The sequence below is a fragment of the Streptomyces sp. NPDC004721 genome (genome assembly GCF_053601495.1).
Genome location: NZ_JBSGBZ010000022.1, coordinates 1 through 57,175 on the forward strand (window position 1 = coordinate 1; position 57,175 = coordinate 57,175).

General features: G+C 71.9%; 45 protein-coding genes and 1 pseudogene (1 of these 46 cut by a window edge). 16 read left to right on the forward strand and 30 right to left on the reverse strand.

Features of this window, described 5'->3' with window-relative positions; all coding sequences use genetic code 11:
* Positions 1-407: 407 nt before the first annotated feature.
* Complete coding sequence (locus ACWEK3_RS21105) at positions 408-3,248, reverse strand: AAA family ATPase (protein WP_453250329.1); 2,841 nt, start codon at positions 3,246-3,248, stop codon at positions 408-410.
* 880 nt (positions 3,249-4,128) lie between these two features.
* Entirely contained in the window at positions 4,129-4,965 is an 837-nt protein-coding gene (locus tag ACWEK3_RS21110; protein WP_450547207.1) for a response regulator transcription factor, read from the reverse strand.
* A gap of 136 nt (positions 4,966-5,101) precedes the next feature.
* Here ACWEK3_RS21110 and ACWEK3_RS21115 point away from each other — a divergent pair, with 136 nt between their 5' ends.
* Together ACWEK3_RS21115 and ACWEK3_RS21120 are read left to right on the forward strand one after the other, a co-directional pair.
* The gene (locus tag ACWEK3_RS21115) at positions 5,102-6,775 is read left to right on the forward strand and encodes an AMP-binding protein (protein WP_390728344.1); all 1,674 of its coding nucleotides are present in this window, start codon (positions 5,102-5,104) and stop codon (positions 6,773-6,775) included.
* Positions 6,772-8,394: an AMP-binding protein gene (locus ACWEK3_RS21120; protein WP_450547208.1), complete on the forward strand. Its 1,623-nt coding sequence runs from the start codon at positions 6,772-6,774 to the stop codon at positions 8,392-8,394. Before ACWEK3_RS21115 ends, ACWEK3_RS21120 begins: the two co-directional genes overlap by 4 nt.
* A 184-nt stretch (positions 8,395-8,578) precedes the next feature.
* On the opposite strand, the gene ACWEK3_RS21125 is transcribed toward ACWEK3_RS21120, so the two are convergent.
* On the reverse strand, positions 8,579-9,244 hold the full coding sequence (locus ACWEK3_RS21125; protein WP_453250330.1) for a DUF4097 family beta strand repeat-containing protein: 666 nt from the start codon (positions 9,242-9,244) through the stop codon (positions 8,579-8,581).
* Positions 9,245-9,485: 241 nt separating this feature from the next.
* Between ACWEK3_RS21125 and ACWEK3_RS21130 the strand changes: the two genes are divergently transcribed.
* Both ACWEK3_RS21130 and gcl read left to right on the forward strand, forming a co-directional pair.
* Positions 9,486-10,241: a helix-turn-helix domain-containing protein gene (locus ACWEK3_RS21130; protein ID WP_453250331.1), complete on the forward strand. Its 756-nt coding sequence runs from the start codon at positions 9,486-9,488 to the stop codon at positions 10,239-10,241.
* A 392-nt stretch (positions 10,242-10,633) separates the two neighbouring features.
* Complete coding sequence (gcl, locus tag ACWEK3_RS21135) at positions 10,634-12,418, forward strand: glyoxylate carboligase (RefSeq protein ID WP_450547210.1); 1,785 nt, start codon at positions 10,634-10,636, stop codon at positions 12,416-12,418.
* A gap of 91 nt (positions 12,419-12,509) precedes the next feature.
* On the opposite strand, the gene ACWEK3_RS21140 is transcribed toward gcl, so the two are convergent.
* From ACWEK3_RS21140 to ACWEK3_RS21160, 5 genes are all read right to left on the reverse strand, one after another.
* The gene (locus ACWEK3_RS21140; RefSeq protein WP_450547211.1) at positions 12,510-13,094 is read right to left on the reverse strand and encodes a TIGR04222 domain-containing membrane protein; all 585 of its coding nucleotides are present in this window, start codon (positions 13,092-13,094) and stop codon (positions 12,510-12,512) included.
* Positions 13,095-13,304: 210 nt separating this feature from the next.
* Positions 13,305-13,541 (reverse strand): hypothetical protein, encoded by a 237-nt coding sequence (locus tag ACWEK3_RS21145; RefSeq protein ID WP_365437029.1) that lies wholly within the window; start codon positions 13,539-13,541, stop codon positions 13,305-13,307.
* A gap of 463 nt (positions 13,542-14,004) precedes the next feature.
* On the reverse strand, positions 14,005-15,468 hold the full coding sequence (locus ACWEK3_RS21150) for a catalase (protein ID WP_365778034.1): 1,464 nt from the start codon (positions 15,466-15,468) through the stop codon (positions 14,005-14,007).
* Positions 15,469-15,664: 196 nt separating this feature from the next.
* The gene (locus ACWEK3_RS21155; RefSeq protein ID WP_450540770.1) at positions 15,665-16,558 is read right to left on the reverse strand and encodes a 2-hydroxy-3-oxopropionate reductase; all 894 of its coding nucleotides are present in this window, start codon (positions 16,556-16,558) and stop codon (positions 15,665-15,667) included.
* Positions 16,559-16,625: 67 nt separating this feature from the next.
* On the reverse strand, positions 16,626-17,465 hold the full coding sequence (locus ACWEK3_RS21160; protein WP_450540769.1) for a TIM barrel protein: 840 nt from the start codon (positions 17,463-17,465) through the stop codon (positions 16,626-16,628).
* A gap of 170 nt (positions 17,466-17,635) precedes the next feature.
* Between ACWEK3_RS21160 and ACWEK3_RS21165 the strand changes: the two genes are divergently transcribed.
* From ACWEK3_RS21165 to ACWEK3_RS21200, 8 genes are all read left to right on the forward strand, one after another.
* The gene (locus ACWEK3_RS21165) at positions 17,636-17,887 is read left to right on the forward strand and encodes a hypothetical protein (protein WP_376403059.1); all 252 of its coding nucleotides are present in this window, start codon (positions 17,636-17,638) and stop codon (positions 17,885-17,887) included.
* Positions 17,884-18,246 (forward strand): helix-turn-helix domain-containing protein, encoded by a 363-nt coding sequence (locus tag ACWEK3_RS21170; protein ID WP_361412247.1) that lies wholly within the window; start codon positions 17,884-17,886, stop codon positions 18,244-18,246. Before ACWEK3_RS21165 ends, ACWEK3_RS21170 begins: the two co-directional genes overlap by 4 nt.
* A 120-nt stretch (positions 18,247-18,366) precedes the next feature.
* Entirely contained in the window at positions 18,367-18,876 is a 510-nt protein-coding gene (uraD, locus tag ACWEK3_RS21175; protein ID WP_365430719.1) for a 2-oxo-4-hydroxy-4-carboxy-5-ureidoimidazoline decarboxylase, read from the forward strand.
* A 22-nt stretch (positions 18,877-18,898) separates the two neighbouring features.
* Positions 18,899-19,300: a hydroxyisourate hydrolase gene (uraH, locus tag ACWEK3_RS21180; RefSeq protein ID WP_450540764.1), complete on the forward strand. Its 402-nt coding sequence runs from the start codon at positions 18,899-18,901 to the stop codon at positions 19,298-19,300.
* A gap of 8 nt (positions 19,301-19,308) precedes the next feature.
* Complete coding sequence (gene pucL, locus ACWEK3_RS21185; protein ID WP_390724595.1) at positions 19,309-20,244, forward strand: factor-independent urate hydroxylase; 936 nt, start codon at positions 19,309-19,311, stop codon at positions 20,242-20,244.
* Between the two features lie 64 nt (positions 20,245-20,308).
* Complete coding sequence (locus tag ACWEK3_RS21190; protein ID WP_450540763.1) at positions 20,309-21,718, forward strand: nucleobase:cation symporter-2 family protein; 1,410 nt, start codon at positions 20,309-20,311, stop codon at positions 21,716-21,718.
* A 67-nt stretch (positions 21,719-21,785) separates the two neighbouring features.
* Entirely contained in the window at positions 21,786-23,171 is a 1,386-nt protein-coding gene (locus tag ACWEK3_RS21195) for an 8-oxoguanine deaminase (protein ID WP_376552550.1), read from the forward strand.
* A gap of 229 nt (positions 23,172-23,400) precedes the next feature.
* Positions 23,401-24,822 (forward strand): nucleobase:cation symporter-2 family protein, encoded by a 1,422-nt coding sequence (locus ACWEK3_RS21200; protein WP_450540761.1) that lies wholly within the window; start codon positions 23,401-23,403, stop codon positions 24,820-24,822.
* Positions 24,823-24,991: 169 nt separating this feature from the next.
* Here ACWEK3_RS21200 and ACWEK3_RS21205 read toward each other — a convergent pair whose 3' ends face one another.
* The 3 genes from ACWEK3_RS21205 to ACWEK3_RS21215 form a co-directional block, all read right to left on the reverse strand.
* The gene (locus ACWEK3_RS21205; RefSeq protein WP_450540759.1) at positions 24,992-25,414 is read right to left on the reverse strand and encodes an acyl-CoA thioesterase; all 423 of its coding nucleotides are present in this window, start codon (positions 25,412-25,414) and stop codon (positions 24,992-24,994) included.
* Between the two features lie 49 nt (positions 25,415-25,463).
* Entirely contained in the window at positions 25,464-26,105 is a 642-nt protein-coding gene (locus tag ACWEK3_RS21210) for a hypothetical protein (protein WP_450540757.1), read from the reverse strand.
* 85 nt (positions 26,106-26,190) lie between these two features.
* Positions 26,191-26,796 (reverse strand): histidine phosphatase family protein, encoded by a 606-nt coding sequence (locus tag ACWEK3_RS21215; protein WP_384427984.1) that lies wholly within the window; start codon positions 26,794-26,796, stop codon positions 26,191-26,193.
* Positions 26,797-26,934: 138 nt separating this feature from the next.
* On the opposite strand from ACWEK3_RS21215, the gene ACWEK3_RS21220 reads away from it, so the two are divergent.
* Complete coding sequence (locus ACWEK3_RS21220) at positions 26,935-27,180, forward strand: hypothetical protein (RefSeq protein ID WP_450540753.1); 246 nt, start codon at positions 26,935-26,937, stop codon at positions 27,178-27,180.
* A gap of 10 nt (positions 27,181-27,190) precedes the next feature.
* Here ACWEK3_RS21220 and ACWEK3_RS21225 read toward each other — a convergent pair whose 3' ends face one another.
* The 7 genes from ACWEK3_RS21225 to ACWEK3_RS21255 all read right to left on the reverse strand — a co-directional run bounded on the left by ACWEK3_RS21225 (position 27,191) and on the right by ACWEK3_RS21255 (position 34,132).
* The gene (locus tag ACWEK3_RS21225; RefSeq protein ID WP_450540751.1) at positions 27,191-28,036 is read right to left on the reverse strand and encodes a hypothetical protein; all 846 of its coding nucleotides are present in this window, start codon (positions 28,034-28,036) and stop codon (positions 27,191-27,193) included.
* 26 nt (positions 28,037-28,062) lie between these two features.
* On the reverse strand, positions 28,063-28,770 hold the full coding sequence (locus ACWEK3_RS21230; RefSeq protein WP_450540750.1) for a hypothetical protein: 708 nt from the start codon (positions 28,768-28,770) through the stop codon (positions 28,063-28,065).
* Positions 28,767-30,071, reverse strand: coding sequence for a putative T7SS-secreted protein (locus tag ACWEK3_RS21235; RefSeq protein ID WP_453250332.1), 1,305 nt, complete (start codon positions 30,069-30,071; stop codon positions 28,767-28,769). Before ACWEK3_RS21235 ends, ACWEK3_RS21230 begins: the two co-directional genes overlap by 4 nt.
* Positions 30,072-30,073: 2 nt before the next feature.
* Complete coding sequence (locus ACWEK3_RS21240) at positions 30,074-30,391, reverse strand: hypothetical protein (protein WP_450540746.1); 318 nt, start codon at positions 30,389-30,391, stop codon at positions 30,074-30,076.
* Positions 30,392-30,625: 234 nt separating this feature from the next.
* Positions 30,626-30,922, reverse strand: coding sequence for a hypothetical protein (locus ACWEK3_RS21245; RefSeq protein WP_453250333.1), 297 nt, complete (start codon positions 30,920-30,922; stop codon positions 30,626-30,628).
* A 607-nt stretch (positions 30,923-31,529) separates the two neighbouring features.
* Positions 31,530-32,681 (reverse strand): ARPP-2 domain-containing protein, encoded by a 1,152-nt coding sequence (locus tag ACWEK3_RS21250; protein ID WP_450540743.1) that lies wholly within the window; start codon positions 32,679-32,681, stop codon positions 31,530-31,532.
* Entirely contained in the window at positions 32,678-34,132 is a 1,455-nt protein-coding gene (locus ACWEK3_RS21255) for a hypothetical protein (RefSeq protein WP_453250334.1), read from the reverse strand. Before ACWEK3_RS21255 ends, ACWEK3_RS21250 begins: the two co-directional genes overlap by 4 nt.
* Before the next feature lie 266 nt (positions 34,133-34,398).
* Here ACWEK3_RS21255 and ACWEK3_RS21260 point away from each other — a divergent pair.
* Positions 34,399-34,938: pseudogene (locus ACWEK3_RS21260) on the forward strand (winged helix-turn-helix transcriptional regulator); the annotation flags it as partial.
* A gap of 60 nt (positions 34,939-34,998) precedes the next feature.
* On the opposite strand, the gene ACWEK3_RS21265 reads toward ACWEK3_RS21260, so the two are convergent.
* Genes ACWEK3_RS21265 through ACWEK3_RS21275 form a run of 3 tightly spaced genes read right to left on the reverse strand, consistent with a single transcriptional unit; the run spans position 34,999 to position 38,627 of the window.
* On the reverse strand, positions 34,999-35,820 hold the full coding sequence (locus ACWEK3_RS21265) for a hypothetical protein (RefSeq protein WP_450540739.1): 822 nt from the start codon (positions 35,818-35,820) through the stop codon (positions 34,999-35,001).
* Positions 35,820-37,085 carry a VWA domain-containing protein gene (locus ACWEK3_RS21270; protein WP_450540737.1) on the reverse strand — a complete coding sequence of 422 codons (1,266 nt, stop codon included), beginning with the start codon at positions 37,083-37,085 and terminating at the stop codon, positions 35,820-35,822. Before ACWEK3_RS21270 ends, ACWEK3_RS21265 begins: the two co-directional genes overlap by 1 nt.
* Before the next feature lie 9 nt (positions 37,086-37,094).
* Positions 37,095-38,627: an IucA/IucC family protein gene (locus ACWEK3_RS21275; protein ID WP_453250335.1), complete on the reverse strand. Its 1,533-nt coding sequence runs from the start codon at positions 38,625-38,627 to the stop codon at positions 37,095-37,097.
* 111 nt (positions 38,628-38,738) lie between these two features.
* Between ACWEK3_RS21275 and ACWEK3_RS21280 the strand changes: the two genes are divergently transcribed.
* Entirely contained in the window at positions 38,739-40,244 is a 1,506-nt protein-coding gene (locus tag ACWEK3_RS21280) for an IucA/IucC family protein (RefSeq protein WP_453250336.1), read from the forward strand.
* Between the two features lie 695 nt (positions 40,245-40,939).
* A complete protein-coding gene (locus tag ACWEK3_RS21285) occupies positions 40,940-43,423 on the forward strand; it encodes a lamin tail domain-containing protein (protein ID WP_453250337.1) in 2,484 nt (827 codons plus the stop codon).
* A 150-nt stretch (positions 43,424-43,573) separates the two neighbouring features.
* Here the strand turns inward: ACWEK3_RS21285 and ACWEK3_RS21290 are convergent, their stop codons facing one another.
* The 9 genes from ACWEK3_RS21290 to ACWEK3_RS21330 form a co-directional block, all read right to left on the reverse strand.
* Positions 43,574-44,911 carry an amidohydrolase gene (locus tag ACWEK3_RS21290; RefSeq protein WP_450540730.1) on the reverse strand — a complete coding sequence of 446 codons (1,338 nt, stop codon included), beginning with the start codon at positions 44,909-44,911 and terminating at the stop codon, positions 43,574-43,576.
* Positions 44,912-44,978: 67 nt separating this feature from the next.
* Positions 44,979-46,931, reverse strand: coding sequence for a TOMM precursor leader peptide-binding protein (locus ACWEK3_RS21295; RefSeq protein WP_453250338.1), 1,953 nt, complete (start codon positions 46,929-46,931; stop codon positions 44,979-44,981).
* Complete coding sequence (locus ACWEK3_RS21300) at positions 46,928-47,683, reverse strand: ABC transporter permease (protein ID WP_450540726.1); 756 nt, start codon at positions 47,681-47,683, stop codon at positions 46,928-46,930. Before ACWEK3_RS21300 ends, ACWEK3_RS21295 begins: the two co-directional genes overlap by 4 nt.
* Positions 47,680-48,675: an ATP-binding cassette domain-containing protein gene (locus tag ACWEK3_RS21305; protein ID WP_450540724.1), complete on the reverse strand. Its 996-nt coding sequence runs from the start codon at positions 48,673-48,675 to the stop codon at positions 47,680-47,682. The genes ACWEK3_RS21300 and ACWEK3_RS21305 overlap by 4 nt, the downstream gene beginning before the upstream one ends.
* Before the next feature lie 49 nt (positions 48,676-48,724).
* Complete coding sequence (locus ACWEK3_RS21310; RefSeq protein ID WP_453250339.1) at positions 48,725-49,894, reverse strand: metalloprotease; 1,170 nt, start codon at positions 49,892-49,894, stop codon at positions 48,725-48,727.
* Entirely contained in the window at positions 49,891-51,024 is a 1,134-nt protein-coding gene (locus ACWEK3_RS21315; RefSeq protein WP_450540721.1) for a lantibiotic dehydratase C-terminal domain-containing protein, read from the reverse strand. The genes ACWEK3_RS21310 and ACWEK3_RS21315 overlap by 4 nt, the downstream gene beginning before the upstream one ends.
* A complete protein-coding gene (locus tag ACWEK3_RS21320) occupies positions 51,012-53,876 on the reverse strand; it encodes a lantibiotic dehydratase (protein WP_453250340.1) in 2,865 nt (954 codons plus the stop codon). Before ACWEK3_RS21320 ends, ACWEK3_RS21315 begins: the two co-directional genes overlap by 13 nt.
* An 18-nt stretch (positions 53,877-53,894) precedes the next feature.
* Positions 53,895-55,532 carry a nitroreductase family protein gene (locus ACWEK3_RS21325; RefSeq protein ID WP_453250341.1) on the reverse strand — a complete coding sequence of 546 codons (1,638 nt, stop codon included), beginning with the start codon at positions 55,530-55,532 and terminating at the stop codon, positions 53,895-53,897.
* Positions 55,533-55,634: 102 nt separating this feature from the next.
* Positions 55,635-57,175 carry the 3' portion of a TOMM precursor leader peptide-binding protein gene (locus ACWEK3_RS21330; RefSeq protein WP_453250342.1) on the reverse strand. It continues 406 nt past the right edge of the window, so 1,541 of the gene's 1,947 nt are visible here — the last part of the coding sequence; its start codon lies beyond the right edge, outside the window; its stop codon occupies positions 55,635-55,637.

Here is a 57,175-nt window from a genome sequence, read left to right on the forward strand (position 1 = left end):
GCGTGCCGCCGACCACGGGCCGGGGGGCGGCGACCGCGGAGGGGGCGGTGGGCAGCGCGGCCGCGGCAGCGCCGAACGCGACCGCGGCGGCGGTCCGTCTGGCGCGGGTGAGGCCGAACATGCGTCTCCTCGGGGCAGGCCGGTGGGGGTCGCGCGGGCGAGTGGAGCACGGGAGCCGTGGGTTCCGTGTTCGGACCCCGTGTGCCCGGGCGAGCGGCACGCCCCTTACGCTAGGTCCGGGCCCACCCTCCTCCAATGAGGGAACCCCCTAAGGGAGTTGGGCAGGGAAAACCCTCGGTCCCTCCCGGTGGTCCCACGGTGGCCCCCCGGTGGTCCCCGCTCGTCCCGCGGCGCCTTCCGGTGCCGCCCTCACCGGCGTCCACGCGGACAGTCAACCCGTGCGGCGCTCACTTCGCGCGCCGGCCTGCCGCCAATCGGACGATGTCGACGCGCGAACGGATCCCCAGCTTGCGGTAGACACGGGTCAGGGTCGCCTCCACCGTCTTGACGCTGATGAACAGCCGCGCGGCGATCTCCCGGTTCGTCGCGCCCTCCATGACCAGCGCCGCCACCTGGCGCTCCATGGCCGCCAGTCCGTCCAGCGCCGCCGGGGCCACCTCCGCCTGCTGCTTGGGCCGGGCGGCGGCGGCCTCCTCCACCCGGCGCAGCCACGGCAGCGCGCGGCAGCGCCGGAACAGCCGCGCCGCCTCGTCGTACGACGTCGGCACCGGCACGGTGGCCGTCCCTGTCCGGCCGACCCCCAGGGCCGGGGCGAGGGTGCGCAGCCGAGCCAGCGCGAACGCGGCGCGGGCCTCCTCCAGACCGTTGCCGAGCTTCGCCAGCCGGTCCTGTGCGGACGTCAACTGGGCCACGGCCGCGTCCTGGTCGCCGCGGGCCGCCCGCACCTGCGCCTCGGACCGGTCGAGTACGGCCAGCACGCTCTCGCGGCCGAGCCGCAGCGCGTGCTCGCGGGCCACGTCGATGACGCGCTGGGCCTCGGCCTGCTCCCCGGTCCGCACCAGGGCCTCCGCGAGGTCGCCGTGCCAGCGGCCGCGCGCCGGATCGGTGATGCCGAGCCTCAGCTCCAGCTCCCGCACCCGGCGCAGCGCCGTCACGGCGGCCTGGTCGTCCCCGGCCACCAACTGGGCGTGCCCCAGGGCGGTCAGGGCGCGCGAGAGATACATCTGGTCGCCGTCCTCCTCGGCGTGCCCCACCGCCTCCCGGGCCAGTGCGAGCGCCCGGTCGGTGCTGCCGCCGGAGGCCTCGGCGAGGGAGGCGAGCGTGGCCGAGGCGCTCTCGCCGATGCCGGTGTCCCGGGCCATCCGCAGACTCTCGCGGGACAGGTCCAGGGCCCGGCCGCAGTGGCCGGAACGCAGTTCGGTCTCGGCGAGCAGGCGCAGGAAGTGCACCTCGCTCTCGACCATGCCGCGGCGCCGCACCTCGCGCAGCAGCGCGGTGATCGTCGCCCGGGCCTCGGCCAGCCGGTCGCTCATCAGCAGCCAGCGGTAGCGGGCCGAGCCGACGCCGTTGTGATGGCAGGCGACGTACGGGTGCTGAGGCTCCCGCAGCGCCCGCTTGATGGTGGCGGGGGCGTTCGGATGCCCCATCAGGGTCTCGGTGGAGGCCTGGAAGGCGAGCGCCATCAGCTCGGTGCGCCGGTCCCGGCCGCGCTCCGCCAGTTCGGCGGCGTGCGCGGCCTCCTGGCGGGCCTCGGCGAAGTCGCCCTCCACGACCAAGCCGCGCCAGGCCAGCTGGTAGTGGACCAGGGCGAGCAGCCGCGGGTCGTCGCCCGCGTCGGCGAGCGCCTGCGGGAAGACGGCGTCCACGTCCCCGAGGGCCTGGCCGGCCGACTCGATCACCACCATCCAGGCCCGGACCCGTTCGGCGGGCACGGTGGCCCGGGTCAGCACCTCGCGGGCGAGATCCCGGGCGAGGTCGACCTCGCCGGCCATGATGGCGTCCTCGGCGGCCTGCAACCGCCGGCCGTCCGGGCCCGGCCCGCTGCCGGCCGGGGTGTGCCGGGCGGCGAGCAGGCCCAGCGAGGCGGCCACCGAGGGCGCCCCGCGGTCCCGCGCCAGCGCGGCGGCCTCGGCGAGCTGTGCGGCCACCTCCGGGTCGGTGCCGGTGGTGGCCAGCGCCAGGTGCCGGGCCCGCTCGATGGGGTCGGGGGCGGCGGTGGCCAGCGCGGCGTGGGCGGCCCTCCGTTCCTGGGCGGGGGCCTCCGCGTACAGCGCGGCCGATATCAGCGGGTGCGCGAACCGTACGGCGGGGCCCTCCCGCTCGGTGGCCAGCAGCCCCAGTTCAGCGGCCTGCGCGCACTCGGCCTCGGCGTTGCCGCGGCCGGCCGCGTGCAGCAGGGCGGGGGTGGGGCGGGCGCCGGCACTGGCCACCAGCAGGGTTCGCCGGGCCTCGTCCGACAGCATCTCCAGCCGGCTCAGGACGAGGGCGCGCAGCGAGGTCGGCACCGGCAGCGGCTCGCCCGGACGGGGCGGGGTGGGGCTCTCGGCCAGGGCGCGGCCCAGCTCCAGTGCGAACAGGGGGTTGCCGCCGCTGGTGCGGTGGATGTCGCGGACCGTGGAGCGGGGCAGTCCGGCGTAGCCGCGGTGGCCGAGCAGGGCGGAGACCTGGGTGCGGGTCAGCGGGCCCAGCCGGACGGAGAGGGTGTCGGGCGGGGAGGCGCGCAGGTGGCGGTCGTACTCCTCGTCCTCGGTCCGCACCGCGCACAGCATCTGCACGGGTGTCTCGCCGAGGCGCCGGGCGGCGAAGCCGAGCAGTTCGGCGCTGGCCGAGTCCAGCCACTGGAGGTCGTCGGCGACGATCAGGACCGGGCCCTTCGCGGCGAGCGCGCGCAGCGTGGAGAGCACGGCCAGGCGCAGGGCGAGGCCGTCGCGCTGGAGGGTGGACTCGCCGCGGCCGGTGAGCGCCGACTCCAGCGCGGTGTGCTGGGCGGCGGGCAGCTTGCCGGACACCTCGTCCAGGACCAGGCCGAAGAGGTCGGCCAGGGCGAGGAAGGGCAGGTGGGATTCGGACTCGGTGGCGGAGCAGCGCAACACGGTGCGGGCGTTCGGGGCATATTCCGCGGCCAATGCCCGCAGCACCGTCGACTTTCCTATTCCGGCCGGCCCGTGCAGTAGCACACTCCCACCGCGCGCGAGCTGCTCCCGCGCCGCCGCGGACGGCTCCTCCTGGCCGATGACCAGCTCGGAACGGCAGCTCGCAGGGCCCTTGAAGTCCCGTCGCACGGTCACCGCTCCCCTCGAGTGTCGTGTTCGGGCCAAATTCTAGGCAACCCGCCCGTGAATTTCGGACAGCCGGGGTGGTGAGGGAAATAACAGCGCCCGGAGCACGCCCATATTCAAAGCACCACTGAATGAATACGCCCCCCACGAGCAGATCCCTCCGACGGTACCCCCGCCACACCCCCACCGACACTCCACGCGTCGGCCTTCCCGCCCCGGCTACCGGCACCCCTACGAGAGCCGCGCCCGCCGGTGCGTGCCGGGGGCTCGACCTCGGCCGGGGCAGGACCCGCGTCCCGGGCCAACCCGGTGAGCCCGCCGCTGCCGGTACGCCCCGCGGGGGTGCGTGTTCCCGCCGGTGCCGGTAGCCCGCCCACGGGCTGCGCCCGAGTTCCGGGCCGTGCCCGGCGAGCCTGCCGCCGCCCTGGCGCCGGCACCGCTCCCGGTAGCCCTGCGGGAGTCGTTCCCGCCGGTGCCCAAGTCCCAGCCTCCCGGCCGATGCCGCGGAGTCCCGCACTGGGCCGTCCACGGGCTGCGCCCACGTTCCGGGCCGGGCCGGCGGGCCCGCCGCTGTCCCGGCGGCGCCGCCGGTATCCCCCTGCGGGCGGTGCCTGCCGGTATCCCGCCCCTGGTCGGGTGCCGGAAGCCTGCTCATCGGGCTGCGCCTGTCCACCCGCCACCCCCGCGTTCCGGGCCGTGCCCGGCGAGCCCGCCGCTGCTCCGGCGCGGGCACCGCTGCCGTTACCCCCTGGCGGCGCCCGCCCCCGGCCGGGCGCCGGAAGCCCGCTGTGCCGGGCTGCGCCCGCTGTGCCGGGCTGCGCCCGCTGTGCCGGGCTGCGCCCCGCCCGCCACTACCCCTGCTTCCGTCGCGGGCCAAGGCCCCCTGCCCCTACGGCAGTACCCCCGCTCGGCGGGCCGTCGCCACTGCCTCGCCTCTGGTGTGGGCGCCCAGTTTGCGCATGGCTGCGCGGAGGTAGCTCTTGACGGTTTCCGGGCTCAGGCCCAGGCGGGTCGCCGCGGCGGCGTTGGTCGCGCCGGCGGCGACGCAGGTCAGGACGTCGATCTCGCGGGGGGCCAGGCTCACGTCCGCCACCGGGGTGGCCGCCGTGGTCAGCAGGCCGCAGGCGTTCAGGAGTTCGGCGCGCAGGCCGGGATCGGAGATCCGGGGGGCCAGGGCGCGCAGGGCCGCGTGGGCCTCGCGGACCTGCTCCCAGGCGACCCCGTCCGCGGGGTCCGGGGCGGCCGCCGCACGGGACGCCGTCAGCAGGTCCCGCGCCTGTTCCTCCGCCACCAGCGCCTGCTCCACGTCCCGCGCCGCCTCCACGGCCGCGCTCAGCGTCCGGTCGCCCAGCGGCTGGGCCGTGCGCAGCGCGCCGTAGAGCACGCCGCGCACCCGGCGCCGTACGACCACCGGCACGGCCAGCACCGAGCGCAGCCCCTCCGCGGCGACCGGGACGTCGTACTCGTGGCTGATCCGCGGGGACAGCGAGTAGTCCGTGACCGCGCACGGGCGGGCGAGCGCCACCGCCTTGCCGCCGAGCCCGTTGCCGGAGCTCACCGCGAGCGCCCTGAGCGCGAGCGTCGTCGTGCCGGTCAGCTCGCTGATCCGCACCCGCGGCCGGCCCGGCTCGACCAGGCCGCCGAAGGCGACCGGGAGGCCCGTCGCACGCCGCAGCCGTACCAGCGCACCACGGATCTCCGCCGCCCCGGACGCGTCCGCTCTCACCCGCTCGCCCCTTCGCCGTGGACCGTCATGGACCTTCCCACTCACCACACCCCCGTTCGGGGGTGGTGAGACGCACATCACGGATTACACGATGGCAGAGAGCCGCCCGGCAATGGTCCGGGACCAAGGAGGACAGATGACGACGGCGACGGAGCTCTTCCGCAGGGCGCGGGACTTCCTGCTGGAACACCGTGAGGACTACGCCACCGCCTACGCCGGCTTCGAGTGGCCCCGCCCCTCCCACTTCAACTGGGCACTGGACTGGTTCGACGCCGTCGCCGAGGGGAACGACCGCACCGCCCTGCACATCGTCGAGGAGGACGGCACCGAGACCCGCCTCTCCTTCGCCGAGATGTCCGAGCGTTCCAGCCGCGCGGCGAACTGGCTGCGCGACCGCGGTGTCGCCGCCGGGGACCGCATCCTCGTCATGCTCGGCAACCAGGCCGAGTTGTGGGAGACCGCGCTCGCCGCGATGAAGCTGCGCGCGGTCGTCATCCCCGCCACCCCGCTGCTGGGCCCGGCCGACCTGACCGACCGCGTCGAACGCGGCCGGGTCAAGCACGTGATCGTACGCGCCGCCGACACCGCCAAGTTCGCCGACGTCCCCGGCGCCTACACCCGTATCTCGGTCGGCGGCCTGCCGGAGGAGGGCTGGGAGCCCTACGAGGACGCGTACGCCGCCCCCGCCGCGTTCGTCCCGGACGGGCCCACCCTCGCCGACGACCCGCTGATGCTGTACTTCACCTCGGGCACCACGGCCCGCCCCAAGCTGGTGGAGCACACCCATGTCTCGTACCCCGTCGGGCACCTGGCGACCATGTACTGGATCGGCCTGAAGCCGGGGGACGTGCACCTGAACATCTCCTCGCCCGGCTGGGCCAAGCACGCCTGGTCGAACCTGTTCGCGCCGTGGAACGCCGAGGCGACCGTCTTCATCCACAACTACACCCGCTTCGACGCCGCCCGCCTGATGGCCGAGATGGACCGCGCGGGCGTCACCACCTTCTGCGCCCCGCCGACCGTGTGGCGCATGCTGATCCAGGCCGACCTCACCCAGCTGCGCACCCCGCCCCGCGCGGCCGTGGCCGCGGGCGAGCCGCTGAATCCCGAGGTCATCGAGCAGGTCCGGCGCGCCTGGGGCGTGACCATCCGGGACGGCTTCGGGCAGACCGAGACCGCCGTGCAGGTCTCCAACAGCCCCGGCCAGCCGCTGAAGACCGGCTCCATGGGACGGCCCAGCCCCGGCTACCGAGTCGAACTGCTCGACCCGGTGTCCGGCGCGCCCGGCGCCGCCGAGGGCGAGATCGCGCTCGACCTGTCCGCACGCCCGGTCGGCCTGATGACCGGCTACCACGGCGACCCGGACCGCACCGCGGAGGCGATGGCCGGCGGCTACTACCGGACGGGAGACGTCGCCTCCAGGGACGAGGAGGGATACCTGACGTACATCGGGCGGTCCGACGACGTCTTCAAGGCCTCCGACTACAAGATCAGCCCGTTCGAGCTGGAGAGCGCCCTGCTGGAGCACGAGGCGGTGGCCGAGGCGGCGGTCGTGCCCGCGCCGGACCCGCTGCGCCTGGCGGTGCCGAAGGCGTACGTCGTCCTCGCCGAGGGCTGGGAGCCCGGCACCGGCACCGCGAAGGTCCTCTTCGAGCACTCCCGGGAGGTGCTCGCCCCCTACAAGCGCATCCGCCGCCTGGAGTTCGGCGAGCTGCCCAAGACCGTCTCCGGCAAGATCCGCCGGATCGAGCTGCGCGAGGCCACGGCCGAGGGCTCGGCGAACGAGTACCGCGAGGAGGACTTCCGATGAGCGAATTCCAGGCGACTGAACTGTCCTACGCCCACGGAACCAGCGGCACCCCGCTGCTGGGCGACACCATCGGCGCCAACCTCGACCGGGCGGTCGCCGCCTTCGGCGACCGCGAGGCGCTCGTCGACGTGTCCTCCGGACGCCGCTGGACCTACGCCGAGTTCGGCGCCGCCGTCGACGAGGTGGCGCGCGGACTGCTCGCCAAGGGCGTGTCCAAGGGCGACCGGGTCGGGATCTGGGCGGTCAACTGCCCCGAGTGGGTGCTCGTCCAGTACGCCACCGCGCGCATCGGCGTGATCATGGTGAACATCAACCCGGCCTACCGGGCCCACGAGGTGGAGTACGTGCTCCGGCAGGCCGGCATCTCGCTGCTGGTCGCCTCGCAGGCCCACCGGACCACCGACTACCGGGCGCTGGTCGAGCAAGTTCGCGTCAAGTGCCCCGAGTTGCGGGAGACCGTCTACATCGGCGACCCGTCGTGGGACGCGCTGACGTCCGCCGGAGCCGATGTGACGGTGGAACGATTGACGGCGATACAGACCGAGTTGAGCTGTGACGACCCGGTCAACATCCAGTACACCTCGGGCACCACGGGTTTCCCCAAGGGCGCCACCCTCTCCCACCACAACATCCTCAACAACGGCTACTGGGTGGGCCGTACGGTCGGCTACACCGAACGGGACCGGGTCTGCATCCCCGTGCCGTACTACCACTGCTTCGGCATGGTGATGGGCAACCTGGCGGCGACCTCGCACGGCGCCTGCATGGTCATCCCGGCGCCGTCCTTCGAGCCGAAGGCCACCCTGGAGGCCGTGCAGCAGGAGCGCTGCACCTCGCTGTACGGGGTGCCGACGATGTTCATCGCCGAGCTGAACCTCCCCGACTTCGCGTCGTACGACCTCACCTCCCTGCGCACCGGCATCATGGCGGGCTCGCCCTGCCCGGTGGAGGTGATGAAGCGGGTGGTCGCCGAGATGCACATGGAGGAGGTCTCCATCTGCTACGGCATGACCGAGACCTCGCCGGTCTCCCTCCAGACCCGGATGGACGACGACCTCGAACACCGCACCGGCACGGTCGGCCGCGTACTGCCGCACCTCGAGGCCAAGGTCGTCGACCCGGCCACCGGAGTCACCCAACCCCGCGGCACGGCAGGCGAGTTGTGCACCCGCGGCTACAGCGTGATGCTCGGCTACTGGAACGAGCCCGAGAAGACCGCCGAGGCCGTCGACCCGGGCCGCTGGATGCACACGGGCGACCTGGCGGTGATGCGCGAGGACGGGTACGTCGAGATCGTCGGCCGTATCAAGGACATGATCATCCGCGGCGGCGAGAACATCTACCCGCGCGAGATCGAGGAGTTCCTCTACGGCCACCCGAAGATCCGCGATGTCCAGGTGGTCGGCGTGCCGCACGAGAAGTACGGCGAGGAGGTGCTGGCCTGCGTCATCCCGCTGGACGCGGCCGATCCGCTGACCCTGGAGGACCTGCGGGCCTTTTGCGAGGGCCGGCTGGCCCACTACAAGATCCCCAGCCTGCTGCGGGTCCTGGACTCCTTCCCGATGACCGTCTCCGGGAAGGTGCGCAAGATCGAACTCCGCGAGAAGTACGCCCTGTGAGCGGACGGCCGGCGCCTCGCGCACCTGTGGTGCCCGAGGCGCCGGCCGTGCGGTTCACCGGCTGCGGGGTGCCCCCGCCATCGACATCCCGGACGGCGGCCTGGAAGGAACAGCCCGCCGAACGCCTCGATCTGCAGGCTCTCGATCGCGTCAGGCCCGGCCGGATGGGCCTGTTGCCGCTCCTTCAGCGGCTGCGGGCGGTGATGTCGCCCTGTGAGGTGGTGGCGCGGATGTCGAGTTCGACGGTGCCGTCGTTCTTGAGGGAGTTGCTGACGCGGCCGTAGCCGGTGTCGGCGTCCAGCGCGGCCGAGACGCCGCCGGTGGCGGCGACCGAGATGTCGCCGGACTGGGTGCGGAGCACGACCGTGCCGCGCACGGCCTCGGTGATCCGGATGTCGCCCCTCGCGGTGCTGATCTCCGCGGGGCCGCCGAGCCGGCCGACCTCGACATCGCCGTCGATCGCGGTGAGGCGGACGCTCGCGGCCTCGTCGATCTTGATCTGGCGGTACGCGCCTTCGAAGACGACGTCACCGAGGCGGCCGACGCCGCGGAGCTCGGAACCGGCGGCCTTGCCCTCGACGCGGGAGCCGGCGGGCAGCTGGACGGTGACCTCCAGGGATCCGGAGGGGCCGAAGGCCTGGTTCCTGGGCTCGGGGGTGTGGATCCGCAGGACGCCGTCGGTGCAGGCGACGCTGGTCTGCTCGGCGGTCTGGACGTCGCGCTTCTTGGAGGGGTTGGCGGGCAGGACCTCGACGGTGGTGTCGGCGCGGTCGGCGGCGATGAACTGGACGCGTCCGGCGGGGATGTCCAGGACGGCGGAGATCGGGGCGGGGGTGTCGAACTTCTGCATCATGCTCTCCCGTGCTGGCTCGTTGTTTCCGATGCCAGAAACGCTACGTTGCTTTTCAAGAACCATCAACATATTCGTTGCGCAGAATCGACAAAAGTGCAGGTGAAGGCCTGGGAATTGTTGCAACGGTCTCGCCGGTAACGCAACGGCGGCTGCTCCGAGCGTTGCAATGGGTGATGAGTGAACGCTAGGGTGAGGGTGAGGGCGGGGACCGCCACGAAGGATCACCAAGGAGATCGCGATGCCGGGAGGCAGGCTCACCCAGCAGGAACGCCGGCAGATCGCGCTGGGGCTGGCCGACAGCCTCCCCTACGCCGAGATCGCCCGCCGCCTCGACCGTCCGACCTCGACGGTCACGCGTGAGGTGATGCGCAACGGCGGCCCCACCGCCTACCGTGCCGACCTGGCCCATCGCGCCACCGAACGCCGCGCTCGCCGGCGCGGGCCCGCCCCGTCCCGTGGGTCGGAGTCGGTCCCCCAGTCGCACGGACGCGACGCCGAGGCCGTGGCCGAGTACGAGGAGACGCTCACCACCGTCCTCATGGCCTCGGGCCTGCCCAAGATGACGGCCCGGGTGCTGACCTGCCTGTTCACCACCGACGCCGGCAGTCTCACCGCGTCCCAGCTCGCCCGGCGCCTCCAGGTCAGCCCGGCGTCCATCTCCAAGGCGATCGCCTTCCTGGAGAGTCAGAGCCTCGTCCGCCGAGAACGCGACGAGCGCCGCCGCGACCGCTACATCGTCGACGACGAACTCTTCTACCAGGCGACGATCGCCAGCGCCCGATCCAACGACCAGCTCGTCGAGACCGCACGCCAGGGCGTCGCCGTGCTCGGCCCCCACACTCCCGCGGCCACCCGCCTGGAGAACATCGCCCGCTTCCTCGACTTCATCAGCGAGAGCATCACCCGCGCCGCCGAGCAGGCCCGCGAGGTCCTCCACACCAAACCCGGAACGACCTCGAACGACTCCGCTCGGCCCGGTCCGGGCCACGAATAGACGGCCGTCCAGCAGACAGCCGTCTCGAACGTCACAGCCGGCGGCTCCGCCCCGGCCGCGCAGGCGCGCGGCCGGGGCGGAGTCGTACGGACGTGTGCGCGGCGGCAGGTCGGACGGCGCGGCGGGGCACTCCCGGGCATGGCTCATTCCAGGGCGTCGCACCGGGGGTGGCGGTCGGGGAGCGTCCCGTGGGGCTCCGCCGAGCCCCCGCCCGCCCGGAGTTTCCGCCATCCGAGGCCGCCCCTTGCCCACTCTTGACGCACTTTGCGGGCCGCACTTACATTGCTTCCAGATCGTAGAAAGTAGTTTCCGCTATACGGAAGAGTCACAACCGCGGGGCGCGACGGGCGTGCGAATCCGACAGCCGAAGACAGCCGAAGCAGGAGAACTCGATGGCTCGTATGACCGCTGCCCGTGCGGCAGTTGAGATCCTCAAGCGCGAGGGCGTCACCGCCGCGTTCGGTGTGCCGGGCGCCGCGATCAACCCCTTCTACGCGGCGCTCAAGGCGTCCGGCGGTATCAACCACACCCTCGCCCGCCATGTGGAGGGCGCCTCGCACATGGCCGAGGGATACACGAGGACCCACGCGGGCAACATCGGCGTCTGCATCGGCACTTCCGGCCCCGCCGGCACCGACATGATCACGGGCCTGTACTCGGCCACCGGCGACTCCATCCCGATCCTGTGCATCACGGGCCAGGCCCCCACCGCCGTGATCCACAAGGAGGACTTCCAGGCTGTCGACATCGCCTCCATCGCCAAGCCGGTGACCAAGATGGCCGTCACCGTCCTGGAGGCCGCGCAGGTCCCCGGCGTCTTCCAGCAGGCCTTCCACCTGATGCGCTCCGGCCGGCCCGGCCCGGTCCTGATCGACCTGCCGATCGACGTCCAGCTCACCGAGATCGAGTTCGACCCGGAGACGTACGAGCCGCTGCCCGTCTACAAGCCGGCCGCGACCCGCGCCCAGGTCGAGAAGGCGATCGCGCTGCTCAACGAGTCCGAGCGGCCGCTGATCGTCGCGGGCGGCGGCATCATCAACGCCGACGCGGCCGAACTCCTCGTGGAGTTCGCCGAGCTGACGGGCACTCCGGTCGTCCCGACCCTGATGGGCTGGGGCGTCCTGCCCGACGACCACGAGCTGAACGCGGGCATGGTCGGCCTCCAGACCTCGCACCGCTACGGCAACGCGACCTTCCTGGAGTCCGACTTCGTCCTCGGCATCGGCAACCGCTGGGCCAACCGCCACACCGGCAAGCTGGACGTCTACACGGCCGGCCGGAAGTTCGTCCACGTCGACATCGAGCCCACCCAGATCGGCAAGATCTTCGCCCCGGACTACGGCATCGCCTCCGACGCCAAGGCCGCGCTGGAGCTGTTCGTCGAGGTGGCGCGGGAGCTGAAGGCGGCCGGACGGCTGCCCGACCGCTCAGCCTGGGCGGACGCAGCGCAGGAGAAGCGGGCTAAGCTGCAGCGCCGTACGCACTTCGACGACATCCCGATCAAGCCGCAGCGCGTCTACGAGGAGATGAACAAGGCCTTCGGCCCGGAGACCCGGTACGTCTCCACCATCGGCCTCTCGCAGATCGCCGGCGCCCAGATGCTGCACGTCTTCAAGCCGCGGCACTGGATCAACTGCGGCCAGGCCGGGCCGCTCGGCTGGACCGTCCCGGCCGCGCTCGGTGTCGCCAAGGCCGACCCGGAGGCGTCCGTCGTCGCACTCTCCGGCGACTACGACTTCCAGTTCATGATCGAGGAGCTGGCGGTCGGCGCGCAGCACAAGATCCCCTACGTCCATGTGCTGGTCAACAATTCCTACCTGGGCCTGATCCGCCAGGCGCAGCGGGCCTTCGACATCGACTTCCAGGTCAACCTGGAGTTCGAGAACATCAACTCGCCCGAGCTGGGCGTCTACGGCGTCGACCACGTCAAGGTCGCCGAGGGCCTGGGCTGCAAGGCAATCCGGGTGACCGACCCCAATGAGCTCGGCGCCGCCCTCGAGGAGGCCAAGAAGCTCGCCGCCGAGCACCGGGTGCCGGTCGTCGTCGAGGCGATCCTGGAGCGCGTCACCAACATCTCGATGTCGGGCACCAACGACATCGGCAACGTCGTCGAGTTCGAGGAAGTGGCCACGGAGCCCGGCCACGCCCCGACCTCCATCAGGACGCTGAAGGTCTGAGGCACGGACGCCGATCGAAGGGGACGGCCCGCCCGCAGCGGGCCGTCCCCTTCATGCTGTCCCCATGCTGTTCTGGCGTACCTCGGTACCGTCACACGGAGGCGCAGCTGAACCCGCCCGAGCCGCCGCCGCCCCAGGACTGCCGCAGCTCCCGTTCGGTCGTCCCGCCCCGCCCGAGGAGTCCCGCCTCCCGCGCGAAGCGCGGCACGAGCCGGGTCAGCGCCCGGTCCCCGTACAGGGCCACGGCCAGCAGCCGGTCGTCGAACGACAGGCCCCTTCCGTTCGCGGGCAGCGGATGCCGGTTCCGCAGGTCCCGCAGGGTCCGCCGGCCGGCCCGGGTGCGCCCGGGCGGGAAGACGCGCAGCAGCCCGGCGACGGTGAGTTCGTAGCGCAGGTCGATCAGCGCGAGGGCGACGGGCTCCCGGTCCAGCAACTGCCGCATGCCCGCGGGGCGGTAGAGAGCGGCGTGCACGGTCTTCGCCAGGTGGGTCAGGGCGGGGAGATCCGCCCTGGCGCCGTGGGCCGGCCCCGCGGTGCGCATCGTGCCGCCGCGTCCGGGTTTGACGGCTCCCCGCGCCTGCAGAGCGAGCACGGCGACCGTGACGGCGGCGCGGCGGCCGCCCCTTAGAAACGCGATCTCGTGCGGCGCGAGCCGGTTCGTTGCGTCACTGTCCATGGCACCCCCAGCGGCCGGAACACGGGGCCCGCCGCCCCCGTACCGGCGGGCCCCGTCGAGGAGAATGTGCCCGCAGCCGGGCCTACCCGATACCTGCCGCCCCTACTTCAGAGCATGATTTGAGCAAGCCGTACCCGCGGTACGCCCACTGCGGTAGACACCCCGGCCGCTCGTCCTCCGGCCGTCCGGTGGCCCGGCTGCGCCGTGCGTTCAGGTGTCGTCGTGTTCCGGTAGGCCCGGCCAGGTTTCGGGGCCGCCGCCCTGCCATTCGATGAGGTCGCTCTCCTCCACCTCTACGCGGTCCAGGTCGGCCAGCCGGAGGATTTCGACCACGTCGTCCAGGTGGGACGCGAGTCCGAGGGTCACGTCGCCCTCGGTCACCCGCCGGGAGCCGTCCAGGGCCGGTGCGTGCACCACGATGTGCGGATACTTCGTGGGGTTGTCCATGTCCTCAGCCTCCTGGTCCTCAGCCTCCTGCGCCGGTCCCCGGTCCGCACCCCGGGGACACCGGGACCAGGTGGACGACGAGGAGCGCCGGACCCGGGTTCCGACCCGGGTCCGGCGCTCCTCCTCCGGTCCGCTTGGTTGCCGTCCGACGGCGCGAGACTGGGCGCGACAGGACATTCGCGCCGCCGGACGGGATCAGGGGCCTCGCGGCAGAACCGTTCTGCGCGAGGCGGGTGGCCGGGACCGCGGCGGGTGCGACGGCTCCGGGACGCCCTCTCTCCGGTCGGGAGAACGCTCCGTCGCCTTCACCACCGCACTGGCTCGCACGCCGCCGCGGTCCACGCGCCCGCACGGCCATCGGACGGCCACCCCTCATCCGGGTCGTCCGACGGCCCGGGCGGGCCGTATGCGTACGGGGTCCGGGGCATGACCTCCCGGCGGACCCCGTACGCGGCTCTTGGTGTCACTCCTCGCGCAGGGCGCGTACCGCCTCCTCCACGCGCCTGCCGTAGTCCGGGTCGGCGGCGTGGAAGTGCGCGAGGTTCTTCTCGATCACGTCGTCGCGGGAGACCTGCGAGAGGCCGCCGGCGATGTTCGCGACCAGACGCCGCTTCTCCTCCTCTGACATCAGCCGGTACAGCTCGCCGGCCTGGAAGAAGTCGTCGTCCTTGGTGTGCGGGGGCGCCGCGTGGGTGCCCGTGTGGCCCGTCACCGCCAGCGGGGCCGACAGCGGACGGCCGGTCTCGACGGGGCCGTCGTAGGAGTTCGGCTCGTAGTTCTTGGCATACCGGCCCTGGGAGTTGGACGCCATGAGGCCGTCACGGCCGTAGTTGTCCGCGCCGCCGGGCACGGCCTTCGGGGCGTTCACCGCGAGCTGGGTGTGGTTGACGCCCAGGCGGTAGCGGTGGGCGTCGGCGTAGGCGAACAGCCGCCCCTGGAGCATCTTGTCCGGCGACGGGCCGACGCCCGGCACGAAGTTGTTCGGGGAGAACGCGGCCTGCTCGACCTCGGCGAACACGTTGTCCGGGTTGCGGTCCAGGACCAGCCGGCCCACCCGCCGCAGCGGGTAGTCCTTGTGCGGCCAGACCTTGGTCACGTCGAAGGGGTTGAAGCGGTAGTCGGCCGCCTCGGCCGCCGGCATGATCTGGACGTACAGCGTCCAGGACGGGTGTACCCCGCGCTCGATCGCCTGGAGCAGGTCCGTCTGGTGGGAGGCCGGGTCCGTGCCCGCGATCTCCTGGGCCTGCTCGGTGGACAGGCAGCGGATGCCCTGGTTGGTCTTGAAGTGGTACTTGACGAAGAAGGCCTCGCCGTCGGCGTTCGTCCACTGGTAGGTGTGCGAGCCGTAGCCGTTCATGTGGCGGTACGAGGCAGGGATGCCGCGGTCGCCCATCAGCCAGGTCACCTGGTGCGTGGCCTCGGGGGAGTGCGCCCAGAAGTCCCAGACATTGTCCGGCTCCTGGCGACCCGTGAACGGGTCGCGCTTCTGCGAGTGGATGAAGTCGGGGAACTTCACCGGGTCCTTGACGAAGAACACCGGCGTGTTGTTGCCGACGAGGTCGTAGTTGCCCTCCTCGGTGTAGAACTTCACCGCGAAACCGCGCGGGTCGCGCACCGCGTCCGCGCCGCCGAGGGAGTCCGCCACCGTGGAGAAGCGCGCGAACACCTCGGTGCGCTTGCCGACCGTGCTCAGGAAGTCGGCGTGGGTGTAGCCGGTGACGTCGTCGGTCACCTCGAAGTGGCCGTGGGCGCCGGAGCCGCGGGCGTGCACCACGCGCTCCGGAATGCGCTCGCGGTTGAAGCGCGCCAGCTTCTCCAGCAGGTGCTGGTCCTGGAGGAGGAGGGGGCCGCCGATACCGGCGGAGGCGGAGTTCTGGTTGTCGGCGACCGGGGCGCCGGACTCGGTCGTGAGGACGCGCTTCGACATCAGGGACCTTCCGTGCAGAGGAGCAGCGGAAATACGTTTCCGCTTCGTGGAGTTTCCGCTGGCGTGGAGCCTAGGATCGGTGTGATCGGCGCGTCAACAGTTTGTTGAACAAGAGGTGGTGGATCCGGACGGCGCCGCCGCCTGGGCGCGACATGACTGGTGTCGGCGGCGGCGCCGTCCGGAGGTCTGGGGTCCGTCAGACCTGGGCGCCCGACAGGCGCTCCACGGCCCGCAGCAGGGCCGAGTGGTCCAGGCCGCCGTCGCCCTGCGCGCGCAGGGAGGCCACCAGCTGGGCGACCACCGCGCCGACGGGCAGGGCGGCACCGACGGTGCGGGCCGCGTCCGTCACGATGCCCATGTCCTTGTGGTGCAGGTCGATGCGGAAGCCCGGCTTGAAGTCCCGCTGGAGGAAGTTGTCCTTCTTCCGCGTCAGCACGGTCGAGCCGGCCAGGCCGCCGTTGAGGACGTCCAGCGCCGCCTTCAGGTCCACGCCCGACTTCTCCAGGAAGACCACGGCCTCGGCGCACGCCTGGATGTTCACGGCGACGATCAGCTGGTTGGCGGCCTTCACGGTCTGGCCGGAGCCGTGCGGGCCGCACAGCACGATGGTCTTGCCCAGGGCGTCGAAGAGCGGCTTGGCCGTGTCGAAGTCGGCCTGCTCGCCGCCGACCATGATCGACAGCACCGCCTCGACGGCGCCCGCCTCACCGCCGGAGACAGGGGCGTCCAGGACCCGGATGCCCTTGTCCGTGGCGGCGGCGGCCAGGTCGATCGAGGTCTGCGGGGTGATCGAGGACATGTCGATCAGCAGAGCGCCGGAGCGCGCGTTCTCCAGAATGCCGTCCGGGCCGTACGCGATGGCCTCGACCTGCGGCGACGCGGGCACCATCGTGATGATCACGTCGGCGTCCCGGACCGCCTCGGCGATCGAGCCCGCCGCAGTGCCGCCCGCGGCGGCCAGCCGGTCCAGCTTCGCCTGCTCCAGCGTGTAGCCGGTGACGTCGTAGCCCGCCTTGATCAGGTTCTCGGACATGGGGGAGCCCATGATGCCGAGGCCGACCCAGGCAACCTTGGGAAGGGTGGTGGTCATGTGCGGGTGCCTCTCTAACTTCTGTGCTGCGTCTGGGAGTCGGGGCCCTGGGAGGTGCCCGGGCTGGTCAGCGTGCCGCTCGGGCCCCGGCCGGCAGCCACGCGAAGGCCTCGGCACTCGGCCTGTCGCCCGGCTTGTACTCCAGGCCGACCCAGCCGTCGTAACCGGCCTTCCCCAGCTGGTCGAGGAGGTCCTCCAGCGGGAGCGAGCCCGTGCCGGGCGCGCCGCGGCCGGGGTTGTCGGCGATCTGGACGTGGCCGGTCCGCGCGGCGTACCGCTCGATCACCGACGGCAGGTCCTCGCCGTTCATGGACAGGTGGTACAGGTCCATCAGGAACCTGGCGTTGCCGAGGCCCGACGCCGCGTTCACCTTGTCCACCACCTCGACGGCGGCGGGCGCGCTCACCAGCGGGTACAGCGGTGACTCCGGCTTGTTCAGCGCCTCGATCAGCAGGATCGCGCCGATCCGGTCGGCGGCCCGGGCCGCGAGGACCAGGTTGTCCAGCGCGAGCGCGTCCTGCTCGGCCGGGTCCACACCCTCGACCCGGTTGCCGTACAGGGCGTTCAGGGCCGTGCAGCCGAGGGACTGGGCGAGGTCCGCGGCCACGTCGATGTTGGAGCGGAACCTCTCCGACTCCTCACCGGGGACGGACAGTGCGCCACGGTCGGGGCCCGGGAGCTTGCCCGCGTAGAAGTTCAGGCCGGTGAGCTGTACGCCCGCGTCCTCGATCGCCTTCTTCAGGGCATCGGTCTCGGAACGCTCCGGGGTGGGGGAGTCGATCCACGGCCACCACAGTTCGACCGCGGTGAAGCCGGCCGCGGCGGCGGCCGCCGGCCGCTCCAGGAGCGGGAGTTCCGTGAAGAGGATCGACAGGTTGACGTTGAAGCGCTGGTCTGCGAATCCCATCAGGGCCGCGCTCCCTTCCGTTGTCGCCGTATTCCGTATAGTGGAAGTTCGTTTCTGCGTAATGGAAGACTGCCGGGGGGTGTCGCGGCTTGTCAAGAGGGTGTGGGCTCCTGTGTGGATCCCGGTCGCCGGGACTGCCCGGAAAGCGGCCCGCGCGTTAGGTTGTGCGCGTGCGATTGAGAGTGGAGTTCACGACCGAACCGTTCGACCTGGACGAGGCCCCCGCGCACGCGGTGGTGGCGCGGGAGGTCGTCGAGGCCGCCGAACTGGACGCCGTGGACGTCGGCCCGTTCGGCAACACGGCCGAGGGGGGCGCCGACGCCGTCCTGGACGCCGTGGACGCCCTGCTGCGCAGGACCCTCGGGGCCGGCGCCACCCGGATCTCCCTTCAGGTCACCGTGATCGGGGAGGACGTCAGGTGATCGGGGAGGAGCCCTTCATCGCGGCCCTGAAGCCGCTGGTCGACGCGATCGGCGGCCGGATGCTCCCGCCCGACGAGGCCGGCCCCGACGACGTCGTGCTCTCCTGGGAGGGTGCCGTCGCCGTCGCCGTACGCCTGCCGCAGCTCGCCGACTCGCTGGACCACATCCTGGCCGCCATGGAGCGCAGGCAGGGCATGCCGCTCGCGGACCTGGACCGCAAGGCCAAGCAGGAGGTCGTGCGGGTGCTGGAGGCGCGCGGCGCCTTCTCCGTCCGGCACGGGGTGGAGACCGTGGCGAGCGCGCTGGGCGTCAGCCGCTTCACCGTCTACAACTACCTCAACCGCGACAAGCAGGGCTGAGCCGCCACCGGGCCCGGCGTCCCGGATTTTTCAACAAACTGTTGACGCGGTGTTCGTCAGGGCGTTAGCTATGCGCAGCCCGTTCAACGCGAAGGCCGTCAACAGCCCACGGAGGCTCCCGTGACTTCGACCTCAACGCCACCGGGCCTCGCCCGATTCAACGCCCTCCCCGAAGACGCGGCCCGAGCGGCCCTTCTGGAGGCGTGCGCCAGCACGGCGTGGGCCGAGCGGTTGCTGGCGGCCCGGCCCTGCGACACCCCCGACGACCTCGAAGCCGCGAGCGACGCCGCCATGGCGGAGCTGACCCCCGCGGACCTCGGGGAGGCGATGGCCGGCCACCCGCCGATAGGCCGTCCCAAGCCCGGCGACCCGGCCTCGGCCCGCGAACAGCGCGGTATGGCCGGCGCCTCCGAGGAACTCAAGGCCGAGATGCTCGACCTCAACCTGGCCTACCAGGACAAGTTCGGCCACGTCTTCCTCATCTGCGCCACCGGCCGGACCGGCGAGCAGATGCGCGACGCGCTCAAGGAGCGGATCGGCAACGCGCCGGAGCAGGAACGCGAGATCGTCCGCAGCGAACTGGGGAAGATCAACCGCATCCGGCTCGCCCGACTGCTCGCAGACGCCTGAGAAGACGCCCGAAGAGGAAACCATGAGCACCGAGACCACCGCCTCCGTGTCCACGCACATCCTGGACACCTCCGCCGGCCGCCCCGCCCAGGGCGTCGCCGTCCACATCCTGGCCCGTTCGGGCCGTGACGCGGACTGGCGGGCGCTCGGCGGATCCTCGACCGACGCCGACGGGCGGTGCAAGGACCTTCCGGCGCTGCCGGAGGGCACCACCCACGTACGGCTCGAGTTCGACACCGAGACGTACTTCGCCAAGAAACAAGCCGCGGCCCAGCAGGACGCCCCCGCGCTCCGGGACAGCGAGAACGGCCGGCCGGTGTTCTTCCCCGAGGTCACCATCGCCTTCGCGGTGGTGCCCGGTGAGCACTACCACGTTCCGCTGCTGCTCAACCCGTTCGGCTACTCCGTTTACCGAGGGAGCTGACCGACACCATGACCCGTTTCGTCCTGGGACAGAACCAGTACGGCAAGGCCGAGAACCGAGTCGTCAAGATCACGCGTGACGGCGACACGCACCACATCAAGGACCTGAACGTCTCCATCGCCCTCTCCGGCGACATGGAGGAGGTCCACCGCAGCGGTTCCAACGCGAACGTCCTGCCGACCGACACCACCAAGAACACGGTGTTCGCCTTCGCCAAGGAACACGGGATCCAGAGCGCCGAGGACTTCGGTGTCAAGCTCGCCCGCCACTTCGTGGACAGCACCGAGCCCATCCACCGGGCCCGCATCCGCGTCGAAGAGTACGCCTGGGAGCGGATCGAGACCTCGCAGTCCGGCGCGCGCTTCGTCGGCTCGGACGAGATCGCCCACTCCTTCGTCCGCAAGGGCCAGGAGACCCGCGTCGCGCAGATCACCTACGACGGCCACGGAATCCAGGTGCTCTCCGGGTTCAAGGACCTGACCGTCCTGAACTCGACCAACTCCGAGTTCTTCGGCTTCCTGAAGGACAAGTACACCTCCCTTGAGGAGGACCACGACCGCATCCTCGCCACCACCGTCTCCACCTGGTGGCGGCACAACTGGAACGGCATCGACTCGCACGCCCCTGACTGGGAGCGCTCGTACAACGGGGTGCGCAAGCACGCGCTGCAGGCGTTCGCCGAGACCTACTCGTACTCGCTCCAGCAGACCCTCTTCGAGATGGGTGTGCGGGTGCTGAACTCCCGCGATGAGGTCGACGAGATCCGCTTCTCGATGCCCAACAAGCACCACTTCCGCTCGGACCTGTCGCCCTTCGGGATCGAAAACGATGCCAAGGACGGCGCCGTCTACTACGCCGCCGACCGCCCCTATGGCCTGATCGAGGCCACCATCCTGCGGGACGGCGCTGAGCAGCTCATCCCGGTCGACATGACCAACCTCTGACGCGGGACGCGCGCCACCGGACCCGCTCTCCGGACCGGTGGCGCGCCACACCGGAGGGAACGAAATGGCACTGCCTGCTCAAGGGCCTGTCGAAGGCCCGTGTTCCACCCCGCCGGTGCACACCGAGGACGCCGTCACGTCCGTGCACCCGGTCGACGAGAAACTCCACCCCTCGCGGCTCGTCCCCGCCGCACTCCAGCACATCGCCGCCATGTACGCGGGCGTTGTCACCCCTCCGCTCATCATCGGCCAGGCCTGCGGACTCGACATCGCGGGCCGCACCCGGCTCATCGCCGCCAGCCTGCTGATCGCCGGCGTCGCGACGATCCTCCAGACCATCGGCGTCAGGCAACTCGTGGGCAACCGCCTGCCGTTCGTGAACGCCGCCTCCTCGGCCGGCATCGCCCCCATCCTCGCCATCGCCGAGAACAACGCCAAGGGCCACCAACTCCCCGCGATCTACGGCGCGGTGATGATCGCCGGCGCCTTCTGCCTGGCCGTCGGCCCGTTCTTCGGACGGCTGCTGAAGTTCTTCCCGCCACTGGTCACCGGCGTGGTGATCACCCTCATCGGGGTCACCCTGATGCCCGTGCCCGTCGGCTGGGCGCAGGGAGGCGACAAGACCGCCGCCGGCTTCGGCTCCATGAGGAACCTCGCCCTCGCCGCGTTCACCCTCGCGGTCATCCTGCTGATCCAGCGCTTCGGCAAGGGCTTCGTCAAGCAGGTCGCCCTGCTGTTCGGACTGCTCATCGGCACCCTGGCCGCCCTTCCGTTCGGCATGGCCGACTTCCGCGGCCTCGCGTCCGCCCCGGTCGCCGCGCTGCCCACCCCCTTCGCCTTCGGCGCCCCCGTCTTCCAGCCCGCGGCCATCCTGTCGCTGTGCATCGTGATGCTGGTGCTGATGACCGAGTCCAGCGCCGGCATGCTCGCCCTCGGCGAGATCTGCGACCGCCGCGCCGACGCCCGGACCATCACCCGCGGCCTGCGCACCGACGGCCTCGCCACCCTGCTCGGCCCCGTCTTCGGCGGCTTCCCCACCTCCGCCTTCGCCCAGAACGTCGGCGTCGTCTCACTGACCCGGGTACGCAGCCGCTACGTCGTCGCCGTCGCCGGCTCCGCCCTGCTGGTCCTCGGCGCCTTCCCGGTCCTCGGCGCGGTCGTCTCCCTGGTCCCCATGCCGGTCCTCGGCGGCGCGGGCATCGTGCTGTTCGGCTCGATCGCCGTCAGCGGCATCCGCACCCTGTCCGAGGCCGGACTGGACGACAGCTCCAACATCATCCTGGTCGCCGTGGCCCTCGGCGCCGGCATCATCCCGCTGGCCGCGCCCACCTTCTACACCCAGTTCCCCGCCTGGGCGCAGACCGTCCTCGGCTCCGGAATCAGCGCCGGCGCCATCGTCGCCGTCATGCTCAACCTGTTCTTCCACCACCTCGGCACCCGGAGCAGCACCGCTCCGGCACTCAAATCCTCCTAGGGTCCTGCCGTGCCCTCCCCGTGGACGTCCCACGTCCACGGGCCGCCACCAACGACAAGGAAGCGCAATGGCACCATCGGCAGCCCAGCGCATCGTCATCGAGAACTGCGCGATCGCGACCGTGGACGCGGACGACACCGAGTACGCCTCCGGACACCTCGTCCTCGCCGGCAACCGGATCGAGTCGGTCGGCGCGGGCAAGGCCCCCGAGGGGCTGAAGGACGTGGTGCGCCGGATCGACGCGAGCGGCCATCTGGCCACGCCCGGTCTGGTCAACACCCACCACCACTTCTACCAGTGGATCACCCGGGGCCTGGCCACCGACCACAATCTGTTCGACTGGCTCGTCGCGCTCTACCCGACGTGGGCGCGCATCGACGAGGAGATGGTGTACGCGGCGGCCCAGGGGTCGCTGGCGATGATGGCCCGCGGCGGCGTCACCACCGCCATGGACCACCACTACGTCTTCCCGCACGGCTCCGGAGACCTGTCCGGCGCGATCATCCGGGCGGCCCGCGAGATGGGCGTGCGGTTCACCCTGGCCCGCGGGTCGATGGACCGCGGCGAGAAGGACGGCGGACTGCCGCCGGACTTCGCGGTGGAGACGCTCCAGGGCGCGCTCGCCGCCACCGAGGAGACCGTCCGGCGGCACCACGACGCCTCCTTCGACGCCATGACGCAGGTCGCCGTCGCCCCCTGCTCCCCGTTCTCCGTCTCCACCGAACTGCTCCAGCAGGCCGCGCAGTTGGCCCGCCGGCTCGGCGTACGGCTGCACACCCACGGCTCGGAGACGGTCGAGGAGGAGAAGTTCTGCCACGAGCTGTTCGGCATGGGCCCCACCGACTACTTCGAGTCCACGGGCTGGCTGGGCGAGGACGTGTGGATGGCGCACTGCGTCCACATGAACGACTCCGACATCGCCGCCTTCGCCCGCACGAAGACCGGTGTGGCGCACTGCCCCTCCTCCAACGCCCGCCTGGCGGCCGGAATCGCCCGGGTCCCCGACATGCTGGCGGCCGGCGTCCCGGTCGGCCTCGGTGTCGACGGGACCGCCTCCAACGAGTCCGGCGAACTCCACACCGAACTGCGCAACGCCCTGCTGATCAACCGCCTCGGCGCACACCGCGAGGCGGCCCTGAACGCCCGCCAGGCGCTGCGCCTGGGCACCTACGGCGGCGCCCGGGTGCTCGGCCGGGCCGGCCAGATCGGCTCGCTGGAGCCGGGCAAGCTGGCCGACCTGGTGCTGTGGAGGATGGACACGCTGGCCCACGCCTCGATCGCCGACCCGGTGACCGCCCTGGTCCTCGGCGCGGCGGCACCGGTCACCGCATCCTTCGTGGACGGGCGGCAGATCGTCGAGGACGGTCGGTTGCTGACGGCCGACGAGGACGCGATCGCCCGCGCCACGCGGGCCGAAGCACAGCGGCTGGCGCGGATCACCGCGCAGAGCTGACCGACTGAGGAACTCCGGCCGGGAGGGACGGCTCCCGGCCGGTAGCCGCGGACCCGAGCGGGGTCCGCGGCGGGCCGGCTCCGGGGCGCGCTTGGACACGCGCCCCGGAACGGTCTCCGTTCGCCCCGCGGGCCTCACCGAGGGCCCGTCCCCGGTCCCGCACGACCACGCACCACCTCCTTGACACCCACGTCGAAGACGACGTGTTCAACCGACCGGAGGAGCCGCCGTGACCGCTCACCCCACGCCCCGTGACGAGGCACGACAGCCAGCCGAGTCCACCATCCATCCCGTGGACGAGAAACTGCCCATCCTGAAGATGGCGACCAGCGGCCTGCAGCATGTGGCCGCCATGTACGCGGGTGTGGTCGCCCCGCCCCTGATCGTCGGCGCGGCCGTCGGCCTGTCCGGCACCGAACTGACCTTCCTCACCGGGGCCTGCCTGTTCACGGCCGGCCTCGCCACCTTCCTGCAGACCCTCGGCATCTGGAAGATCGGCGCCCGGCTCCCCTTCGTCAACGGCGTCACCTTCGCCGGTGTCGCCCCCATGACGGCGATCGTCGCCTCCACCAAGGACAAGTCCGACGCCCTGCCGATCATCTTCGGCGCGGTGATCGTGGCAGGCGTCCTCGGCTTCTTGGCCGCGCCGATCTTCTGCAAGGCGATCCGCTTCTTCCCGCCGGTGGTCACTGGCACCGTGATCACCCTGATCGGTGTCTCCCTGCTGCCCGTCTCCTTCGGCTGGGCCCAGGGCCCCAATCCGGCCGCGCACGACTACGGTTCGGCGACGAACCTCACCCTGGCCGGCATCACCCTGGTCATCGTCCTGCTGCTGCGCCGCTTCACCCGCGGCTTCGTCAAGCAGATCGCGGTCCTGCTCGGCCTGATCGCCGGCACGGTCATAGCGATCCCGTTCGGGGTCACGGACTTCGGCCCGGTGGCGGACGCCCAGGTGGTCGGCTTCCCGACCCCGTTCCACTTCGGCGCGCCGCAGTTCCAGGTCGCCGCGATCCTGTCGATGTGCGTGGTGATGGTGGTCTCGATGACCGAGTCCACCGCGGACATGCTGGCCCTCGGTGAGATCGTCGACCGCCCGGCTAACGAGAAGACGATCGCCGCCGGCCTGCGCGCCGACACCCTCGGCTCCGCCGTCAGCCCCCTGTTCAACGGCTTCATGTGCAGCGCCTTCGCGCAGAACATCGGCCTGGTGGCCATGACCCGGATCCGCAGCCGCTTCGTGGTGGCCTTCGGCGGCGGCTTCCTGGTCCTGATGGGCCTGTGCCCGGTGGCCGCCTCGCTCATCGCCGTCGTACCGCGCCCCGTGCTCGGCGGCGCGGGCGTGGTCCTGTTCGGCTCGGTGGCCGCCAGCGGCATCCAGACCCTGGCCCGGGCCGGTCTCGACAAGGACAACAACGTCCTGATCGTCGCCGTCTCGATCGCCGTCGGCATCATCCCGATCACGGCGCCGAACTTCTACCACGCCTTCCCGGAGACCGCCCGGATCGTGCTCGACTCCGGCATCTCCACCGGTTGCGTCGCGGCCGTCCTGCTCAACTTCGTCTTCAACCACCTGGGCAGGCCCGGGTCGGTGGACGCCCAGGACGTCACCCATCCGATGGAGGCAGGGGAGGAGATCGCGGTGGCGCGCTGATCCTCGGGAGGGGTCCGGCCGCCGCGCGGGCCCTTGGCAGGGGTCCGGCCGCCGCGCGGATCCTTGGCTGGGGTCCGGCCGCCGCGCCGATCTTCGGGAGGGGTACGGCCGCCGCGCCGATCTTCGGGAGGGGTACGGCCGTCGTGCCGTGCCCCTCCCGCCGTGTGCCTCACAGCCCGAACAGGCCGGGTTCCGTCGCCAGTTGCTTGAAGCGGTCGTGCGGGGCGGGCACCAGTCTCCTCGCCCTGAGGTCCAGGAGGCCGCCGACCGCGTCGATCTCGGCCGCCACCGTGCCGTCGGCCTTCCGGATCGTCTGGAGGATCCGGAAGGTCTTGCCCGCGCCCCACTCGAAGGCGCAGGTCACGTCGACCTCGTCGCCGGCCAGCAACTCCCGCAGGTAGCGGATGGTCGTCTCCAGGACCACCGGCCCCACGCCACCGGACACGAGGCCCGCCTGGCTGATCCCGGCCGCCTGGAGCAACGACCAGCGGGCGTGCTCCGCGTAGTTGAGGTACACGGCCTGGTTGAGGTGCCCCTGCACATCGGTCTCGTAACCGCGGACGGTCACCCGGACGGAAAACGGCTCGCTCACTGCGTCCCCTTCTCGTACGCGCTCGAACCCACCGATCCTGGCATGTCCGTCACACCCTGCGCGGCGACGCCAGCAGGTACCGGGCCCTGGTCCTGGGCTCGGTGTACTCCCCGGCCTGCCAGCCCGCCCGCTCCAGCGCGGCCGCGCACGCACACAGCGCCGCGCCGTCCGGCCCGTACACCGCGACCGCCTCCGGCTGCGGGGTGGCCCGTACCCGGTAACCGTCCGCGTCCGGCCCCGCGGGCCGCTGCCCCGCCGCCTCCAGGGCGAGCGCGGCGGCCCGCACCAGATGCGCGCGCTCCCAGCCGCAGGGCCGTTCGACGGCACCGTCCGGATTGGTCATCCGGCGCAGCTCCAGCAGCCCCTGCCAGGCGCTGTGCACCTCGCGCACCCGCCCGGGAGCGTCGTACGGGTCCTCCTCACCGCCGACGCGGGCGGAGAAAACGCCGGTACCGGCGGGCGCCTCCCCGACGTCGGGCGCCCTTTCCGCGGCCGCCGCTGCCTCCTCCGCCTCCCGTATCCGATGCCCGGCCGGGGTGAGGAAGTGGTCGTGCGGCGGCCGCGGGTGCCGGAAGGCGAGCCCCCGCTTCACCAGCGCGGCGAGCTGCGCATCCGTACCCCTGAGCCGGCCGGTCACGGGGTCGGCGGCGTCGATGACGCGGCGCTGCGCGGCGGTAGGCGGTCGTGTCACGGCGCGGCCTCCCCGAATCGTCGAACAGCCGTCGAACGGCCCATTCGAAGACTACGACCCGGGTCCGACAACGAGCCGCGGCCGCTTACGCCGACGGGGTCGCCCGGATGTTCCAGCCCGCGATCACCGGCCGCCCGTGCTCCGTGCCCAGCCGGCACGCCGTTCCCGTGGCCAGCTGGAACAGCGCGCCCGCCGACGGCGGCAGCCCGAGGCGCCGGGCGGTGAGCACCCGCAGGAAGTGCCCGTGGGCCACCAGCAGGACGGCCCCCTCGGTGTTGGCGAGCGCGGCGTCCACCTTGCCCAGCATCCGGTCGGCCCGCTCCCCGACCTGCTCCACGCTCTCCCCGGGATGCTCCGGCGGCCCCGGGGCGACCCCGTCCGTGAACAGGAACCAGCCGGGCCGCGTCCGCTGGATCTCGACGGTCGTGACGCCCTCGTAGCCGCCGTAGTCCCACTCCCGCAGATCCGCGTCGACCCGCGCGTCGTGGACGCCGATCAGCTCGGCCGTCTCCCGCGCCCGCTGCGACGGGCTGACGAACGCGGCCCCGATGCGGTGCGAGCGGATCAACGGCACCAGCCGCCGCGCCTCCTCCCGCCCGTGTTCGGTGAGCGGCACGTTCGTCCACCCGGTGTGCCGCCCGGACCGCGACCACTCGGTCTCCCCGTGCCGTACGAGAAAGAGATCACCCATGCGTCACAGGCTACGAGCCCGCGCCCCCGCTCCGGCGGACTCACGGGCCCACGGCGGGGCATCGCGGCCCGGGCACTTTCGGAGCACGGATCGGCAACGCGGCGTCCCGACCGCGCCGCCGGCGGGGAACGTATCGGCATGCTGGCGTGCGGATGCCTGGACCCGATCGGAATACTGGCCCACCTGGTCGGCAACACCCTGCTGAGCCTGGCCACGCTCGTCCTCGCCCTGATCTGCCTGATCAGCCTGCTGCTCGGCGCCATCGTCGTCCTCGGCCACCTGACCCGCCGCGAGCAGGACGACGACACGGAACAGGACGAGGACCACGTCACCCTGGCGTCCTTCCACTGGGAAACCCCCTCGGACCCGGACGATCCCCAGTAGCCCCTCCGGCTCAGTCGAGCGGCACCTCCTCGACCACGCTCTCCTTGAACCGCCACGACCCCTTGTTCCCCCACGCTTCAGCGCGCAGCCCCATCTCCCAGGCGATGCGGGCCGCCCGCTGCTGCGACAGGTCGGGGTAGTCCTCCGGGGGCACCTTGATGTAGCCACGACGGTCGACGGGGTAGGTACGCAACGCCTCGCGCAGCTTGGCCTCCTGCTCTTCCGGCAAGCTGTGGTCGCGGGTGACGGCCTTGTACACCTTCCGCATCCCGGCCGACGGCTTTCCTGGGACCCGCCGTTTCGCGGTGTCCGACCCTCGCCACGTCATCCAAGCGACAGACCCCAGTGCGGCAAGGGCGAGTGCACCGGCACCCAGCAACTCAGCCGTGGGGTCGGCTTGTCCAGGTGTGCGAGGGCTGAGTTTGCCCTTGGGGTCCTCGATGACTGTCAAAACCTGGCCGACGTCGTAGAGATCGGATGTCGTTTGCATGTCGGGTCCCGGGACCCTGGTGCCGTCCTGGTGTTGCAGCCGGTAGTGAGAGAGCTGGCCCTTGCGCCCCTGCGGCGGATCAAGCCATTCCTTCACGACCGTGGCACTGACCCTTTCGCCGCGGTGCTGAAGGGTCAGGTCGTCGCGAGCCATGCCGATGGTGTGTACGGCCAGCGCGGACACGATCACGATGAACAGCGCAGCGTACAGGCTCGATTCAGTGGCCCCCAGCCTCTCGATGAGCAGGATGAGAAGAACGCCGTTCACAATCCATACGAGGACCTGGAGAACGGGCCCGAGGCTGTCCGTCAGGAAGAACATCCCCGCGATCACTGTGAGCACGTAGCAGCCGACGGCGACAGCCATAGGAATGCGGTATCGCGTACCAGCGCTCATGCTTGTTTCGCCATCCCCTCAGCACCTGGACTGTCGATCGGCCGCGTGTTCTCCTCGTCCGGTTCATCCACGGAGACCGACTTCATGATGCCGCTCAGCACATCGAGGTACTCGGCCCAGTGCTCGACGTCCTCGGTCGTGAAGACGAACAGAGCCGAACCGGGGCCGGTCTTCAAAGGCACGCAGAACTGCACCTGTCGGACCGTGGCGGGTACAGGGTCGTCCAGGCCGAAGAACGCGCCTGGGACGAGCAGATCCTGATCACGGATGCACAGGGCGGAAGGGCCGTACGGCAGCATGATCAGACCGACCTCGGCGTCCGGATACATCTCGCGCCACTGAACCGCCGTACGCTTCGCTGTCCCCTGTCTGTCCTGGTTCTCCGGGCCGACCTCAGGTCTCTCGACGAGTACACACAGTGTGCCTTGGGACAGCGCACCGTCCGGCATGCGCAGGAAGCAACTCGACACATGCCCTGCGCCCGCCGAGATCATCACCTGTAGGACAGTCTCACTTGACACGACGAGGCTGAACTTCTGTTCAGGCGCAGCGGCGGAGAACAGCGAGTCAGTGGCATCCGCCATCTTCATCATGCGTGCCTCGGAGTCCTCCGTGAGATCGAACGCGAGGAAGCCAGGCGGAAGTTCGAACCACAGGTCGGCCACGTCTGCGGAGGAGGGGGCAGCCGCGACGGATTCCGTCATTTCGTTACCTCCCAGCCGCCCAGGCCAATGAGGCTGCCGATGGCGACGGCTCCGCCGAACTTACCGCCGCTGGTGCCCACGGCGATGTTGGCCGCGCCGGTGCCCCACGTGGCGGCGTTGGTCCCGCTGGCGGTTTTCTTATAGGCGTTGATCGCGGTCGGGGCCGTCAGCGTAAGGTTGGTTCCGGCCTGGATGTATTCCGTGGCGGTCAGGGCGGCATTGCGTGAGACTCCGAGCTTGGAGGCAACGGCCATCACCGGTTTGTCGATTGCTCTCACGACCGGGTCCGCCTCCTTCGCCAGTTGTTTCGTCGCTGAAGCGGCCGTCTTGATCCCGACTCTGCTGCCCTTGGCGAAACCACCAGCTGCTCGTCCGGCTTTCCAACCGGCCTTGACCCCTGCTGCGCCAGGCACCATGCCGAGTGCGTCGCCGCCCAGCGTGAGCCAGTTGCCGATGTTCTCACCGGTGGGTGGCATGAGTCCGCTCCAGCCGTAGGACGCCGCATGCGCGAAGAGCGCGACGGCGCTCAGTCCGACGGCCAGCGGAGCGAGTACGGGGCAGAAGATGGCGATGACGCCGACGACGGAGGCCGCGACGGTGATCCAGTCCGCGTGGTCCTTGATCCAGTTGCCGATTTCGGACAGGAGTTCTCCCACTTGGCCCGGCAGGTCCGCCAGCGCCTTTCCGAGGTCTTCGATCGCGTGGCCGAGCTTCTCCCAGGCGCCGGGTTCGTTCGGGGCGACGTCCATCGCGGTCTTCAGGCGCTCGGCTGTGCCCTTGCCGTACTCCTGGTAGTCCTTGGCGAGCCTGCGACCCTTGCGGCGCAGTTCATCCAGCTCCAACGACTTGGCGTTCACCGCGCGGTTGGCGTCCTGGACCTTGTCCTTGTGGTCCTTGGCGTCCTTCGTGTCCTGGTCAGCCCGGTCGAGCTTGTTGACCTTGTCGTGCGCCTTGCCCAGTTGGTCGTCGATCTCGGCGGCCTGGGCCTCCAACTTGACGGCGGCCTTCTGCTTGCGCTCCATGTAGGCCGCCCAGTCCTCCAGGGCGGTGGCGGAGTCCTGGAACGAGTCGCGGGCGTCGTCCATGCGCGGACGGAACTCGTCGTCGAACTTCTTCCGGAACTCTTCCGCCGCCTCCCCCTCCCAGTCGCCGGCGCCCGTGCCGTGCAGTACCTGGCAGATCTCGTCGAGGGCCTTCGCCGTTCTGCGGACCGTCTTGGCCACGTCGTCGGCCACCGCGCGGTCGCCGGGGCAGGGCACGAAGCCCAGGGCCGGAAAATCGTCCAGCTTCGCTTCGGCCATGGCTACTTCTCAGCTCCCTTGCCGCCGGCCTTGCCCTGCTTCCGGTTCACTTCGGCGAGCTCGGTGTCCAGTTCCTCGAACGACCGCTTGACCGTGAGCAGCGCCTTGGACGCCTTTCCGGAGAACTTCGTCAGCTGCTTGATGCCGTACGACCACTCGTCCCCGAAGTCGTCCATGCGCTTGGCGAGTTCGGGTACACCCATGGAGTCCCCGGTGACCAGTTCCATGTCCCGGCCAGGCTTCTTCATCAGGTGGGCGATGTGGTCGAGGTTGTGTCTTACTCGGTTCAGTACCGCGTAGTCGATCGACAAGTCACTCATGTCGCCCTCCGGTTCGTCGATGTATTCGACACGGCGGATGAGTTGATACGTAACGCGGAGGCGGTGAGCGCGGCCATGAGCGGCCGGGCGGGGCGGTTCACTTGTGGACTCCAGGTGGGGCCAGAGGTCTCTTGATCAAGGCGATGCTATTCAAGGTCCGAGCCCGGCCGCCACCGGCGGTACCCGCCGAGTAACCCTCCGATACCGCGATGCTGGTCTCCGGTCCACCCCGGCTCAGTCGAGTGGTACTTCCTCGACCACGGTCTCCTTGAAGCGCCATGATCCCTGGTTTCCCCAGGCCTCCGCTCGCAGTCCCATCTCCCAGGCGATGCGGGCGGCCTGGTGCTGCGACAGGGCGGGGTAGTCCTTCGGGTGCACCTTGATGTAGCCGCGGCGGTCGACGGGGTAGGTACGCAACGCCTCGCGCAGCTTGGCCTCCTGCTCCTCCTGCTTGGCGCGAGCCTCGTGTTCGGGGGTTCCCTTCTTCCGCCGGTCCCGCCGCCTGGCGGCGTCCGAGCCGCGCCAGGCCATCCAGCCGGCGGCACCGACCGCGGCGAGAGCGAACCCCCGGCAGCGAGCACGTTGCCCGTTGCGCCCGCCTGATCCGGTGTCTGAGGGCGGAGTTCGCCGGCGGGGTCTTCGATTACCGTCAGCACCGCGCCGACGTCGAAACGATCCTTGGCCGTTCTCAGGGCGGGGCCCAGGACCTTGGTGCCGTCCTGGTGCTTCAGTTCGTAGTAGTAGTCACGGGACTTGCTCACACCGGGCGGGTCGAGCCACTTCTTCACGACCGTGACCGTGACCGTTTCGCCTCGCTGCTCAAGAGTGAGGTCGTCGCGCGCGATACCGGCGACGGATGCAGACGCCAGCGAGGTGGCCACGATGAACAAGGTGGCGTACAGGCTCGATTCCGTGGCCCCCAGCTTCTCGATGAGCAGGATGACGGCAACACCGTGCACAATCCACAGGAGGACCTGGAGACCGGTGCCGACGTGGGCCGTCAGGAAGAACATCCCCGCGATCGCCGCGAGTACATAGCAGCCGATGGTGACAGCCAGGGTGATGGGGTAGCGCGTGCGCCTTCTGCGGGCCTCGGCCTCCGTGGCGGCGGCGCTCATGTTCTCTTCTCCGTTTCCCGTCAGGGGTTTTGGGTGCGGTTCTGTTTGCGGTAGTGGTCCAGGACGTCCTGGCGGAGGAGGTGGGCGAAGCCGGATGTCTCCAGGCGGAGGGACAGTTGGGGCTCGGTCAGGCCGAGGGTGGTGGCGGTGGCGGGGAGGTGCCAGTCGTGGGCGGCGAGGTGCGTGAGGAGGTGGCCTCGGCGGACCTGGTTCTCCGAGAGGCGGAACGTCTTGAGGTAGACGGTCCGGCCGTGTTCGTCGGTGATCGCCTCACCGATGTGATTGTCCTGCTTGGGGCGGAACGGCGGCAGGAAGCGGGAGAGCGTGAAGCGGCCCATGCGCCGGACCAGTTGCCAGGTGCTCGGCTGGTCCAGCAGTCCGGCCGCGATGGTGGTGTCGTGGAAGTCGGCCCACTGCGCCGTCTGTTGCGCCGCGGCGTCCCGCAGGTCGGCGAGCGTGCGGATCCGGGTGTCGGGGATGCGGGCGTTGAAGTCCGTGACGGGAGGCATCAGGGTGGCGTAGTGGTGTACGAGGTCGCCGTAGAGGTCCTGGAGCAGGGTCGGGTGCAGGGTGCGGTAGTCCTCCGGGTGCGGCACCACGAACGCCGCGGCCGGCGCGTCGGCCAGATGGATCAGTACGCCGCACTGGCCCGGGTGGATCTCGAAGACGCGCAGGGCGTCGGCCAGTCCGGGTACTTCCGTGCCCAGGTAGGCGGCCTCGACACGCGGGGAGAGTCCCTGGCGCACGGCTCGGTGCGACCACTGCTCCCAGGCGACCGCGGGCCCGCCGAAGTGGAGGGCGAGATAGCCCTCCAGCGCGAGGTGGAGCGGCAGGAAACGCAGCCGGTGCCGGGCCTCCCGGCGTGCCATCCGGCGCTGGAAGTGCAGTCGTGCGCCCGCGACTTCCCACTCGGGCCGCCCGTCAGTCAGCTGTGTTCCGTAGGCCGCGGCGGGCGAGCCGTCCCCGGTCCAGTCGGCGACGAAGCTGTGCGGGATGTAGGAGCAATAGCTCCGCCCCCGGCCCAGGTCGACCATGCCGGCCCCGTCGTGGATCCGCGGGTGCAGGCGCAGGTCGTGGATCGCCTCGGCCCGCACGAGCGGGACCAGCCGTACGGCGCCCCACACCTGCGAGGGACAGGTCTCCAACCCGTCGAGCAGTCCGTGCGGTGTCATCGGGGGTTCCTCTCCGCCCGCCGGTCCGCGGTGGCGGTGAGCCGCGCCGCGCGGGCGTCCAGGTAGGCCGTCAGGTCGGCCAGGCCGGTCCGGCCCTCGGCGAACTGGGCGATCTCGACGAGCGCGGGCAGGTCCTCCGCGTCGCGGATGCCCGCGGTCGGCACCCGCGCGGACAGCCGGCGCACGTCGAAGTCCTCGGCGTCGTACACGGGGTTGAGGTGGACCACGCCGGTGCGGTGGGCCGGGTCGAGGCGGGTGCGCCAGACGCGGAGCACCTCGCCGGCCAGTCCGGGAGGAGAGTTGTCCCAGCCGTCGGAGACGATCACCAGGCGTTCCGGTACCGACTCCAGCGCGTCGAGGATCCGCTCACCCAGTGGGGTCGGGCCGACGGGGTGGGCCAGGAGCGCGTCGCCGCGGCCGGAGGTCCACAGCCCGGTGTAGTGGCCGGCGAGCGCTTCGAGCAGGTAGTGGCAGGCCAGGGCGACCGCCAGCGGCCGGCGCCGCTTCACGCCCGAACCGGAGGAGGAGAAGCTGTCGTCCAGGACGGCGGCCACCCGGCCCCAGGTTCCCCGGTGCCGGCCCGCCGTCCGCCGGGCGGCCGTGCGCAGCGCGCCGGTCAGCTCCTCGCGCCGGGCGACCCGCTCCGGGGCGGGAAGGGAGAGAACGTACCCGGCGAGCCGGGTGAGCGGCATCCGGGACAGGTCGGCCGCCACCGCCCGCGCCGCCGCGGGACCGTGCTGCCGCGCCGCCTCCTGGAGCCGCAGCGTCTCCAGGCGGGTCAGCCGAGGGGCGATGCGCTCCAGGAACACGCCGCGCGGTATGCCGTGCCTGGCCGCGAAGCCCTCCGCGACGGTGTACGGGAGTTCGTAGAGTGCCGCCTGTTCGTAGTGCGCCCGCCGCCAGGCCTCCAGGAGGGGTGTGTCGTAGCGGGCGCGGCTGTGCGGCGCGAAGAGGAAGGCGCCGAGTTCGTCGTCCAGCGCCAGATGCGCGTGCCGCAGCGCCCGCTTGAGGCCGTTGCGGTGCTTGACGGCGTCGAGGGCCGGATCGGGCCGGGCGGCCAGCCAGTCGCGCAGCAGGGCGCGGGTGCGCCGGTTGTTCACCCCGGAGCGGCGCAGTGCGCCGAAGAGCCCGTAGACGCGCTGCGGCGGCAGCAGCGCCAGCCGTCCGGCGATCAGCCGGCCCTCGCTGCGGCGCTGGTCCGCGGTGGCCTCGCCGGCGGTCTCCAGCAGCCGGCGGATCATCAGCGCCGCGTTGTGGTCGTTGATGTCGAGGGCGAGCACGCCCGCGTAGAGGTCGCGGTAGTTGCCCAGTGTGTAGGCGTGCAGAAAGTCGAGGGAGAGCCGCTGGGCCGCCGCGTCGGAGCGGAACTCGCGCTGGCCGGTCGCGGTGATCGCGGCGTTGACGAAGAGCAGTACGTCCTCGGCCGCGATCGGATCCCCGGACGACTCCATGCCCCCGTCCATGCCCCCACCCGTTCACTCGCGGCCCCCTGCCGGAGCCGGCGGCCGGCACTCCCCGGCCGGGGCCGGCCGGGGAATGGGGGCACGAGCTGCGAATCATTGCTTCATAGGCAGGTTCCGGAAGTCGCACCGAAGTCCCGCGGCCGGCACCGGGACCGTAACACAGCGCAGGTCGCGGGCTCGAAGGAGTTTCCCCTGGCCGGAGGGGGGCCGGACCGACCGCTGCCCCGGACCCATCGCGGGCCCGGACCGACCAGGCCGGTCCGCGCCGGTACACCGATCTGCACGCCGACCTGCCGGGCGTGAGCACGGACATGCTCGCCTCACGGCTGAAGGACATGGAACGGGACGGGCTGACGACCCGGCGCCGGCTGCCGCCGTCCGGAGCCGCCCACGTCTACGAACTCACCTCCCGAGGGCGTGAGTTGCTGCCGGTGCTGCGGGCGCTCGGGGAGTGGGGGCAGACGGAGCTGGGGGAGCGGCGGCCCACCGACGCGCTGCGCGCGCACTGGTTCGCGCTGCCCCTGCTGCGCGCCCTGGAGGAGGCGGGGATCGGGGCGGGCGTCGTCGAAGTCCGGCTGGAGGAAGGCGACTTCCATCTGCATGTGGGCGCCGCGGAAGGCCCGCTCTACGGGTACGGACCCGCGCCGGCGGAGCCGGACGCCCGGCTGGCACTCGACTCCGTCACGTGTACGGCCGTCAGCCGCAGGGAGTTGGGCCTGGCGGACGCGGTGCGGGACGGGCGCGTCGAGGTGAGCGGGGACGGCGCGGCGGCCAAGGCGTTGCGCGAGGCATGAGGGAAGGCCCGCTCCAAAGGAGGAGCGGGCCTTCCGAGGTGTGGTCGGGCGGAACTGCCGTCAGACGCCCGGCGGTATCCGCGACGGGCGTCCCGAGCCGCGCGTCAGCGCGTACCCGCCGATGCCCGCGAGCGCGGCGAGGATGCCGCCGATCCCGGTCCACACCCACCGGTCGGACCACCAGTTGGAGGACCAGCCGCCGTCCGGCTCGATGCTGGACAGCACGGCCGACTTCTTCGAACCCTGGTCGTCCTGCGCATCGCTGCCGTCCTGCTCGGACTTGACCGCGATGCCCGGGGTCAGCGGCTGCGCGAGCGAGCCGTCCACCGCCGCGGCGCCGCCGACGTCCTTGGAGTCGGCCCGCACCTCGACGCTCACCGGCAGACCCAGGTCGGAGGCGGGCAGACCGGCCACCGTGAGCCGGATGTAGTACGTGCCCGGCAGCGGGTCGTTGGCCCACGGCTCCGACCAGGCCCGCACCGTGCGCAGCACGCAGGCGAGTTCGACCGAGGCCGTGCCCTGGGCGGCGGTGCGGGTCTGGGCGCCGTACTGGCAGGACTGGCGGCGCCGCAAACCGTCGTAGACGTCGATCTGCCAGGTCTGCGAGGCGTGCGCCTCGGGCAGCTTCACCGTCGCCTTGACGGTGGGGCGCTGCCCGGCGTCCGCGGCGAACGACCAGTACAGGTAGTCGCCCGTGGAGCCGCTGGCGGTGGCCTGCTGCCCCTGTTCGATCTCGGTCGCGCTACGGAACGAGGTGCCTGCCTGGCTGGGCGCCCCGCTGTCGCCGGACGGGTCCGGCGAGGGCGACGAGTCGGCTGCCGCGGGGCCCGCGGCCAGCCCGAGCGCCAGCAGGGTGGCGCCCAACACACGGGTGATACGCATCAGTTCGTCCTCCAGATCGCGACCCGCCAACGCGACACCCAGCCCCACAGCAGGCCCGCGACGAAGCCGGTGAGCACCAGCGCGCCGAGCAGCCACCAGCCGCGGCCGAGACCGAAGGAGGCCACGTCGCTCGACTTGCCCGGACCGTCCACCACGTCGACGGTCAGCTCCAGCGGCAGACCCGGCGTGGTCTTCACCCCGGAGGCCGCCGAGAAGGCGTTGGTGATCTGAAGGCACACGGTCTCGGCCGGGGCGCTCTCGTCGTCGCTCTCCGGCTTCGGGTAGCGCAGACCCGTGGAGATCACGTCCGTACGGCCGTTGCCCGCCGCCTCGCCGCGCACGATCTCCCGGCCGCGCTCCGTCACGGCCCGCACCAGCAGGCCGTAGTCCGGGTCGACGGCCCGGTCCGCGGCGACGCTCACCGAGGCCCGCAGCTCCTGGCCGGGGTTGACGTCCACCCGGTACCAGCGCTGCTGCCCGAACTCCTCGCGGTCGGTGTAGAGGCCGGACTTGAGCGTCGGCGCCTTCGCGCACTCGGTGGCGCCCTCCGTGGCCACCGGCGTCACCACCGGGTCGGCCGCCCGGTCGACCAACTGGCCTACGCGGTCGCTGAGTTCCTCCTTGTGCTGTACGGAGGTGTAGGTGCCGCCGGTCGCCTCCGCGATGCAGATGAGCTGGTCGCGGGTCTTGGCGTCCGGCACCAGGCCGAGGGTGTCGATGGTCAGCCCGATGCCCTTGGCCGCGATCTCGCGGGCCACTTCGCACGGGTCCAGCGGCTGGCAGGTGTCCTCGCCGTCGGTGATCAGGACGATCCGGCGCATGCCGTTGCCGCCGTCGAGGTCCGTGGCCGCCTTCTGGAGCGCCGGTCCGATCGGGGTCCAGCCGGTCGGCACCAGCGTCGCCACCGCCGTCTTGGCCTCGGTGCGGTTCAGCGGACCGACCGGGTAGAGCTGAGCGGTGTCCTTGCAGCCCGTCCGCCGGTCGTTGCCCGGGTAGTTGGCGCCAAGGGTGCGGATACCGAGCTGGACCTCCTCGGGGGTCGCGTCGAGCACCTCGTTGAACGCCTGCTTGGCCGCGGCCATCCGCGTCCCGCCGTCAATGTCCCGGGTCCGCATGGAACCGCTGACGTCCAGGACGAGTTCGACCTTCGGGGCATCCTGCCCCTCCATCTCGTCGGCTGTCGCACCGGCGGGAAAGGCCATCCCGGCCGTCAGGGCGGCGAGCAGAGCACAGACTCCCGCCGCCAGCCGTTGTCTTGTGATCATCGGCGGATCCTATTGACCGGACGTGCCGGGGATCAAAACGAGCGGGTTGGGCAGCCCGGTCCACAGGTCGCCGGGCGTGGTGGGAGACAGCCGCATCAGCGTCAACGCCTTTGCGGGGAGCGGCTGTTCACGCAGAGCTTCTACGTCCGGGGTGTGTGGCAGGTCTCGTACGGCCGGCTCCAGTGCCGTCCGCAGCGCGGCCGTCGATCCGGCCGTGCCCGCCAGCGCGCCCGCCACCAGCGAGCCGAACAGCTTGCGGCGCAGGGCGGTCGGGTCGTCGGTGAGGTTCCGGGCGGGCAACTCCGGTACGGCGATGCCGTGCCGGGTCAGCCGGGCCGGGCTGATCCGGATGTCGGCGAGGTCGCGGTAGACCAGCCGCAGCGGGGAGCCGGACCCGGACAGCACGACGAGCAGGTTCTGGCCGTGCGCCTCCAGGGCCACCCCCAGCTCCAGCAGACGCAGTCCGACGGCCAGCGCGAGGCGTGTGAACTCGGCCGTCCAGGCGGGCGAGTCGGGCAGGTCCGTGGAGGGCAGCGCCGCCACCGGCACGACGTGCTCCCCGGGGGCGGCGTACGTCCGCGGCGACTCGCGCCACAGGGCCGCCAGATCGGGAGAGCCCGCGGTGGCCGCGCCCAGGGTGCGCGTGATGTGCAGCAGGCCGTCCGTGCGGGCCGCCAGGTCCACGGCGAAGTCCGACAGGGCGGCGGCGGCGGTCACCGAGCCGACCGAGATGTCCCGGACCGAGGACGTCAGCCGGGCGCTGAGCGAGGTCTTGACGTGGAGCCCGCCGGGCACGGCCAGGGTGCGCAGCGACATCAGCGGATGGGCCGCGAGGGCACGTTCCCCGCGCGGCTGCTCGAGCACGTGCGTCGCCTGCCAGGGGTGCACGGGAATCAGCAGCCGCCCGCCCTCCCGCAGGTTTCCCGGCCACGCCCCGCTCACCAGGCACTCCCGCTCCGGCACCGGCAGCAGGCCCAGCTCGACCGACGGCCGGTGCTCGGGCCCGTACGCGAGCTGCTCGGCGACCGAGAAACCGGGCCGGGAACGGCAGTTGGGGTGGAAGGGGTGGCCGTCGACCACCCGCTGCTCCCACTGCCAGTCCGCCACCGGCCATTCCTCCGGATGTCCCTCGTCCCGAGGTGGCTGATCGGCCCGCGACAGCGCCAGAGAGGCGACGCTGTGCCCGAGTTCGGCGGCGAGCGAGTCGCCGTGCGGCACGGCGAGGTCCCTCATCAGCCGCGCCGGATCCTCGTGGGCCGTCCCGGCCAGACGTACGGCCGTGACGTACGCGGAGGTGGCGTACGGGTCGGACGGCGGCCCCTCCAGCCGGCGGCCGTCGCGCAGCCGCAGGACGAGCGCGTCCCGTGTGCGTTCCCGGCCGGTGATCCACGGCAGTGGCTCGTGGGCGAGCGCGCGCCACAGCCGGGTCAGTACTGCGGCCCGCGCGCCGTGCAGCCGCGCCGCGTACCGTGAGACCAGGTCGGGCCGCACGGCGGCCAGCTCCTCGGCGACCTCGGTCTCGGTGGCTGGGGGACGGTGCACGGTCGGACTCCTCCGAGAGCGGGCGGGCGTCAGGTCGGCGCGTGCCGGGCAGACATACTGATCACCTTCGCACCGTGTGGACTTATGGACCGAACGGACCGAGTAAAACGCATGGAGCTCACACCCCCCGCCGACGACATCGTGGAGCGCGCGGACGCGTACGCGTCCGCGCCCCTGCTGAACTGCCTGATCCGCGAGGTCGCGCGGCCGTATCCGGATCCGGGCGGGCGGCGGACGTACCGGCTGCCGGGCGGGGACCGGCTGCTGCGGGTGCGCGACGGGCGGCGGCCCACCGCGCCGGAGGTCTACGCGGAGGGCGGCTGGCAGCGGATCGACCACCCGGAACTGGTCAAACTCGTGGCCGAGGAGCTGCGTCGGCACACCGGCGTGCCCAACGACGAACTGCCCGCCGAGATGATCGACAGCCGGGAGGCGGTGGCGGCGCTGCTCGCCGCCCGCGACCGCGCGCCGGCGCCCGAGGACCCGTACATCCGGTCCGAGCAGGCGCTCGTCACCGGCCACCCGTACCATCCGGCGCCGAAGGCGCGCGGTGGCGGTCCGGTCGCCTCCTGGCTGCCGTACGCGCCCGAGGCGCACGCCCACTTCCCCCTGGTGCTGCTCGGGGTGCGCGAGGACGTGGTCGCCGAGCAGGGCGACACCTCGGCGCTCGACGCGCTGGGCCAGGCCCCGCCCGGCTACCGGCTGCTGCCCGCCCACCCCTGGCAACTCGAACTGGTGGGCCGCGACCTCGCCGGGGCCTTCGCCGACGGGCGGCTGCTGCGGCTGGGTACGACGGCCCGCGCGGTGTGGCCCACGGCGGCGGTCCGCACCGTCCACGTCCCGGGCGCGGACCTCTTCCTGAAGTTCAGTCTGGACGTGCGGATCACGAACGACGTACGGCGGCTGTGGCGGCACGACCTGCTGAAACTGCGCCGCACGGACACGGCCGTCACCACCGCCTTCGCACGGCTGGGCGGCCCGGCGGCCTGGCTGTCCGACCGCGGCTACCGCACCGCCGCCTTCGCCTTCGAGGAACTCGCCGTCGTCGTCCGCGACGGACTCGCCGGGCACCTGGTGCCCGGCGCGACCCCGCTGCTCGCCGCGGCCCTCGCCGAGGGCTTCGACGGCAACCCGCTGGACGGCCCGGGGGACCCGGCGCTGTGGTGGGAGGCGTATCTGCGCCAGGTGATACCCCCCGCCCTCGGGGCCTTCGCGCGGCACGGTGTCGTCCTGGAGGCCCATCTGCAGAACTCGCTGATCGCCGTGGACGCCGCCGGTCTGCCCGTACAGGCACTCTTCCGGGACGCGGAAGGGGTCAAACTGCTGCCGGACGTCTCCCGGGCCGCCGGCTGGGAGCGGCTGGTGTACTGCCTGGTCGTCAACCACCTCAGCGAGATCGCCGCCGCCCTCGCCGAACGCCACCCGGCTCTCGACCCCTGGCCCGCCGTCCGCCGTGAACTCGCCCGCCACGACCTGCCCGAGGCCGCCGGCCTGCTCACCTCGCCCACCGTGCCCGGCAAGACGAACCTGCTGCTGCGCTGGACGAACGCCGACGGCGCGGCGGCCCGCTACCAGCCGCTGCCGAATCCGCTGGTGAGCGCCGGAATCCCAGGCTGATCCCCGGGGGATCCGTGCCCGCAGTCGTCGAGGCCGACGACCTGGGGACGACAAGCCTCCGCCGGTCCGCGGTTCGTCGCGAAGGTCCTCGCCCAACAGTAGCGATGAGTTTCCGAACGCCGCACCTGCCCCTGCCGCGACCAACTGCTTACCCATTGGTCTCGAGATGGGGAAACCCTCGCTGCCCGCCGTTCACTTTCCGGTGCTGGGATGCGGGGCGGAACCGCGGCGTCTGCCGGACCTCTGGCCTGGTGTGCTGTGGCGTTCCACCGGCTGCGCCGACGATCCCGAAGCATCCCATCGAACGGAAGTCTGTGGTGTCTACACCCAGTTCACGGTGTACTGCACCGTCGCGGACCTGGGCAGCCGCGCCGGCTTCACACTCGGCTGACCGCCTCCCGCCGTTCCTCTCTGAACGGGTGTCACCTCGCCAACCGGCCGACGCAAGGCGCAGGCTGCCGTCGCACCCATCGGAGCGGCTCACCACTGGTCATGTCGCCACGCGCACCGGGCGCCGGGCGAGCCAGGCGCCGGATAACAGTTTGCCAAGCGTTTAACCCGCGGCCTTTTTTCGGACGTATCTATGCGCGTAGCTTGAGCGCGTGCCAGACCCCGGCCGTCGACAGCGGATCCGGGTCGGTCGGCGCTCCCCCACGCGCCCTCATGCTTTCCCGGCTCCCAAGGAGACCCTTCCTGTGTCGAACTCCAGCGCTGAAACGCCCCGCCCCGCAAGACACCGCGCGACTTCTCTGCGCAAGCGACTGATACCGCTGGCGATCACCGGCTCTCTGGTGCTGGCCGGAGTGGGCGTCCACTCCGCCTTCGCCACCCCGTCGGCCGACGCCGTCATCTCCGAGGTCTACGGAGGCGGCGGCAACTCCGGCGCCACCCTCACCAACGACTTCATCGAGCTGGCCAACGCCGGCTCCGGCTCGCTGGACCTCTCCGGCTACAGCGTCCAGTACCTGTCGGGCAACCCCGGCCCGACCACCAAGTGGCAGGCCACCCGTCTCACCGGCTCCCTTGCCGGCAACGGCCGTTACCTGATCCAGGAGGCCGCGGGCACCGGCGGCACCACCGCCCTGCCGACCCCGGACGCCACCGGCAGCATCAACATGTCGGGCACCACCGGCACCGTCGCGCTGGTCCAGGGCACCGACCTGCTGACCTGCCTCACCGCCGAGGACTGCGCCGCCGACCCCCGCATCAAGGACCTGGTCGGCTTCGGCACCGCCGTCGTCCGCGAGGGCTCCGGCCCGGCCGCGGGCGCGAGCAACACCGCCTCGGTCGCCCGTAAGACCCTGGTCGACACCGACGACAACGCGGCCGACTTCGCCGCGGGTGCCCCCACCCCGGAGAACTCCGGCGGCGAGGCCGGCGGCCCCGGCGGTGGCGACCCCTCCCCGTCGCCGACCCCGACGCCCCCCGCCGACGCGATCTCGGCGAAGATCCACGACATCCAGGGCACCAACCGGCGCTCCCCGCTCGCCACCAAGGACGTCAAGGACGTCACCGGCATCGTCACCGGTGTCCGCACCACCAGCACGTCCTCGACGTCCAAGGGCTTCTGGATGCAGGACCCCAACCCGGACAACGACCCCCGCACCAGCGAGGGCATCTTCGTCTACACCAGCTCCACCCCCACGGTGAAGGTCGGCGACAGCGTCACCGTCTCCGGTGTGGTCTCCGAGTACTACCCGGGCGGCTACGACGGCGGCATCCAGTCGATCACCGAGATCATCAAGCCGACGGTCACCGTGCTGTCCAGCGGCAACCCGCTGCCGGCCCCGGTCGTCCTCGACAAGGACAGCATCCCCGCCGCGTGGTCCCCCAAGGGTGACAGCACCGGCAACACCGAGTACCTCGACCTCGAGCCGACCAAGTACGCCCTGGACTTCTACGAGTCCCTCGAGGGCATGAACGTCCAGGTCTCCGACGTCCGCGTCGTCGACGCCACGGACGCCTACCACGAGCTGTGGGTCACGGCCGACCCCACCCACAACAAGACCAAGCGCGGCGGCGTCTACTACCCGGGCTACGACGACCCGAACGTGGCGCGTCTCATGGTCCAGGCCATCAACACCACGGACCCGTTCCCGATGGCGAACGTGGGCGACGAGCTCACCGGTGTCACCGAGGGCCCGCTGGACTACAGCCAGTTCGCCGGCACCTACATCCTCGAGGCGCGCAAGCTCGGCACCCACAAGGACAACGGCCTCAAGCCCGAGGTCACCAGCCAGGCGAAGTCCAACGAGGTCACCATCGGCACGTACAACGTGCAGAACCTCGCGCCGAGCGACCCGCAGGCCAAGTTCGACCGGCTCGCCAAGGGCCTGGTCACCAACCTCCGCGCGCCCGCCATCGTCGGTCTCGAGGAGATCCAGGACAACACCGGCGCCGTCGACGACGGCACCGTGGACCCCGACAAGACGCTGGCCAAGCTCACCGACGCCATCGTCGCCGCGGGCGGCCCGCGCTACGAGTACCGTCAGATCAACCCGGTGAACAACAAGGACGGCGGCCAGCCGGGTGGCAACATCCGCACCGTCTTCCTGTTCGACCCGACCCGGGTCGGCTTCGTCGACCGGCCGGGTGGCGACTCCCTCACCGCCGTCGACGTCGCCGGCAAGGGCAAGGACGCCCACCTGACCGTCTCGCCCGGACGGATCGACCCCACCAACGAGGCGTGGAACAGCAGCCGTAAGCCGCTGGTCGGCGAGTTCCTCTCGAAGAACGGCAAGAAGATCTTCGTGATCGCCAACCACTTCAACAGCAAGGGCGGCGACCAGAACATCGCCGGCCGCATCCAGGAGCCCGTCCGTAGCTCCGAGGTGCAGCGGATGAAGCAGGCCACGCTGGAGAACGCCTTCGTCAAGAAGCTCGAGGCCGCCGACCCCAAGGCCCTCATCGTCTCCCTGGGCGACTTCAACGACTACCAGTTCTCCTCCGCGCTGAAGACCCTGACCGGTGACGGCAAGCAGCTCACCGACCTGATCAACACCCTGCCGGTGGAGGAGCGCTACTCCTACGTCTTCCAGGGCAACTCGCAGGTGCTGGACCACATGCTGGTCAACCCCAGCATGCTGAACAACGTCACCTACGACGTGGTGCACATCAACTCCGAGTTCGCCGACCAGACCAGCGACCACGACCCGCAGGTTCTGCGTGTGAAGCCGTAAGGCTGGTGCAGGCCCGCCCGCTCCCGCGCTCAGTGCAGCGAGGGCGGGCGGGCTTGTCTGTATATGTCCTGACGCCCGAGCGCCTGCAGCGCCGGACAGGTCCCGGGCGTGAATCCCACTGCCCGCGGCCCCTCTTTCGGCGCCGGTCTCTCACGTGGCCGCGAACCGGTCGAGTGCCGCGCTCGTCAGCGCCGCGACAGCGGGACGCAGGGCGCTGCCGATGTGGGGGGCGAAATACGGGGAGTGGTTCGGGGCCGGGGGTGGTGAGGCGTCGGGTCCGCCGGCTGTTGCCCGGCGCCACTCGTCCGCGCCCACCACGCCCAGCATCCAGTAGACCAGCGGGACTCCGTGCTGACCGTGGACATCGGCTCCGGCTTCACCGAACAGCGGGAAGTCCTCCGTGGCCATCGATCCCGGCCAGGGCAGGACCCGCCCGGGCCCCAGGAGTCCGGTGTGAGCGCGCCGTATCGAGTCGGTGGTGTGCGGGTCGCACCGCAGGGCCGCCGAGCGGGAGGTGACGGTCACCTCGGGTTCTCGGGGGGCGCCGGCGGCGGCGCTCTCGGCGAGGACGATGCGGCGCACCGCGGCCAGCGCCCGGTCGAGGGACGCCTCGCTCGACGCGCGGACCCCGACGCCGAGTTCGGCGCGGTCCGGTATGACGTTGGCGGCCGTTCCGGCCCGCAGCGTGCCCACGGTCAGGGTCACCTGGTCGGCGGGCGCGGTCTCGCGGGCGACGATGTTCTGGAGCCGGGTGACGACGGCGGCCGCGGCGACGACCGGATCCACCGCAAGATGCGGAGTGGCGGCGTGACCGCCCTGTCCGTGCAGCACCACCTCGAGTACCGCGCCGGCCGCCGCCATCGGCGCCTGCCGCGCCGCGTGCGCGACCGTGCCGGAGGGCAGCGGCGCGGCATGCTGGGCGAGGACGACGCCGGGGCTGCCGAACCGTTCGTACAGTCCGTCGCGCAGCATGGCCTCGGCTCCGCTGAGCGTCTCCTCGGCCGGCTGTCCCACCACCACCAGGGTGCCCCGCCATCGGTCGGACAGGCGGGCGAGCAGGTCCGCGGCGCCGGCCGCGGCGGCCAGGTGCAGGTCGTGGCCGCACGCGTGCATGGCGTCGTTGCGGCTGGCGTACGGCAGTCCGGTCCGCTCGCGCATCGGGAGCGCGTCGAGCTCCGCCCGCAGCCAGACGCGGGGGCCGTCCCCGTTGCGGAGCACACCGACGACGCCGTGGCCACCCACCCCCTGGGTGATCTCGCAGGCCGCCGCCGCGAGTCGGCGGCCGAAGCGGTCCGCGGTGCGGGCCTCCTGTCCGGACGGTTCCGGATGCGCGTGCAGGTCCAGATAGAGGGAGAGAGCGGGGCGCAGAACGTCCCCGGCGCGGGTGAGGAGGTCCCCCGCGCCCGGCGGCGGGTCGTGATCGGTCACGAGCGGGGCGTTGTGGCCGGCCCGTGCCGGGACCGGGGCCTGGTGGGACGGCGGGTTCATGGGCGGACTCCGGGGAACGGCCGGGCCTCCACCACGGTGCGGGGAGGCCCGGATACGGGAGGTGGGCTCACGGGAAGGGATGCGGGGCCCGGCGGATCTCCGCGTCGGTGAGGTCGCGGTCCCGGTGTCCGCCGCGTCGCAGCGCGGTGCGCAGCCGGGGCATCAGCAGGGCCCGCTGCCGGTTCCAGCCGAAGTCGATCGGCAGCAGTCCCGGCACCACCGTGCCGACCGTCCGCAGCCCCATCCGCTCCTGCTCGGGCGAGGTCTGGTCGACGACGATGACGTCATGGCCCGCCCGGACCAGTTCGTCCCTGACCACGGCGACGTCGTCGCGCAGGTCGCCGGTGCGGGGGCGGCCGCGGCTCTCCCAGTCCCGGTACACCTCGTCGAAGGGGCGGGCCTCGGACGGCTCCAGGTAGCCGCGCGCGTACTCGGCCATGCGGGGCAGCCCGTAGAGCTGGGGGTGGTCCTTCAGATGACGTACCAGGAAGAAGTCGTCGGCCATGGCCTCCAGTTCGCCGCGGCGCTCGGCGGTCTGCCGGGCCAGGTGCGGGATGTAGCTCAGCACTTCGGACAGCGCCCCCTCGACCGCGCTCGTCGGGTCCAGCGAGGCCGCGGCCGCGAAGGACAGGGTGCCCGGGCCCCCGTCCCGGCGGACGCCGACCACGGTGACGGCCGGGACGGCCAGGTCGATCCGGTTGTCGAAGACATGGACGTCGTAGCCCTGCAGGGCGGCCCGCTCGGCCATGGCGGCGGCCGTCGGACTGCCGATCGACGCCAGGTCGATGCGGGGGAGCCGGGCCGCGCCGTACCAGCCGTTCAGGAAGGAGTCGCGCTCGACGAGTTCGAGGAGGCCGCCCAGGACCGCCTCCTCCAGACACCCGCCGATGGCACAGCCGTTGGAGCACTCGAAGACGAAGTTGTCGTCGGCTAGCGGGATGCTGTAGTAGACCAGCCGCGACGGCACCAGTACGGGGCGCTCGTCCCGCAGCGACCAGCCCCACTCCCAGGGGATGGGCCGGCTCGGGTCGAAGGGCTCGACCAGAGGGTCGTCCCGGTAGGTCTCCGGGCTGTACAGGCCGCACACCGCGGGGTCGACCGCGTCGGCCTTCAACTCGTCGTAGGAGCCGACGACCGGCGCGCAGCCGCCGCGCCGGTGGGTGCCCGCGTACCGTTCCAGGCCCTCGAGGAAGGCGAGCCGGCGGCTGGTGGCGAAGGAGTTCTCCTGCCCGCTCCAGGTGACGTCGTGCAGCCCCGCGTACCCCCGGATGAACACGCTGCCGGCCACCGGAGCGGTGGTCGACGAGGTGACGTCGGTCCAGGTGCCGGCCCCCAGGGCGCCGCAGACCGGATTGGCCAGGGCGTCGGTGGGGAGCGGGTAGGCGAAGGCCGAGCGCAGCCGGTAGGTGCCGGGATCCGGCTTCGGACGCGGGGCCGGGGTGAGCGGCGGGACACTGCCCGGTGCCTGGGCCCGGGTGCCGCAGTCGGGACAGAGCGGGTCGGCGAGCAGCGGGAACGTCCTGATCAGCAGGTTCGTCAGGTCCAGCCGGGTCACCTGGGGCAGGGCGCGGTCCGCCGGAAGTTCGGCGGGGGGCACCGGGCGGGGCCTGTGCAACAGGGCCTCGCACAGCGCGGCCACGGTGTCCTGGACATGGCTGGTGAGCAGGGGCCAGGCGCCCGCCGGGCGGGGCCCGTCCGGGCCGCCGGTCTCCAGGGCGTTGCGCTCGCTGCGGCTGCGCAGCCGCTGCCACCGTACGGCGAGGCAGCGGCCGCAGGCGGGTGCGCTGCCGTCGCCTCCCCACGGGCCGAGCAGGATCGCCGAGGCGCTGACGTGGACCAGCGCCGTCGGACGGTCCGCGGCCCAGGGGTCCGGGGCCCCGGCGTCCCCGCCCCCCGCGCCGACGGCACCGACCGGCACGACCCGTGGGGCGTCGGCGCCGAAGTGGTCGCCCAGGAACGCCTGGAGAGCGTCGCGGGCCCCCTCCATCGGGTGCGCGAGCAGCCGGGGCGTGGTGCTCATGACGTCTTCGTCCAGCGGAAGGTGCGCGCCGCGGCTGCCCCGAAGACGACGGCGAACGCGACGAGCCCCGCGCTCCCCACGCCGATGTCGGACAGGTCGCCGCGGCCGGTCAGAGCCGCCGACACCGCGTCGTTGAGATAGCGCAGAGGCATGACCAGCGAGACCTTCTGCAGCCAGTCGGGCATGGCGTCCAGCGGGAAGAACGACCCGGACAGGAAGGCCATGGGCAGCATCAGGAAGTTGGCGATGCCGGCGACCGACTCCGGGGTGTCGGCGATGCTGCCGATGATCACGCCGAGCAGCAGGAAGGTGGTGATGCCGAGGACCATGACGGGAATCAGCAGGGGCCACCGGGACGCGGGCACCAGGTCGAACCCGGGGAGCATCGCCACCCCGACGAACAGCACCGACTGGACGAGCCCCACGCCCAGGGCGAGGACGTAGCGGGACCCGATGACGGAGGACAGCGGGGCGGGCGACATACGGATCATCCGGAGGATGTCGTCCGCGCGCCACTGCATCAGCGTGAACCCGATGCCGAAGACGGCGGCGTTGGCGACGCCCCAGGAGAGCACGCCGGCGGCGGTGTAGGAGAGGTAGGAGAAGCCGCTCTCCTCGACGCTGCGGCCGCGGAAGACGAGTCCGAAGACGACGAGGAAGATCAGTGGGAAGGCGAAGGTGAAGAAGACGGTCGTCTTGTCCCGGACCTGGGCGCGGTAGCCCGCGGTGGTCAGCGCGGTGTAGGCGCTCATGCCTGCTGCTCCTGGTTGTTTGCGTTGATCGCGTTGTTCGTGTCGTCAGCGGTGAGGGGTGCCTGGGTCTGCCGGGCGGTGATCTCGAGGTAGACGTCCTCGAGGGTGGGGGTGCGGGTCTGGACACCGTCCAGACCGGTGAGGGGGTCGAGGGCGGCCAGCACCCGGCCGGTGGCGCGGGTCTCCAGGACGAGGTGTCCGCCCTGCACGGTGACGCCGTCCACGCCGGGAAGGGACGAGGCCTCACGCTCGTCGATCCGGCCGAGCGGAACCAGCAGCCGGCTGGTGGCGCCGAAGGTGCCGATCAGGTGCTGCGGTTCGTCGGTGACGACGAGCCGGCCGGCCACCAGGATGCCCACGCGGTCGCAGAGCGCCTCGGCCTCGTCCAGGTGGTGTGTGGTGTACACGATGGTCCGGCCCTCCGCCTTGAGGCCCCGCAGGACCTCCCACAGGTCGCGTCGGCCCTCCGGGTCGAGCGCGGCGGTCGGCTCGTCGAGGAAGATCAGCTCGGGTCCGTGGACCAGCGCGGAGGCGATGGCGAGCCGCTGCCGCTGGCCGCCCGAGAGGTTGTCGACCCGGACGTCGTGCTGCCCGCCGAGGCCCACGGCGTCGAGGGTGGCGTCGACGGCCTCGCGCTCCGCGCCGAACAGCGCCGCGACGGTGCGCAGGTGCTCGTGGACGGTCTGCCGGACGAAGAAGGCCGAGGACTGGGTCTGCACCCCCATGCGCGGCAGCAGGCCGGTGTTGCGCGGCCAGGGTGACTCGCCGAACACCGTGACCGAGCCGGAGTCGGCCTTGCGCAGCCCCTCCATGATCTCCACCAGGGTGGACTTCCCGGCTCCGTTGGGGCCGAGCAGCCCGAAGAACTCGCCGCGCCGGACGTCCAGGGAGACACCGTCGACGGCCCGCCGATCGCCGTAACTCTTGATCACATCGCTGACTGTGACGGCGGGTTGGGCTCCGTGGTCTGGGGTGGGGGAGGTGGAGCTCATACGGGTACCTCATTCATGAGTTGCGTGATCTTCCGGGGGCGGGACGTCATCAAAACAGCAGGAGAACGATGGTGGTGCAGCTTCCGGCCGCCGCGAGCAGCACGAGTGCGGCCGCCGTGAGGGCGTAGGACGTGTAGAGACGGCGGGCGCGCCGCGGGTAGGCGGCGACGGCGTCCCGCCCGCGCCGGCGCAGGGCCAGGTAGGTCCGGGTCTCCGGGGCGAGGTTGGCGGTGCCCAGGGCGTGGCCGAGGATGCGGTACCCGTCCAGAGGCGGCAGCGGGACCAGGTTGCTCAGGGCCTGCGCGATGCCGACGAAGAGCATCCCGGTGAGCGGCGGGCGGTTCGGGTCGGACGGGTCCAGGAGCGCCCACCAGAGCGCGAAGGGCAGCAGGAGCACCAGGTTGACGTACGCGCCCGCGGCGGCGACCACCAGCTTCGCCCGCAGGCCGGGCAGGAACAGGTAGTTGTCGACCGTGCAGTACATCATCATGGCCGGGAACCGCCAGCGCAGCCCGATCTCGGTGACCACACCGCCGTAGTGCCGGGCGGCGATGCCGTGGGCGAGTTCGTGCAGGCAGACGCTGAACCAGAGGAAGACCGCGAACGGGATGAGCACGAGGGGGCGGGTCAGCAGGTCCAGTGTCCCGTCGAGGAGCGCCGCCGGATCCGCGAACACCGCCACCATCATCACCAGTACGGCGGCCGTCAACGGCAGTTGCGCCCAGGGGTGCAGCAGTGGGCGCAGCACCCGGTGGAGGCGGCCGGTGGTCCTGTGCGCGTCGGTGACGGTCCGCCGGCTGCCCTTCCAGAAGGTGCCGGTGCGGGCCGGGGGCGGCTCGGGCGGCGCGGGATCCGGGGATCCGGCGAGCAGCCCGCGGGTGCCGAGCAGGCCGAGCAGCCGGGTCCACTGCTCCTCGGGGAGCCTGCGGCGGAACCGGGCCGCGTACTCGGACACGACGTCGTCGAGGTTCCGGGTTCCGTCGAGCCGGCTGATGACGAAGTGCTCCTTGGGGCCGACCTCGAACGCGGCGCCGCTCACCGGGTGCTTGATGAGGTGGACGGTGCGCGGGCCGCGCAGCAGGGGCGGACCGATCAGCACGCCCGGACGCAGCGCGGGCCGGTAGGCGCGGGCGGCGGCGGCACGGTCTCCGGTGGAACGGTCCGCGGCGGAAGGATCGGTGGCGGAACGGTCCGTGGCGGAACGGTCGGTGGCGCTCATGAGGCGTCCTGCCGTCCGCCGGCCGGCTCGCGCAGGACCCGGCCCAGAATGAAGGCCAGGTAGGCCTCGTCCCGGATCGTCACGTGCAGCCGGTTGTTGGTCATGTGCATATACGGCGACAGCAGGCGGGGCAGCACCGCCGGCACATGGGTGACGGTCACCAGGGGAGCCGCGTCGGGATCCTCGGCGCGTTCCTGGCCGGTGTCCTCGCGGGCCGGACCGTCCCAGGCGGGGAAGGCGAGTTCACCGCGCTCGGTGAGGTCCACCACCTTCTCGCGCAGTTCCAGGCAGTGCTCGGCCCAGCGGCGGAGGAACGCCGGCAGCCGGGTCAGGTCGCCGTTCGCCACAGCCTGCCTGAGCTGTGCGAACCGGGCGCCGAGGGTGGGCGCCATGCGCGCGTAGGTCCGCTCGTACTCGGTGGACCCGATGAAGTTGGTACCGGGGAACAGCCGGTGCCAGAAGGCGTAGTAGGAGTCGAGGTAGTCCGCGAGCCGCTCCTCCTCGGGGAGGAAGCAGCTCGCCATCACCATCATCAGCTGGGCGGAGGTCCCGAGCAGCACCGTCCGCAGGTGCAGGTTCATGCTCCGGTACGCCTCCAGGACCAGGTCGCTGGAGTGCCGGAAGTGCCATTCGGCGAGGGCGACACCGGCCGGCCCGCCGTACTTGGCGAACTCGGGGGCGTAGACCTCGTCGGAGAAGGAGTTGTTCGGCCTGAGGTTCATCCGGCCGTCAGCGCCCATGTACCTGGCCCGGTCCTCGCCCGGGAACTCGATGTCGAACAGGGCGTTGTAGAAGTCCTTGAGGAAGCCGGAGTCGACCTCGTAGAGGGCGGGGCGGGTATTCAGGAAGCCGCTGATCGCCTCCTCGGCACGGCGGCGCACCTCGGCTTCGGCAGCGGGTCCGCTCGGGCGCAGGCGCAGCCTCACATGCGGCCCCTCCAGCCAGTAGTTGATGAAGAAGTAGCCGGACAGCAGGCCGTCCTCGGTGAGCCGGTCGACCAGCGGGCGCACGCAGTTGACCAGCAGCGGCTGGGGGTTGGCGGCGTAGAAGACGTGCAGCGCCAGCCACGGCGACGGTTCGGCGCCCCCGGGTGCCGGACGGAAGGCGGCGGGTTCGGTCAGTTCGGGCATGACGGTGCTGCCTCCGGTCCGGACTGCGGCGGTTGGCGGGTGGTGAAGGTCTCCACGGCGAGTTCGGCCACGTGCCGGCCGCGCGGGGAGGTGAGGTGGAGGCCGTCCTCGGCGGGGAGCATTTCCCGGAAGGCCACCCGGGTGCCCGGCTTGCGCTCCACCAGGGCGTCGAACGCGGCCAGGGAGAGCGGGCTGTCGAAGTCGACGTAGACGGGCTTGGCCCCGATCGGGCCCTGGTCGGTATGGGAGACGGTGGCGAAGCAGCGGTCCGGCAGACCGTGGGCGTGCTGCCAGCGCCGCCACTCCAGGTAGTCCTCCTCCTCGCCGGCTCCGGGGCGGCGGGCCGGCAGGACCTCCGCGTCCGCGGTCCAGCCGCGCCGGCTTACCACCACGTTCCCGTGCCGGACCCGGGGCCTGCGGGTGACCCCGCTCTCGGGCTCGCCCTCGGGGACTCCCGCCCATACGTCGAAGGGGGCCATGGTGCTGGGGGAGAGGAGGAGCAGGGTGCGCGGGATCTCGGGGAGCGCGATCGGCACGAGGTAGCCGAGGTAGACCGGCACGACCTCGCGGTCGAGGCGGCGGGAGCGGAGCACCAGGCGTCCGGACGGCTCGTCGTGCTCGACGTAGAGGTCGTCGAGGTGGATCCGGGCCTCCTCGGGCACGGAACTGGTCTCGCCCGGGCAGACGATCTGGTGGCCGGTCAGCCGGCCGTGCAGGTTCAGGTTGCTGCTGACCGGCCCTCCGGTGACCTCCGCGAACACGGCGCCGTCCGGACTGTGAGCCGCCATCTCCTCGCGCAGCGCGTCGGAGAAGCCGGGTGCCGCCGTGTCCGCGCCTGGTGCGGTGCCGTCGTAGAGGTGGGTGAACCGGCTGAAGGGGAAGGCCAGGCCGCCGTAGGACTTGTTGAGGACGACCCGTTGTCGGCCGCCGGGAGGCCGGGACAGCTGGAGATGGTGGCTCTGCGGTATGAAGTGGCCGGTGAGCGGGGCGAGTTCGGCGGCGGTCTCGGAGAGCAGCCCGTCGGGCAACTCGATCTCCTCGGCCTCGTTCCCCCCGCCGTGCTGTCGCCACAGGGCGCGCATGCCCTCGTGGAAGTGGCGGCGGGCCCGGTCGAGGGCCTTCATCTCGCTCTGCCCGAGCCAGTTCTCCTCCGGAACGTAGGCGCCGTCCTCGTCGAAGGAGGCCCGCTTGGAGGTGAAGGACACGTACTGGTCGAAGAAGTCCTCGTGGAAGTCGTGGACCAGGCCGAGCAGGTCGTCGCAGCGTCCGCCGCGGCCGTAGCGGGCGATGAAGAAGCCCAGCAGGGTGATGCGCTGAGGGAGCGTCAGGTCGAAGAGCGGCAGGACGCCCTCGACGGCCCGCAGGGCCCGGCCGGTCTCCCCGCTCAGCACGGCGGGCCCGCAGACCAGGTCGTCGCCCGTGCTGACGTCCTCGTACACCAGGGTCTGCGGAAGGGCCGGCTCGGGCGCCCCCAGTTCCCGCTGGGCGTCGAGGAGCCGACCGCGCAGAGTGCTCAGCAGGGTGCGGCGTTCACCCACGTCGGCCCCGGGATAGCGGGCGAGGCAGTCGGCCGGGCCGTCCAGCAGGTGGGCCAGCCGGTCGGCCCAGGACGCCCCGAGGGAGCGCAGGGCGTCCTGGTAGGAACGCAGCGGGTCGCGGCTGTGCACGTCCGCGCGGAGCAGCGGCACCTGCACCATGCCGAGATCCAGGAGGGCCGACGCATACCGTTCGCACTCGTCGCGTCCGGCGTCGTGCTCGGTCTCGAGCCAGTCCACCAGGTCCCGGTGGCGTACCGGCGCCTCGTGGCCGCCGAGCCACTCCAGGAGCCGCTCCAGGGTGCCGCTGCGGCGCAGGAAGAACAGCCGGTCGCGGACCGCGTCGAAGGTGACGGCCGCGCTGTCGTCACCCGCGGTCATGACATGGCGTACGTAGCGGATGCGGTCGGCGTCGCGCCCCCAGCCCGGGGAGAGGACCACCGGCAGGTCCCGTCGGCGTGCGGGGTCGGCCGTGATCAGTTCGGTCAGCCGGGCCAGTACCACCACGTTGAGCCGTACGTGGCTCACCCAGTCCTCGCCGGTGCGCAGCGAGGCCCCGTCGTCCCGCCGGTCGCCCGCGAAGGTGCCGAGGCCGATGCCGGTGAGGGTGCTGAAGGGGCTGGTCTTGCAGGCCGTGCGGTACAGGTAGGTCAGCGCGGAACGCTCGATCTTGCGCAGGCGGTTGCCCGGCCGCGGGCTGGTGTCGCGCAGGTAGGCGTCCAGCCGGCCGTCGAGGGCGGGCGAGGCCAGCAGCAGGCCGAGGCGCAGCCGGTCGTCGGCCAGCACATCGCGCAACGCACGGCGGCTTTCCCGGAGTTCGCCGGCGATCAGGTCCGCTCCGGTGGCCCGGAGCTCTTCGAGGCGGGCCCGGTCCCGCAACCACTGGGCGCTGCGCCGGCCGGTCTCCCCGTCCAGCTCCGTCACCAGGCGGACGGCGGCCTCGGGGTCGGCCGGCAGACGGTTGTTGAAGATCTGCCGCCGCAGGTTGAGCAGGCCGCGCCGCACGGCGGCGTCGCCCGGTTCCTCGTCGGGGCCGGTGGTCGACTTGACCAGGGCGTGCAGCAGATCGCTGAGGGCCGCTCCGGCGGCGGTCAGGCGTTCCTCCTCGGCCAGCACGGCGTCGGACCAGCGGCGGGTGCCGGAGCAACGCAGGCCGTGCACGGTCTCGATGGGCAGGCCGGCCGCGCGGAGCACGAAGCGCCTGCCGGGCTCCCAGTGGGGCCCGGGCTCCGGGGCGGTGCCCGCGTCGGTGTCCGAGCCGGTGTCCGTGGTGGTGACCGCGTCGGTGTCCAGGGCGGCGGACTCTATGGGTGTCATGGGAATCCTCTGCGGCGGTCAGGCGATCTCGTGGCGGAAGTCGGCGGGTTCGGGCCGTTCGTGGCCGAGGGCCATGACGAGCAGTGGAGCCTCGTCACCTTCCGCCAGCCCGAGCCGCTCGACGAACGAGACGTTGTCGAAGCCCAGCGCCACACCGGCGCCGAGGCCCAGGGCGGAGGCCGCGAGGTAGAAGCTCTGCGCGACGGCTCCGGCGGTGCCGACGGCGAGTCGGTAGCCGCGGTCTCCGACGGCGTCCAGCACGGCGGTGGTCCGCACGGTGGGCACCAGGACCGCGCCGGCCTGCTCCAGGTTGTAGTTGGCCAGGAAGTAGTTCTCCTGGAGGAACGATCCCTGCGGGCCGGGGGCGACCGGACGCAGGGCGCCGCGGTCGGGGTCGTACGCGTACGCCCCCTGCTCCACGCCTTCCACGTGGTTGACGAAGGCGTAGAGCCTGGCGAGCCGGATCTCGCCGGACGGATCGGTGTCGCCGGCCAGCCGGGTCCCGGCGCAGGCCGCCAGGACCGCCGAGAGGTGGCCGCCACCGACCCGGCGCCGGGCGTCGAACCTGCCGAAGCTGGAGCGGCGCTCGCGCAGGGCCCGGCGGACGCCGGTGTCCGGGAAGGCCGGCTCGGGCAGGGCCACGCGGACGCCGTCCGCGTCGTCGGGAAGGGCCGCGGCGGCGGCCAGCGCGCCGGGGGCGGGCCGGTCGGCGGCGCCCTCCAGGGTCGCGGTGTGCATGTCGCGCAGCGCGTCGAAGTCCAGCAGGGTGCGCGAGCGTTCGACGTCCCGGTGCCGGACGGCGGGCCGGTGGCGCGGGTCCGTGCGCGGGGTGTCCTGGCCGGCGGCGGCGTCCGGGCGGGGCGCCGGCCCGTCCCAGTGCAGCGGCACGACGGCGAACACGGTCTCCTCCTCGCCCGCCGCGCCGAGCAGTTCGTTCAGCCGGGGTTCGTCGAACCAGAGCACCGGGGCGAGCCGCAGACCATGGGCGGCGGCCCAGATCCGCCAGGTCTGCACCAGGGTGCCGAGGTCGGTGGAGACCACATGGAACGAGAAGCTGTTGTACTTGAAGGAGTTCTGCCAGTACTTGACGCCGAGGATCAGATAGTGGTCGGTGTCGAGGGCCTCTTCGGGCGCGTCCGGGCCGAGCGCGTCGCGGACCCGGTCCGTGACGTCGCCGGCCAGCAGCCGCTGCAGGGCGTGCCGGTGGACGTCGTAGTAGTGGAGACCCGGGGTGAGGGGGCCGGAGGGGCCGGACGCCCAGTGGATGCTCACCGGGTAGAGCCCGCCGCCGCCCGCGGTGCCGCGCGACCAGTTCGCGTGTGTGTAGAACGGCAGCCCGGCCAGGTCGGTGTTGGCCTGGATGCCGAGGCGGCGCCCGGTCAGTCCGTAGGAGTCCTTGAGCATCGCCGACAGCAGCGGCAGGCTGAACCCGGGCGAGCCGTCGGCGCCCTGGTCCTTGGCGGCGCCGGGCAGCAGGCCCGGCGCGATCGGGACGTCCGCGAGGTCCTCGGTGCCGGGCAGGGCGAACGCCTCGGCGTTCGGGTAGTACTTGCCCTTGCGCGGGCCGTCGGCCCAGTTCACGACATGGTCGGTGGGTTCCATCGGGACGCGGCCGCGGTGCAGGATGGCGTGCGCGTACTCATGGGCGTACCCCATGGGATCCCCCTTTCCTCGGTTCCTTGGTTCCTTGGTTTCCTGGGCTTCGCTCGGTTCTTCGGAGCACTCGCGCCGGGGACAGTCGGACGGACGGACGGACGGTCACGGGAACGGGTGCGGGCCGGGATTGAGATCGGCCACGGTCAGGTCGTCCGGCCGCAGGCCCGCCTCGCGCAGCGCGGTGCGCATCCGCGGCATGTGCCGGGCGCGCTGCCGCGTCCAGCCGAAGTCGAGCGGGAGCAGGCCGGGCACCAGCACCTTCACGGTGTGCAGACCGAGAGCGCGCTGCTCGGGTGTGGTCTGGTCGACGACGACCACGTCGAATCCGGCGGACGTCACGGCGTCCACCGCGGCGAGCAGGTCGTCCCGTACGTCCGGACCGGAACCGTCGGCGCGGGGCCGGCGCAGGTCGGCCACGCTCAGAGGCTCGGGGGGCGAGGCCGGGCGGAGCAGGAAGTCGGCGTGGCGGCCCATCTCCGGCACCGCGTAGACCAGCGGATGGTCGTGCAGGCTGGTGATCCTCTCGAAGTCCTCGGCCATGGCCCGGTACCCGGCCTCGTTGCGCCGGAACCGCTGGAGGAGCTGCACCGAGTCGGTGGCGATCTCGCACAGGGCCGCGGCGAGAGCGGCCTCGGGGTCGAGGGCGGCGCCTGCCCCGAAGCACATCCGGGCGAGGCCGCCGTCGAACCGCTCGGCGACCGCGGTGACCACGGGGACCGGGAAGGAGATCCGGGTGTCGAAGAACCTGGCCCGGTACCCGTACATGGCCATCCGGTCCACCATGAACCGGGTGCGCGGGTCGGCGCTGGACGCCGGGTCGATCTCGGGCAGCGGCTGCATCCCGTGCCAGGCGAGCAGGAAGGCGTCCCGTTCCAGGACCTCCATCAGGCCGCTGAGCACGGCCTCCTCCAGACTTCCTCCGGAGGCACAGCCGTTGGAGCTCTCCTGGACGAACCGGTGCTCGATCCCGGGCTTGTGGTAGAAGGCGAGGATCTCCGGTACGGGGCGGGGGCGCGCGTCCCGCAGCGACCAGCCCCACACCCAGGGGATGGGGCGGTCCGAAGTGAACGGCGGCACCCAGGGGTTGGCCCGGTGGAAGTCGTCCGTGTACAGGCCGGTCTCGCGCGGGTCCACGGCGGCCGGCCCGAGATCGTCCAGGGAAGCGGTCAGGGTGAGGGCGCGGCCCCGGGCGCGCATCCCGGCGAAGCGCTCCAGGCCTTCCAGAACACCGATCCGGGTGCTGGCGTGGTACGTGTCGGCGTGACCGCCCCAGAACGTCTCCCGCAGATAGTCGCCGGAGCGACTGGAGAAGCAGCCCACGGTGGCCGAGGTGGTCGGCGAGGTGACGTCGCACACCACCGACGGCCCGACAGCGCCCCAGTGAGGGTTGGCGAACGCGTCCACCTGGAGGCCGTACGCGTCCACCGGCCGGACCCTGCTGACGCCCGGCCGGTACTTGGGCGCGGGCCGCAGGACGAGAGCGGCCGACTCGGCGGTCACCGCCGCCGGTGTGCCGCAGCCGGGGCAGTCCGGCTCGGGGACCAGCGGATGGTGACGGACCGTCAGCTGACCCAGGTCCACCAGCCATACGTCGGGGAACGGCCGCCGGTCGTCCCGGGGAGCGGCGCCGAGCCGGGCGATCA

Excerpts from the sequence above, each read along its gene's own strand:
- ACWEK3_RS21240 (WP_450540746.1), bottom strand. The coding sequence starts at position 30,391 with ATGAGTGACTTGTCGATCGACTACGCGGTACTGAACCGAGTAAGACAC.
- ACWEK3_RS21315 (WP_450540721.1), bottom strand. The coding sequence starts at position 51,024 with ATGCCCGAACTGACCGAACCCGCCGCCTTCCGTCCGGCACCCGGGGGC.
- ACWEK3_RS21145 (WP_365437029.1), bottom strand. The coding sequence starts at position 13,541 with ATGGACAACCCCACGAAGTATCCGCACATCGTGGTGCACGCACCGGCC.
- ACWEK3_RS21230 (WP_450540750.1), bottom strand. The coding sequence starts at position 28,770 with ATGACGGAATCCGTCGCGGCTGCCCCCTCCTCCGCAGACGTGGCCGAC.
- ACWEK3_RS21220 (WP_450540753.1), top strand. The coding sequence starts at position 26,935 with ATGCTGGCGTGCGGATGCCTGGACCCGATCGGAATACTGGCCCACCTG.
- ACWEK3_RS21155 (WP_450540770.1), bottom strand. The coding sequence starts at position 16,558 with ATGACCACCACCCTTCCCAAGGTTGCCTGGGTCGGCCTCGGCATCATG.
- ACWEK3_RS21190 (WP_450540763.1), top strand. The coding sequence starts at position 20,309 with ATGGCACTGCCTGCTCAAGGGCCTGTCGAAGGCCCGTGTTCCACCCCG.
- ACWEK3_RS21325 (WP_453250341.1), bottom strand. The coding sequence starts at position 55,532 with ATGGGGTACGCCCATGAGTACGCGCACGCCATCCTGCACCGCGGCCGC.
- ACWEK3_RS21265 (WP_450540739.1), bottom strand. The coding sequence starts at position 35,820 with ATGCGTATCACCCGTGTGTTGGGCGCCACCCTGCTGGCGCTCGGGCTG.
- gcl (WP_450547210.1), top strand. The coding sequence starts at position 10,634 with ATGGCTCGTATGACCGCTGCCCGTGCGGCAGTTGAGATCCTCAAGCGC.
- ACWEK3_RS21215 (WP_384427984.1), bottom strand. The coding sequence starts at position 26,796 with ATGGGTGATCTCTTTCTCGTACGGCACGGGGAGACCGAGTGGTCGCGG.
- ACWEK3_RS21310 (WP_453250339.1), bottom strand. The coding sequence starts at position 49,894 with ATGAGCGCCACCGACCGTTCCGCCACGGACCGTTCCGCCACCGATCCT.
- ACWEK3_RS21150 (WP_365778034.1), bottom strand. The coding sequence starts at position 15,468 with ATGTCGAAGCGCGTCCTCACGACCGAGTCCGGCGCCCCGGTCGCCGAC.
- ACWEK3_RS21250 (WP_450540743.1), bottom strand. The coding sequence starts at position 32,681 with ATGACACCGCACGGACTGCTCGACGGGTTGGAGACCTGTCCCTCGCAG.
- pucL (WP_390724595.1), top strand. The coding sequence starts at position 19,309 with ATGACCCGTTTCGTCCTGGGACAGAACCAGTACGGCAAGGCCGAGAAC.
- ACWEK3_RS21305 (WP_450540724.1), bottom strand. The coding sequence starts at position 48,675 with ATGAGCTCCACCTCCCCCACCCCAGACCACGGAGCCCAACCCGCCGTC.
- ACWEK3_RS21125 (WP_453250330.1), bottom strand. The coding sequence starts at position 9,244 with ATGCAGAAGTTCGACACCCCCGCCCCGATCTCCGCCGTCCTGGACATC.
- ACWEK3_RS21120 (WP_450547208.1), top strand. The coding sequence starts at position 6,772 with ATGAGCGAATTCCAGGCGACTGAACTGTCCTACGCCCACGGAACCAGC.
- ACWEK3_RS21140 (WP_450547211.1), bottom strand. The coding sequence starts at position 13,094 with ATGGACAGTGACGCAACGAACCGGCTCGCGCCGCACGAGATCGCGTTT.
- ACWEK3_RS21195 (WP_376552550.1), top strand. The coding sequence starts at position 21,786 with ATGGCACCATCGGCAGCCCAGCGCATCGTCATCGAGAACTGCGCGATC.
- ACWEK3_RS21245 (WP_453250333.1), bottom strand. The coding sequence starts at position 30,922 with ATGGCCTGGCGCGGCTCGGACGCCGCCAGGCGGCGGGACCGGCGGAAG.
- ACWEK3_RS21160 (WP_450540769.1), bottom strand. The coding sequence starts at position 17,465 with ATGGGATTCGCAGACCAGCGCTTCAACGTCAACCTGTCGATCCTCTTC.
- uraH (WP_450540764.1), top strand. The coding sequence starts at position 18,899 with ATGAGCACCGAGACCACCGCCTCCGTGTCCACGCACATCCTGGACACC.
- ACWEK3_RS21290 (WP_450540730.1), bottom strand. The coding sequence starts at position 44,911 with ATGAACCCGCCGTCCCACCAGGCCCCGGTCCCGGCACGGGCCGGCCAC.
- ACWEK3_RS21270 (WP_450540737.1), bottom strand. The coding sequence starts at position 37,085 with ATGATCACAAGACAACGGCTGGCGGCGGGAGTCTGTGCTCTGCTCGCC.
- ACWEK3_RS21300 (WP_450540726.1), bottom strand. The coding sequence starts at position 47,683 with ATGAGCGCCTACACCGCGCTGACCACCGCGGGCTACCGCGCCCAGGTC.
- ACWEK3_RS21115 (WP_390728344.1), top strand. The coding sequence starts at position 5,102 with ATGACGACGGCGACGGAGCTCTTCCGCAGGGCGCGGGACTTCCTGCTG.
- ACWEK3_RS21255 (WP_453250334.1), bottom strand. The coding sequence starts at position 34,132 with ATGGAGTCGTCCGGGGATCCGATCGCGGCCGAGGACGTACTGCTCTTC.
- ACWEK3_RS21130 (WP_453250331.1), top strand. The coding sequence starts at position 9,486 with ATGCCGGGAGGCAGGCTCACCCAGCAGGAACGCCGGCAGATCGCGCTG.
- ACWEK3_RS21320 (WP_453250340.1), bottom strand. The coding sequence starts at position 53,876 with ATGACACCCATAGAGTCCGCCGCCCTGGACACCGACGCGGTCACCACC.
- ACWEK3_RS21225 (WP_450540751.1), bottom strand. The coding sequence starts at position 28,036 with ATGGCTGTCGCCGTCGGCTGCTACGTGCTCACAGTGATCGCGGGGATG.
- ACWEK3_RS21235 (WP_453250332.1), bottom strand. The coding sequence starts at position 30,071 with ATGGCCGAAGCGAAGCTGGACGATTTTCCGGCCCTGGGCTTCGTGCCC.
- ACWEK3_RS21280 (WP_453250336.1), top strand. The coding sequence starts at position 38,739 with ATGGAGCTCACACCCCCCGCCGACGACATCGTGGAGCGCGCGGACGCG.
- ACWEK3_RS21295 (WP_453250338.1), bottom strand. The coding sequence starts at position 46,931 with ATGAGCACCACGCCCCGGCTGCTCGCGCACCCGATGGAGGGGGCCCGC.